This window comes from Mycobacterium sp. 1164985.4, assembly GCF_001668575.1.
Lineage (GTDB): Bacteria > Actinomycetota > Actinomycetes > Mycobacteriales > Mycobacteriaceae > Mycobacterium.
Map to the genome: position 1 here is coordinate 57,672 of NZ_LZMD01000014.1, position 49,236 is coordinate 106,907.

The 49,236-nt window shown below is 66.3% G+C and carries 48 protein-coding genes and 3 pseudogenes (1 of these 51 cut by a window edge); 35 read left to right on the forward strand and 16 right to left on the reverse strand.

Annotated elements, in window-relative coordinates; translation table 11 throughout:
• Positions 1 to 7,389, reverse strand: a pseudogene (locus tag A5650_RS01565) (BTAD domain-containing putative transcriptional regulator) (its annotated part extends 8,175 nt beyond the left edge of the window); the annotation flags it as partial.
• A 133-nt stretch (positions 7,390 to 7,522) separates the two neighbouring features.
• On the opposite strand from A5650_RS01565, the gene A5650_RS01570 reads away from it, so the two are divergent.
• The 3 genes from A5650_RS01570 (at position 7,523) to yaaA (ending at position 10,293) form a co-directional block, all read left to right on the forward strand.
• Complete coding sequence (locus A5650_RS01570; RefSeq protein ID WP_067285710.1) at positions 7,523 to 8,659, forward strand: alkaline phosphatase family protein; 1,137 nt, start codon at positions 7,523 to 7,525, stop codon at positions 8,657 to 8,659.
• 253 nt (positions 8,660 to 8,912) lie between these two features.
• On the forward strand, positions 8,913 to 9,515 hold the full coding sequence (locus tag A5650_RS01575; protein ID WP_067285620.1) for an NlpC/P60 family protein: 603 nt from the start codon (positions 8,913 to 8,915) through the stop codon (positions 9,513 to 9,515).
• 31 nt (positions 9,516 to 9,546) lie between these two features.
• Positions 9,547 to 10,293 carry a peroxide stress protein YaaA gene (yaaA, locus tag A5650_RS01580; protein ID WP_067285621.1) on the forward strand — a complete coding sequence of 249 codons (747 nt, stop codon included), beginning with the start codon at positions 9,547 to 9,549 and terminating at the stop codon, positions 10,291 to 10,293.
• Positions 10,294 to 10,302: 9 nt separating this feature from the next.
• On the opposite strand, the gene A5650_RS01585 is transcribed toward yaaA, so the two are convergent.
• On the reverse strand, positions 10,303 to 10,791 hold the full coding sequence (locus A5650_RS01585; RefSeq protein WP_067285622.1) for a hypothetical protein: 489 nt from the start codon (positions 10,789 to 10,791) through the stop codon (positions 10,303 to 10,305).
• Positions 10,792 to 10,912: 121 nt separating this feature from the next.
• Entirely contained in the window at positions 10,913 to 12,544 is a 1,632-nt protein-coding gene (locus tag A5650_RS01590) for a fatty acid--CoA ligase (protein ID WP_067285713.1), read from the reverse strand.
• A 97-nt stretch (positions 12,545 to 12,641) separates the two neighbouring features.
• Here A5650_RS01590 and A5650_RS01595 point away from each other — a divergent pair, with 97 nt between their 5' ends.
• Genes A5650_RS01595 through A5650_RS01610 form a run of 4 tightly spaced genes read left to right on the forward strand, consistent with a single transcriptional unit; the run spans position 12,642 to position 15,139 of the window.
• Complete coding sequence (locus A5650_RS01595; protein ID WP_067285623.1) at positions 12,642 to 13,013, forward strand: hypothetical protein; 372 nt, start codon at positions 12,642 to 12,644, stop codon at positions 13,011 to 13,013.
• A gap of 42 nt (positions 13,014 to 13,055) precedes the next feature.
• Positions 13,056 to 13,295: a hypothetical protein gene (locus tag A5650_RS01600; RefSeq protein WP_067285624.1), complete on the forward strand. Its 240-nt coding sequence runs from the start codon at positions 13,056 to 13,058 to the stop codon at positions 13,293 to 13,295.
• Between the two features lie 35 nt (positions 13,296 to 13,330).
• Positions 13,331 to 14,179, forward strand: coding sequence for a hypothetical protein (locus tag A5650_RS01605; RefSeq protein ID WP_067285625.1), 849 nt, complete (start codon positions 13,331 to 13,333; stop codon positions 14,177 to 14,179).
• Positions 14,180 to 14,215: 36 nt separating this feature from the next.
• Positions 14,216 to 15,139: an alpha/beta fold hydrolase gene (locus tag A5650_RS01610; protein WP_067285626.1), complete on the forward strand. Its 924-nt coding sequence runs from the start codon at positions 14,216 to 14,218 to the stop codon at positions 15,137 to 15,139.
• Between the two features lie 12 nt (positions 15,140 to 15,151).
• Here A5650_RS01610 and A5650_RS01615 read toward each other — a convergent pair whose 3' ends face one another.
• Positions 15,152 to 15,379: a hypothetical protein gene (locus A5650_RS01615; RefSeq protein ID WP_067285627.1), complete on the reverse strand. Its 228-nt coding sequence runs from the start codon at positions 15,377 to 15,379 to the stop codon at positions 15,152 to 15,154.
• A 78-nt stretch (positions 15,380 to 15,457) separates the two neighbouring features.
• Positions 15,458 to 16,717 carry a competence/damage-inducible protein A gene (locus A5650_RS01620; RefSeq protein ID WP_067285628.1) on the reverse strand — a complete coding sequence of 420 codons (1,260 nt, stop codon included), beginning with the start codon at positions 16,715 to 16,717 and terminating at the stop codon, positions 15,458 to 15,460.
• Positions 16,718 to 16,775: 58 nt separating this feature from the next.
• On the opposite strand from A5650_RS01620, the gene A5650_RS01625 reads away from it, so the two are divergent.
• Positions 16,776 to 17,162 (forward strand): PaaI family thioesterase, encoded by a 387-nt coding sequence (locus tag A5650_RS01625; RefSeq protein ID WP_067085934.1) that lies wholly within the window; start codon positions 16,776 to 16,778, stop codon positions 17,160 to 17,162.
• A 3-nt stretch (positions 17,163 to 17,165) separates the two neighbouring features.
• Here A5650_RS01625 and A5650_RS01630 read toward each other — a convergent pair whose 3' ends face one another.
• The gene (locus tag A5650_RS01630; protein WP_067285629.1) at positions 17,166 to 17,900 is read right to left on the reverse strand and encodes a glucose 1-dehydrogenase; all 735 of its coding nucleotides are present in this window, start codon (positions 17,898 to 17,900) and stop codon (positions 17,166 to 17,168) included.
• 78 nt (positions 17,901 to 17,978) lie between these two features.
• Here A5650_RS01630 and A5650_RS01635 point away from each other — a divergent pair, with 78 nt between their 5' ends.
• From A5650_RS01635 to A5650_RS01665, 7 genes are all read left to right on the forward strand, one after another.
• Positions 17,979 to 19,055, forward strand: coding sequence for an NAD(P)H-dependent amine dehydrogenase family protein (locus A5650_RS01635; RefSeq protein WP_067285630.1), 1,077 nt, complete (start codon positions 17,979 to 17,981; stop codon positions 19,053 to 19,055).
• Positions 19,056 to 19,067: 12 nt separating this feature from the next.
• Positions 19,068 to 19,844, forward strand: a complete 777-nt coding sequence (locus A5650_RS01640; RefSeq protein WP_067285631.1) for an HAD family hydrolase — start codon at positions 19,068 to 19,070, stop codon at positions 19,842 to 19,844.
• A 221-nt stretch (positions 19,845 to 20,065) separates the two neighbouring features.
• Positions 20,066 to 21,199, forward strand: coding sequence for a nitronate monooxygenase (locus tag A5650_RS01645; RefSeq protein WP_067285632.1), 1,134 nt, complete (start codon positions 20,066 to 20,068; stop codon positions 21,197 to 21,199).
• Between the two features lie 15 nt (positions 21,200 to 21,214).
• A complete protein-coding gene (locus A5650_RS01650; RefSeq protein WP_067285633.1) occupies positions 21,215 to 21,652 on the forward strand; it encodes a hypothetical protein in 438 nt (145 codons plus the stop codon).
• Between the two features lie 21 nt (positions 21,653 to 21,673).
• A complete protein-coding gene (locus A5650_RS01655) occupies positions 21,674 to 22,006 on the forward strand; it encodes a DUF6766 family protein (protein WP_067285634.1) in 333 nt (110 codons plus the stop codon).
• 125 nt (positions 22,007 to 22,131) lie between these two features.
• Positions 22,132 to 22,704, forward strand: a complete 573-nt coding sequence (locus A5650_RS01660) for a TetR/AcrR family transcriptional regulator (RefSeq protein WP_067285635.1) — start codon at positions 22,132 to 22,134, stop codon at positions 22,702 to 22,704.
• A gap of 3 nt (positions 22,705 to 22,707) precedes the next feature.
• Complete coding sequence (locus tag A5650_RS01665; protein WP_067285636.1) at positions 22,708 to 24,978, forward strand: molybdopterin-dependent oxidoreductase; 2,271 nt, start codon at positions 22,708 to 22,710, stop codon at positions 24,976 to 24,978.
• On the opposite strand, the gene A5650_RS01670 is transcribed toward A5650_RS01665, so the two are convergent.
• A complete protein-coding gene (locus tag A5650_RS01670) occupies positions 24,968 to 25,519 on the reverse strand; it encodes a TetR/AcrR family transcriptional regulator (RefSeq protein WP_067285637.1) in 552 nt (183 codons plus the stop codon). The two genes, A5650_RS01665 and A5650_RS01670, sit on opposite strands and share 11 nt — an antisense overlap.
• Before the next feature lie 58 nt (positions 25,520 to 25,577).
• On the opposite strand from A5650_RS01670, the gene A5650_RS01675 reads away from it, so the two are divergent.
• On the forward strand, positions 25,578 to 26,198 hold the full coding sequence (locus A5650_RS01675; RefSeq protein WP_067285638.1) for a DUF2867 domain-containing protein: 621 nt from the start codon (positions 25,578 to 25,580) through the stop codon (positions 26,196 to 26,198).
• The gene (locus A5650_RS01680; RefSeq protein ID WP_067285639.1) at positions 26,195 to 26,674 is read left to right on the forward strand and encodes a hypothetical protein; all 480 of its coding nucleotides are present in this window, start codon (positions 26,195 to 26,197) and stop codon (positions 26,672 to 26,674) included. Before A5650_RS01675 ends, A5650_RS01680 begins: the two co-directional genes overlap by 4 nt.
• Here the strand turns inward: A5650_RS01680 and A5650_RS01685 are convergent.
• Positions 26,671 to 27,261 (reverse strand): hypothetical protein, encoded by a 591-nt coding sequence (locus tag A5650_RS01685; protein ID WP_156743968.1) that lies wholly within the window; start codon positions 27,259 to 27,261, stop codon positions 26,671 to 26,673. The two genes, A5650_RS01680 and A5650_RS01685, sit on opposite strands and share 4 nt — an antisense overlap.
• Positions 27,262 to 27,514: 253 nt before the next feature.
• Here A5650_RS01685 and A5650_RS01690 point away from each other — a divergent pair, with 253 nt between their 5' ends.
• The 3 genes from A5650_RS01690 to A5650_RS01700 all read left to right on the forward strand — a co-directional run bounded on the left by A5650_RS01690 (position 27,515) and on the right by A5650_RS01700 (position 30,542).
• On the forward strand, positions 27,515 to 28,765 hold the full coding sequence (locus tag A5650_RS01690) for a cytochrome P450 (RefSeq protein ID WP_067285640.1): 1,251 nt from the start codon (positions 27,515 to 27,517) through the stop codon (positions 28,763 to 28,765).
• Positions 28,766 to 29,568: 803 nt separating this feature from the next.
• Positions 29,569 to 29,766, forward strand: coding sequence for an excalibur calcium-binding domain-containing protein (locus A5650_RS01695; RefSeq protein ID WP_067285641.1), 198 nt, complete (start codon positions 29,569 to 29,571; stop codon positions 29,764 to 29,766).
• Positions 29,767 to 29,903: 137 nt separating this feature from the next.
• Positions 29,904 to 30,542, forward strand: a complete 639-nt coding sequence (locus A5650_RS01700) for a thermonuclease family protein (RefSeq protein ID WP_231992455.1) — start codon at positions 29,904 to 29,906, stop codon at positions 30,540 to 30,542.
• 95 nt (positions 30,543 to 30,637) lie between these two features.
• Here the strand turns inward: A5650_RS01700 and A5650_RS01705 are convergent, their stop codons facing one another.
• Entirely contained in the window at positions 30,638 to 30,925 is a 288-nt protein-coding gene (locus tag A5650_RS01705) for a hypothetical protein (protein ID WP_067285642.1), read from the reverse strand.
• A 111-nt stretch (positions 30,926 to 31,036) separates the two neighbouring features.
• Between A5650_RS01705 and A5650_RS01710 the strand changes: the two genes are divergently transcribed.
• From A5650_RS01710 to A5650_RS01730, 5 genes are all read left to right on the forward strand, one after another.
• Complete coding sequence (locus A5650_RS01710; RefSeq protein ID WP_067285718.1) at positions 31,037 to 31,813, forward strand: helix-turn-helix domain-containing protein; 777 nt, start codon at positions 31,037 to 31,039, stop codon at positions 31,811 to 31,813.
• An 80-nt stretch (positions 31,814 to 31,893) separates the two neighbouring features.
• Positions 31,894 to 32,313, forward strand: a complete 420-nt coding sequence (locus tag A5650_RS01715; RefSeq protein ID WP_067285644.1) for a lipoprotein LpqH — start codon at positions 31,894 to 31,896, stop codon at positions 32,311 to 32,313.
• 8 nt (positions 32,314 to 32,321) lie between these two features.
• Positions 32,322 to 32,693, forward strand: coding sequence for a nuclear transport factor 2 family protein (locus A5650_RS01720; protein ID WP_067285646.1), 372 nt, complete (start codon positions 32,322 to 32,324; stop codon positions 32,691 to 32,693).
• 51 nt (positions 32,694 to 32,744) lie between these two features.
• Positions 32,745 to 33,467: a FadR/GntR family transcriptional regulator gene (locus tag A5650_RS01725; protein ID WP_067285648.1), complete on the forward strand. Its 723-nt coding sequence runs from the start codon at positions 32,745 to 32,747 to the stop codon at positions 33,465 to 33,467.
• Complete coding sequence (locus A5650_RS01730; RefSeq protein WP_067285650.1) at positions 33,464 to 34,141, forward strand: sterol desaturase family protein; 678 nt, start codon at positions 33,464 to 33,466, stop codon at positions 34,139 to 34,141. The genes A5650_RS01725 and A5650_RS01730 overlap by 4 nt, the downstream gene beginning before the upstream one ends.
• Positions 34,142 to 34,154: 13 nt before the next feature.
• On the opposite strand, the gene A5650_RS01735 is transcribed toward A5650_RS01730, so the two are convergent.
• Positions 34,155 to 34,901 (reverse strand): L,D-transpeptidase, encoded by a 747-nt coding sequence (locus tag A5650_RS01735; protein WP_067285652.1) that lies wholly within the window; start codon positions 34,899 to 34,901, stop codon positions 34,155 to 34,157.
• A 286-nt stretch (positions 34,902 to 35,187) separates the two neighbouring features.
• Positions 35,188 to 36,546, reverse strand: coding sequence for a DUF7159 family protein (locus tag A5650_RS01740; protein ID WP_082950557.1), 1,359 nt, complete (start codon positions 36,544 to 36,546; stop codon positions 35,188 to 35,190).
• Positions 36,547 to 36,756: 210 nt separating this feature from the next.
• On the opposite strand from A5650_RS01740, the gene A5650_RS01745 reads away from it, so the two are divergent.
• Entirely contained in the window at positions 36,757 to 38,223 is a 1,467-nt protein-coding gene (locus A5650_RS01745; RefSeq protein WP_067285653.1) for a peptide MFS transporter, read from the forward strand.
• A gap of 19 nt (positions 38,224 to 38,242) precedes the next feature.
• On the opposite strand, the gene A5650_RS01750 is transcribed toward A5650_RS01745, so the two are convergent.
• A complete protein-coding gene (locus A5650_RS01750; protein WP_067285655.1) occupies positions 38,243 to 39,193 on the reverse strand; it encodes a threonine ammonia-lyase in 951 nt (316 codons plus the stop codon).
• Positions 39,194 to 39,267: 74 nt separating this feature from the next.
• On the opposite strand from A5650_RS01750, the pseudogene A5650_RS01755 reads away from it, so the two are divergent.
• The 3 genes and pseudogenes from A5650_RS01755 to A5650_RS01765 all read left to right on the forward strand — a co-directional run bounded on the left by A5650_RS01755 (position 39,268) and on the right by A5650_RS01765 (position 41,923).
• A pseudogene (locus A5650_RS01755) lies at positions 39,268 to 40,844 on the forward strand (HNH endonuclease signature motif containing protein).
• Positions 40,845 to 41,032: 188 nt separating this feature from the next.
• Positions 41,033 to 41,410 carry a thiol-disulfide oxidoreductase DCC family protein gene (locus A5650_RS01760; protein WP_067285657.1) on the forward strand — a complete coding sequence of 126 codons (378 nt, stop codon included), beginning with the start codon at positions 41,033 to 41,035 and terminating at the stop codon, positions 41,408 to 41,410.
• Between the two features lie 15 nt (positions 41,411 to 41,425).
• The gene (locus tag A5650_RS01765) at positions 41,426 to 41,923 is read left to right on the forward strand and encodes a GNAT family N-acetyltransferase (protein ID WP_156743969.1); all 498 of its coding nucleotides are present in this window, start codon (positions 41,426 to 41,428) and stop codon (positions 41,921 to 41,923) included.
• Here A5650_RS01765 and A5650_RS01770 read toward each other — a convergent pair.
• The gene (locus A5650_RS01770) at positions 41,920 to 42,453 is read right to left on the reverse strand and encodes a lipoprotein LppJ family protein (RefSeq protein ID WP_067285661.1); all 534 of its coding nucleotides are present in this window, start codon (positions 42,451 to 42,453) and stop codon (positions 41,920 to 41,922) included. The genes A5650_RS01765 and A5650_RS01770 overlap by 4 nt on opposite strands.
• Positions 42,446 to 43,084, reverse strand: coding sequence for a TetR/AcrR family transcriptional regulator (locus tag A5650_RS01775; RefSeq protein ID WP_067285663.1), 639 nt, complete (start codon positions 43,082 to 43,084; stop codon positions 42,446 to 42,448). Before A5650_RS01775 ends, A5650_RS01770 begins: the two co-directional genes overlap by 8 nt.
• Before the next feature lie 61 nt (positions 43,085 to 43,145).
• Between A5650_RS01775 and A5650_RS01780 the strand changes: the two genes are divergently transcribed.
• From A5650_RS01780 to A5650_RS01790, 3 genes are all read left to right on the forward strand, one after another.
• Positions 43,146 to 43,991 (forward strand): alpha/beta fold hydrolase, encoded by an 846-nt coding sequence (locus A5650_RS01780; protein WP_067285664.1) that lies wholly within the window; start codon positions 43,146 to 43,148, stop codon positions 43,989 to 43,991.
• 70 nt (positions 43,992 to 44,061) lie between these two features.
• Positions 44,062 to 45,897, forward strand: coding sequence for an MFS transporter (locus A5650_RS01785; RefSeq protein ID WP_067285665.1), 1,836 nt, complete (start codon positions 44,062 to 44,064; stop codon positions 45,895 to 45,897).
• Positions 45,894 to 46,133 carry a hypothetical protein gene (locus tag A5650_RS01790; RefSeq protein WP_067285669.1) on the forward strand — a complete coding sequence of 80 codons (240 nt, stop codon included), beginning with the start codon at positions 45,894 to 45,896 and terminating at the stop codon, positions 46,131 to 46,133. Before A5650_RS01785 ends, A5650_RS01790 begins: the two co-directional genes overlap by 4 nt.
• Here the strand turns inward: A5650_RS01790 and A5650_RS01795 are convergent.
• A complete protein-coding gene (locus A5650_RS01795; protein ID WP_067285671.1) occupies positions 46,130 to 47,017 on the reverse strand; it encodes a cyclopropane mycolic acid synthase family methyltransferase in 888 nt (295 codons plus the stop codon). The genes A5650_RS01790 and A5650_RS01795 overlap by 4 nt on opposite strands.
• A 180-nt stretch (positions 47,018 to 47,197) precedes the next feature.
• Here A5650_RS01795 and A5650_RS01800 point away from each other — a divergent pair, with 180 nt between their 5' ends.
• The 3 genes from A5650_RS01800 (at position 47,198) to A5650_RS01810 (ending at position 48,808) form a co-directional block, all read left to right on the forward strand.
• Complete coding sequence (locus tag A5650_RS01800) at positions 47,198 to 48,109, forward strand: bifunctional helix-turn-helix transcriptional regulator/GNAT family N-acetyltransferase (RefSeq protein ID WP_231992456.1); 912 nt, start codon at positions 47,198 to 47,200, stop codon at positions 48,107 to 48,109.
• Between the two features lie 87 nt (positions 48,110 to 48,196).
• Positions 48,197 to 48,406 (forward strand): Rv3202a family protein, encoded by a 210-nt coding sequence (locus A5650_RS01805; RefSeq protein WP_067285678.1) that lies wholly within the window; start codon positions 48,197 to 48,199, stop codon positions 48,404 to 48,406.
• Positions 48,407 to 48,463: 57 nt separating this feature from the next.
• Complete coding sequence (locus A5650_RS01810; RefSeq protein WP_067285680.1) at positions 48,464 to 48,808, forward strand: hypothetical protein; 345 nt, start codon at positions 48,464 to 48,466, stop codon at positions 48,806 to 48,808.
• A gap of 6 nt (positions 48,809 to 48,814) precedes the next feature.
• Here the strand turns inward: A5650_RS01810 and A5650_RS27245 are convergent.
• Positions 48,815 to 49,236 (reverse strand): annotated as a pseudogene (locus A5650_RS27245) (hypothetical protein); the annotation flags it as partial.

The following is a 49,236-nucleotide window of genomic DNA, read 5'->3' on the forward strand; positions in this document are numbered from 1 at the left end:
GCCATCGACGGTCGACAATCCGATCTCTCGCCACTCTGCGGTGAATCCCTCGCGAGACGTCCCCTTGATGACGCGGGTGACCACCGCTCCTATGTCTGTGAGCCGATGCACGGCCTCGACATAGATCTGGATGTCACTTTCGAGCACGTCCCATGTTGCCTCCAAGAACGGCACCAGTTCGTTCGGCGCGAATGACGTCACCCGCCGGTGGTCGAGGTTGACCCAGTCCGGTGCCGTCGATGGCAACTCGTGACGCAGCACGGCGGCGTAAGCACCCGCGATGACCGACCATGCTTGTGCGTGAGCTGCCGCTTCGCCTGAGAGGTAACGGCGCTCGAGCTCATCGAAGGCAGCGTCGATGTCATTGACATCGAACACAACCACCGCTGAAAATCGTCCGTCGTCGTCAACCTCTACGACCTGGAGGAGGTCGGATTGACTCGCCCCCGGATCGGGGCCCGCGGCGTGGAGATGCAGCAGGACGAGCCGCCCGCCTCGCGTTGCCATCGTGCTCATCGAGAGCTTCGCCCACAATCCGACGTCGACGACCGCGCGGACATCTTCAATCGCATGGTCACGGCCATGCCGTATCCCCGAACTAATGATCCGACGGCGATCATCCAAAAAGTAGTTCTCGGCGAACGACTCCTGCATGGCTTTCCAGTCGTCCGCCTGGAAATGCGCCAAGAATTGCTCAGCCGCTCTGCTAGCGGCGTTCTCGAGTTGCGTTTGCGGTCGGTTGAGACTCTCGAACCGCGCGATCGCCGCGGGAAGGTTTTCTTCATCGAAGAGCTCACATCCACTGGCCGAAGAACGGTCGAACGTCATCAGGTTGACTATCCGCCACTCAGCCGGGAATCCTTCAGCTGTTGTTCCATGAGAGACCTGCGTGAAGAGCGCTGCGTGATCGCCCAACCGATGCACTGCCTCGATGTGGCTCTGGAGATCCGGCGTGACATCCCAAATTGCAGCGACCACTGACCGGAGATCCGTGTAGTTGAGCGGCGTTCCTCGGCGGTGATCCATGGCCTGCCAATTTGGCGTCGACGCGGGCACTTCATGACGAGCCAGGCTCGCAAACACGCCCCCAACCATCGACCACGTCCGCGCATGACTGGCGGTCTCCCCCGCCATGTAACGAGCTTCGAGTTCCTCAAATGCAGCGTCGAAGTCGTCGGGATCCAGGCACACGTAACCCACGAGGCGGCCCTCGTTGTCGATCTCGACGACATCGAGGACGTCCGCGTGAAAGTCGTCGGCGCCTGAGAATCGCGTGCGGCTAAGGGCGAGCCGCCCACCGCGTAGTGCAATGACGGTGGACGACACCGTTGTGACCCCGATGTCAGCCATCGCTTGCAAGTTAGCGATCTCATCGTCTCGACCACGTAGCAATGGCGAGCTGACGACCTGTCGTCGGTCTTCGACGAGGCTTTCATCGGTCAGTAGCACCTTCAGAGCGTCCCAGTCACGCTGCACGAAGAATGTGCGAAATCGTTCTGCCGCCTGGCTCGCGGCGTTCTTCAGTCGTGGGTTCGATTGACTCAGCCCATTGAACTCTGCCAAGGCGACATCCAGATCGGCTTCGTCGAAAATCTCGCAGCGACTGAGCAACTCACCCTTGACCGTCAGGAGGTCGATCTCCCGCCACTCCGCGTAAAACCCCTCGCGTGAAGTGCCGGTGACCGCCCTGGTCACGACGGCCCCAAGCTCAGAGATCCTGTGCACCGCTTCGGCGTAGATACTGACATCGGGCGTCTCGTCCTGATTCACGCGGATGTAAGCGCCGAGTCGACCGGCCGCGATCGGCGCGAACCGCCTCCGGTCGACGTTCACCCAGCCGGGGATGGTTGGGGCGAGTTGATTGTGGTTGAGGCCGGCATACCCTTTGGCGATCACGGACCACGTCCGTGCACAAGGGGCGGCCTCCCCCGCGACGTACCGAGTCTCCAATTCGGCGATCGCAGCTTCGAAATCGTCAATATCGAAGATGACTGCGGCGCAGATGCGGCCGTCGGCGCTGATCGCGACCAGGCTCAGATCTTCGGCGTAATAGCCTTCGGGTTGCGCACCGCCACCCGAGTACCGAGTACGCAGCAACGCCAGTCGCTCGCCTCGCGTAGCGAGGACAACTGAGCCGATCGTTCTAGCGCCCAGCCCCGCGCCCGCCTGCATACTCGCCATGGTCGCCTCTCGACCCCGCCGAACTTCGGTGTTCACTACCCGGCGGCGGTCATCGACGGTTATGTCTTCGGCCATCAGATCGCCAGCAGCGTCCCAGTCGTGGTTCGCGAAATACCCTTGCATGCGTTGGTGCGCGCGACTCGCCGCATTCTCCACTCGGGTTGGCGGAGAACTGAGTTGGTCAAACCGCGCGAGGGCAGCATCGACGTCCGTTTCGTCGAAGAGCTCGTACCGCTGGAGCTGGTGACCATCGATCAGCAAGATGTTGATCACTCGCCACTCGGCCTCGAACCCCTCTCGAGCGACTCCGTGAGAACGATGGGCGATGACGGCTCCGCGTTCGCTGAGCCGATGCACCACCTCGATGTACGTGGTCAGATTTGGCGTGAACTCCCTCTGGGTGAGGGTGGCGCGTGTGAGGTCGCCCGGCGCATACCGTGTGAGCCGGCGGTGGTCGGTGCTGGGGCAGTTCACCGCGCTGAAGTCGTTGCGGTTGAAAGCGGCAGTGAGCTCTGTGACTGTCGACCAGGTCTGAGCATGAGGCTCCGCCTCGCCTGCCGAATACCGTGCGTCGAGTTCCGTTATCGCAGCGGCGAGGTCATCAGCATCAAATACGACTATCGCGAGAATGCGTTCGTGGGCGTCGACTTCGACGACACGTAGCATTTCGGTGCGAAATCCGTCGGGCCGAGTGTCCTGCCCAAGAAACAGTGCGCGAAGGAGCGCAAGACGTTCTCCCCGAACAGCAAGTACCTGTGTAGTGACACTTTCGGTGCCCAGGTCGCCGATCGTCTGCGATTCGGCGAGCAACTTCGCGCGCCCGCGAAATTCGGTGTGGAGTCCTCTGCGCCGGTCTTCGATGCGAACGTCTTCGGCTATCAAGGAACTACACTGTTCCCACTGCTTGCGGGCGCATACTGCATTGAATCGATCATCGGCTCGACTAGCGGCGTTCTGGAGCGGCATCCGTTCGTAATCGGCCCCAGCGCGGGCATGTATGGTGTCCAACTCCGCGATCGCAGCGTCAAGATCGTCGGCGTCGAACCACACCTGCAGCGAGACCCGGCCGGAGTCGTCGATTCCGTAGATCTGGAGGAATTCGTCCTGCGGCGCACCGGGACTCACGTCTGTGCTGCCCACCAACAATCGGGAAAGCGCCAAGCGTTCGCCTCGAACCGCGATGACCGATTGAGTGACCCGAACGTTGCCGCTCGCCTCGAAGATGCGCCTGCTGTGGTGCACCCAGTCGCCGCCCGGCAAATCGTCCAGGGTGAAGCCAACAATTCGTCGTCGACTCTCGACCGCAGTGCCCGGGACAAAGAGGCTCTCAAACTCGTCCCACGCCTTCCGCTGGATTGCGCTGACTACCCGCTGTCCCACTTCGACGCACTCATTGGTCAATTCGGCAGCAGGTCGCTCGACTTCGTTCGGCCTGGGCGCATCGTGGGAGCCCAGAATCTTCCGAGCTCTCTCGGTGAGCGCTGCAGCGCCTTTGCGGTCATACAATGCGACCGCCTGCTCGGCCGCAGCGCGCATGCCCGCGGTATTGCCAGCGATACGCATCACCGTTGCCAACGCCAGGCAGGCATCACCGTGGTCGACCAGAGCGTCGGTCGCTGCTGCCCGGCTGACCGCCTCTTTCGCGACCTCCTCGGCCCGATCGTGATCCCCTGCTCGTGCGAGCAGCTGAGCCCTGACCGACCGCCAAGCAATCGACGCCTTCGACCCGTGACCAGCGAGACGCTCGCTCACCGAGCATAATTCGTCAGCCTCGGCGTCACGCTCCAACGCCAAGCAGGCCCGCGCCAACAACGCCGCCGTATCCGCGGTGTCGGTGTCGAGGCCCATCCGACGGAAACCCTCGTAGGCCCGCCGCAGATACGGTTCGGCGGCCGCCGCATCATCGGAGACCAACTCGATGATGCCTGCGAACTGATCCACCTCCAGTAACGCGTGGCGCAAGCCGAGTTCGGTCAACGTCCGTCTGGCCGACTCGATCAACCGCCGCCCCTCGGCGGCCCGGCCTCGGAACGCATCCAGCACAGCCTGGCACCGCGTCGACGTCGCCTCGACCAGCGGTGACCCCGTCGTGATGCGCAGCAGCCGCACCACATCCAGGCACCGCCCGCCCGCCCGCGGAACGGGATTGGGCCCCCACAGCGCCGCCAACGGCGCCCCCGCGAGCACCGCGTTCACCCGGCTGTGCTCATGTGCCCGCCGTGCCGCCGTCAACGCCTGGTCCAAAGCCGTTTCGCAGTCACCGATTCGGCCGAGGCGCGCCAGGCACCCCGCGCGGACGGTGTGCGCCTTGGCCTCCCCCGCCGCGTCGTCGAGCGCAGCCAGTTGCTCGGCGGCCACACTCACCGCCGTTTCGATCTCATCCAGTCGCTCGGGATCGGTGAGCATCGACAGCTCACCGTCGAAGCACACACCCCAGGCGCCCAGGCGTCCCGAATCGACAGGAACGTCCCGCAATTGGGCCACAGCATGCTTGGCCGATGTGACATCACCCGCAGCCAGCAAGGCCTCGCAGTGGGCGATCAACAACTCGGCTTGCAGCTCGTCGCGGTCCGGAAGCTCCTCGTCCAACTCCTCGAGCGCATGAAGTGCCCGGTCATACAACTCGGCCGCGCCCTCGTAGGCCACCCGCGACATCGCTTGATCTGCCGCGCGCCGGCAGTACTCGACCGCCTTGGCCGCGTTTCCGGCCCACGCACATTCGAAGTAGTGGTAAGCCAACTCGGCCAATAGTTCATCGTCTGAACCCGGCTCGGCTTCGAGCGTGCCCGCGATGCGCTGATGCAACCGCATGCGCCGCACGGACGGAAGCTCGGCGAGCAACGACTGCCGCACCAGGGCATGATTGAACCGGTAACGGCCGCCGGGCTCTTCGATGACGATGCCCGCCTTGCGCGCCTCATCGAACGCGTCGACGAGGTCCTCGCCTACCACCTGCTCGACGAGCGTCACCGCGAACCGGCTCCCGACCACCGCTGCCGCCGCGAGCGCCTTATTCGTCTCGGCGCTCAATCGGGAGAGCCTGCGACTCACCGCTTCTCGAACACCCTGGGGCAGGGTGCTCGGGTCCCAACGGCCGCCGCTTTCCTCCACGTGCCGCAACGCCTCGATGAGAAAGAACGGGTTGCCGCCCGTCACCGTCGCCAGCGCCCGCCCCAATTCCTCGTCGTCGTAACCGGCTTCGGCGACGTAGGCGGTGACGTCACCCTCGTCGAGTCCGGCCAGTTGCAGCCGAGTGGCGGTGCCGTCGCGATGAAGGTCGGCCAGCATCGCCGCCAGCGGATGAGAGCGGTCCAGATCGGTGCTGCGGTACGTACCGACGATCTGCACGCGGGCCTCTTCACCGAAGCGCAGCAGGTGCCGCAAAAGCAACAGCGTCGGCTTGGCCGCCCAGTGAAGGTCGTCGAGGATCAGCACGACGGGCGCCGTCGCGGACGCGGCGCCCAATAGGGCGACCACGGCGTCGAACAGCGCGTAACGCTCGGTGTCCGGATCCGCGCGCGGAGGAGCGGCCACATCCGGCAGCTTGTCCGCCAACCCCGGAATCAGCGGTAACAGCGCCTCGATGCCCCTTACGTTGCGCAGGCGGTTCGAGTCGACGCCGGAGACGAAGGCACGTAACGCCTCGGCGAAGGGCTGATACGGCGCGCCGAGATCCTCGTCGCACCGGCCGTACAAGACGACGGCGCCCTGGTCGTAGGCGTTGCGCGACCACTCCCCGGCCAGGCGCGTCTTGCCCACGCCCGGTTCCCCCGCGATGAGCACTGCTCGTGTGCCGGCGGCCAAGGTCGATTGCCACGCCGCCACGAGTCGCTCCAGCTCACGACCGCGGCCGACGAACGGCCCCGGACCGACGAGAACCGCCGGCAGCGCAGGCCGCTCCATCGGAGTATCGAGGGCGGGCGGAGCGGAAACGGACACGCTCTCCAACCGGAGCTCGAACACATGCTCCGGACGAGGGAGGTTGCGTAGCCGGCGCGTACCGAGGTCGGCGAGCACGACGTCGTCCGGAAGTGAGTCGATGACGAGTTCGGCGGTCGCACCGGAGCAGAGGATCTGGCCCCCGGCGGCCAGGGACCGCAACCGGGCGGCGCGGTTGACCGCTCTACCGAAGTAGTCCCCGTCGCGGAACTCGACCTCCCCGGTGTGCAGCGCCACGCGGATCCGCATCGGGTCCGCCAGCTGCCACGCTTCATGACCAATCGCTTCCTGCAATTCGATAGCCGCCGCTGCGGCCGCCGATGGGCGGTCGAACACCGAGAACGTCGCATCCCCTTCACCGCGCGTCTTGATGAGCCGACCGCCGCGCGACGTGACGACCTGCTCGACGATCTCGTCGTGGCGGGCCAGCGCCACTGCCATCGCGTCGGCGTCGGCCTCCCACGCCGCCGTTGACCCCTCGATATCGGTGAGCAGGAAGGTGACCGCTCGCGTGACCGTCGAAAGCTGCTGTGACTGAGGCACTTCCAGCGAGGCATCCTGCGCGACGATCGCCCCCTCCAGTCGCCGCAGCTCCGGTCCTGGGTCGACTCCCAACTCCTCGGCAAGCAGCGACCGCGCCCTCTTGTATGCGCCCAACGCCTCGCCCTGCCGGCCGGCCCGGTAGAGCGCGAGCATCAGATGACCCCAACGGCGTTCTCGCAAGGGCGCTTCCGCGATCGCCGACTCGAGCTCCCCCACGATCTCCGCGGCCCGACCCGTCGCAAGAAGGGCGTCGGCCCGGTCCTCCACCAAGGCGGCGTGACCTTCGAGCCACCGAGTCTTCTCCGACGAACCGCGCGCGCTGTCAGGAAGTTCGGGCAGGCCGCGCCACAACGCGAGCGCTTGATCGAACAGGGCCACCGCGCGAGTCGGGTCACCGGCCGTGAGGGCCTTACGTCCGAGCTTCGCCGCCGTCTTGTAGTGGACGGCGTCGATCTCGGTGGTGCTCAGCGTCCACCCCGTGCCCTCGGTCAGCACGAATCCGTCACCCAGCGCGCGGCGCAGCGACGAGATGTGGGTCTGCAAGGCCTTGGTCGCAGTCCGCGGCGGTTCGTCCCCCCACAAGAGGGCGACGAGGGCGTCGGCGGATACGACCGAACCGCCATGTAATCCGAGCATCGTGAGAATGGCCCGGGGCTTGGCACCGGGAATGGCGACCGGCAGCCCGTACTGCCGGACCTGGAGAGGTCCCAGAACCCCCAGTTCCACCTCTTGGAGCGTAATCACATTGCGATCGTCTGAGGGCCGATTCAACATGCGGTCAAGAACCGGTAAAGAACTCGCTGACCTCGATCTTTGCGCTGTCAATGAATGACGGACGACGGTGTGGCAGGCTCGGCTCGTGGACCTGCCGACACCGGATCCCGCGCTGCCCCACCTCGCCGACGTCGTGCCGTCGGTCCTGGCGGCGATGGGCGCAGACGGCTTTCACAACAACCTTGGACTCTCCGATGACCTCGCCGGGGCTTGCGTGCTGCTGATCGATGGGCTGGGCGCCGAACTTCTCGACCGCCACGCCGCCGATGCGCCCGCGATGGCGTCGCTGCGCGGTCGGGCGCTGACCGTGGGTTTCCCGTCGACCACCGCCGCGGGGATGGCGGCGGTCGGCACCGGCCGTCACTCCGGTCAGCACGGCTTCGTCGGCTATTCGTTTCGAGTGCCGGACGCCGGTGTCATCAACGCCCTACGGTGGCGGCCACACCCTTGGGGCCAGGACCTTCGCGACACGGTCGTGCCCGAACAGATGCAGCCCCTCCCGACCGCGTTCGAGCGGGCGACGTCGGCGGGCGTCGCCGTCAGCGTCATTTCCGGCGCCCAGTTCGCCGGCTCCGGCCTGACCCGCGCTGTGCTGCGTGGTGGGCGCTTCGTCGGCGTCCACGCGCTCGGTGACCTCGCCGCCGCGGTCCAGGCGACGGTGTCCGACCGCGGTTTCTGCTACGGCTACCACGCGGATCTCGACACGCTGGGGCATATATACGGCCCCGGATCGCCTCAATGGCGCTTGCAGCTGCGGCAAATCGACATTCTGATCGAGTCGGTAATCGAGGCTCTTCCGCCCGGCGGACTGCTAGCCGTGGTGGCCGACCACGGCATGGTCGAGGTCACCGATGCCGAAACGGTCGACGTCGATGCCACGCCCGCACTCCTAGCAGGGGTGCAGGCGATCGGCGGCGAGGCGCGGGCTCGACACCTCTATATAGACGACGGCTCGCGTGACGACGTCCTCACCGCATGGCGGGCGACGCTGGGCGATCGGGCATGGGTGCTCTCGCGCGACGAAGCCATTGACGCCGGCTGGTTTGGGCCGCAGGTCAGCGACGAGGTGCGGCCGAGGATCGGCGACGTGATAGCCGCCGCCCGCGGCTCGGCGGCGATCGTCCGGCGCACCGTCGAACCGATGGAATCGTCACTGGTCGGGCAGCACGGCTCGCTGACCTTCGCTGAACAGACGGTCCCGTTGCTGGTGGCGGTCGGCTGAACCGTACCTGCTTCACTGCTACTGGTTGCCGGGATAAGGGGAGTTACAAGGCATTTCAGATCTTGATCGGTCTGCGCTACGGCAATTCGATTGCTGCGTCAGCGAATTGGCCAGTGGCAATCGACGTTGCTGAGTTTTCTTGAAAAGCAATATTCTGCAATGCTATTCGTGAACTACGCAATAGAAACCGCAGGCTGTGAACGCTGTCACAGAATTTGGCGGCGTTGCCGCGACGCTTGTAGCGTCCGACCGCATGTTTGCTATTGCCACGCTTTTGACGCTTGTAAACCAAGTGTCCGGCACGCCGTACGTCTCCGGCGGCGACTCGCCGGCCGGTACGGACTGCTCGGGTCTGGTGTCTTGGGTGACGAATGCAGCCACCGGTCGGCCCGTCTATGGCGACCGGTTCAACACGGGAAACATCGAGAACGCACTGCTCGAGCGCGGGTTTCAGTACGGCACCCAGCCGGGTGCACTGGTGGTCGGCTGGAACAGCGGCCACACCGCGGCCACCCTGCCCGACGGCACGCCCGTCTCGTCCGGAGAGGGCGGCGGCGTGAAGGTCGGCGGTGGTGGTGCCTACCAGGGACAGTTCACCAAGCACATGTTCCTGCCGTTGCCGCCCGAGCAGCCCATGGCTCCCGGTGCGCCGTCCGCGCCGGTCGTGATGATGGCCGGCCACGAGCCCGCCGCCACGGCGGATCCGTTCGCACCGCCGCCGCCTCCGGCCGATCCGTTCGCGCCCCCGCCGCCTCCGGCTCCGGCTCCGCCACCGGCGAATCCGTTCGCGCCCCCGCCGCCGCCTCCGGCCGATCCGTTCGCGCCGCCGCCATCGGCACCTCTGCCTCCGGCCTGAGCGCGACCCGCGCCCGGATAACCTCTGCGGCGTGATCGTGCTTCTTCCGCCCTCGGAAACCAAGCGGGTCGGCGGCGACGGGCCGCCGCTGCGCCTGGAGTCGCTCAGTTCGCCGGAGCTCGGGCCGCTGCGCATCGAACTCGTCGACGAGCTGGTGGACCTGGCCGCCGACCGGCCTGCCTGTCGGCGCGCCCTCGGGCTGTCCGCCTCGCAGGACGCGGAGATCGATCGAAACGCCGAGCTACGCAGCGCGCCGACGTTGCCCGCGATCAGTCGTTACACCGGTGTCCTCTACGACGCCTTGGACGTCGGGTCGCTGCACGGCGCCGCTGCATCTCGTGCACGGTCGCGGTTGGCCATCGGCTCGGCGCTGTTCGGGCTGTTGCGCGCCGATGATCCGGTGCCGGCGTACCGGCTCTCGGCGACGTCGAAACTGCCGGGACGGCCGACACTGGCGGCGCGGTGGCGTCCACATCTGGAACGCGTGCTCGCCAAGTGGTCGGCCGACGAGCTCGTCGTGGATCTCCGATCGAGTTCGTACGCGGCGCTCGGGCGGGTCCCCGACGCCGTCCGCGTCGACGTGGTCGCCGAGAAATCCGATGGTCGCCGCAGTGTGGTGACCCACTTCAACAAAGCGCACAAGGGGCGACTCGCGCGCATCTTGGCGAGCACGCGATCCGAACCGGCCGATGCAGCGGCGGTTGCCACCGTGGCGCGGCGCGCCGGGATGCGGGTGGAACGTCGCGGAGACGAGCTGACCGTCGTCGTCGACGCCTGATCGAACGCGTCAGAGCTTGACGATCATGTCGCTGGTGTAGAACTCCGCGGGATTTTGCGAGAACGGATCTGGACGGGTGATCCACACCCACACTCCCGTCGCACCCGGCTCGACGTTGTCGTGGAGGCTGACGGAGCCGTGCCCGACGCCGTCGGTCTGCAACGGCGCCATGACGACACCGGGGTCCCCGCCGAGGCAAGGCGCCGACGACGGCCGCGGAAGCTGGATGAGCCTGACGTCGTAGCGCATGTTGGGTATCGCCACATCGAGGTTGACGTTCGCGGTCACATCCGAGCCGTTCGTGCTCACGACGTTTGTGGCTCGCGCATAGCCGGTCGGTCCGTTGTAGTCGGTTTCGCTGTAATCGCAGCGCCGGGACACCTGGTTCATCGGCACGAACGTGTCCGCCCCCGCGATGCCGGCGCCGGTGAGAAGTCCGACGGGCGCCGCGGTCATGAAAGCGGCGGCCGAAGCCATTGATCGGATGGGTCGGCGCATGTCTTCATCCCCGTTCCTCGTCCGCGGCGGTGCATTGCTCCCACGGGATTGACGTTCGTCGCTACCGTAAACCACCCGTCACCCGCACCGGATCGGTTCGCCGGGTCTTCGGTGACGGCGATCAGTCGCGATATTCGACGACGTCGTAAACGCCTTCCGCGTACCGCGCCCTGATGAGTTTCTTGTCGAACTTGCCGACGCTGGTCTTGGGCACCTCGTCGATGAAGGCCCAGCGTTCCGGCAACCAGAACCGGGGCACGTTGTCGCCCAGATGGTTCCGTAACTCCTCCGGGGTAAGCGAGGCGTCACCGTCGACGACCACCGCCGCCAACGGCCGCTCCTGCCAACGCTCGTCGGGGACGGCGACGACCGCGGCCTCGAACACCCCGGGGTGGTCCATGATCCGCAGTTCCAACTCCACGGACGAGATCCATTCGCCACCGGACTTGATGACGTCCTTGGCGCGATCGGTCAGCGTGATGAAACCCTGCGGGTCGATCCTGCCGACGTCGCCGGTGTGCAGCCAGCCGTCGTCAAATTTCGACGGGTCGGCATTGCGGTAGTACGAGCCGGTGATCCAGGGGCCACGAATCTCGATCTCGCCCACTGCTTTCCCGTCGCTGGGCAGGACCGCGCCGTCGTCGTCGACGATGCGGATCTCGACGCCGCACATCGCGCGTCCCGCGGTGGCCCGCAACGTCCAGTGATCGGCGCCGGTCACCTCCGGCGGCGGGTTCGCGATCGCCGCCAGCGGGGAGGTTTCGGTCATACCCCAGCCCTGCCGGATCACCACGCCGAAGCGCTCCTGGTACTCCTTCATCATTGCCAACGGCACCGCCGATCCGCCGCAGCAGACGGTGCGCAGCGAGGAGATGTCCCGCTCCGGATTGGCATGCAGGTAGTTGAGCACGTCGTTCCAGATCGTCGGTACCGCCGCCGACATGGTCGGGCGGTGCCGCTCGATCATGTCGACCAGCGGAGCCGCCTGCAGATACCGATCCGGCAGCACCAGATCCGCGCCGGCCATCACGGCTGCATACGGCTGACCCCACGCGTTCGCGTGGAACATGGGGACGACGGTCAACACGCGGTCACCGTCGACCAGCCCGATGCTGTTGCCGCTGCAGACAGCCATCGAGTGCAGAAACGCGGAGCGGTGACTGTAGACGACACCCTTCGGGTTGCCGGTCGTGCCGCTCGTGTAACACATTGCGGCGGCGCTTCTTTCGTCGAGAAGGGGCCAGTCGTAGTCGATCGGTTGTCCCGCGATCAGGTCGTCGTAACGAATGACCTCGGCACCCGCAGCGGCCAGTTCAGAGATGTCGCCCTCCCCCACCGCGACCACGGTGTGCACGGTCGTCAGCTGCGGCAAAATCGGTGCGAACAACTCCGCGAGCGACATGTCCACCAGCACAACGGAATCCTCGGCCTGGTTGGCGATGAACGCGACCTGCTCACCCGACAAACGGATGTTGAGGGTGTGCAGCACCGCGCCCATGCACGGCGCAGCGAAGTAGGCCTCCAAGTGCTCCTGGTTGTTCCACATGAAGGTGGCGACGCGTTGATCCCCGGTGATGCCGATCCCGCGCAGCCCGTGGGCCAACTGAGCGACCCGGCTGCCGAGCTCGCCGTAGCTGATCTCGCGCGACGAGTCGCCGGTCGCGGTGATCACCTTGCGACCGGAGTGCCACGCCGAACCGTGTCGCAGGATCGTCGTCAGGGTGAGCGGAAAGTCCTGCATCGTGCTGTCCATGGGCCTCTCCCTGCCGGCTGGCTCGATGACGCCATGATCGTCCATGTCCAGGCGTTTCGACGGGAAACCGCGCATCGCGTCGCTAGCATCTGCGGTCATGGTTCAACCGAGCTATCCCGGCTATCCGCCGCAGCCGTACAAGCGGCCGGTGTCCGGCGCCGACATCGCGGCGTCGGTCGTCTCGCTGGTGATCACCGCCGGGATGATCGCCGTCGGGGCGTTCTTCGGATTGTTCTCGCTGGCCTTCCTTGACCACTGCCCGCCCGAGACCTGCAGCGAGGAAGGCGCCGTCAACGCGGTCTTCACCGCCGTCCTGTCGGCGACCGCGATCGGGGTGGCCGGACTGATCGCGACCGTCGTGCAGCTGGTGCGGCGTGCGCCCGGCTGGCCGTTCGCACTGGGAACTTTCGGGTTGTGCCTGGCCACATTCGTCATCGGCGGCGTCGCCTACACCATGGCGGTCGGCTGAAACACCCTGAGCGCTCGGGCAATTTGGCTTACCGTGGGTCGCGTGGAAACACACCCGGCAAAAGCCCCCGGCCTGGTAGCGGTCGAGGCACTGCGCTCAGGGGACCCCGTCGTCGACGTCAACGGTGGCGGTCAGCATTACACGGTGTTGGAGGCCAAGGACCTGGGCGAGGGATGTGTTGTCCTCGAACTCGAGTCGAAGGCCCACGACGAACTGCGGGTGATCGAGATGACGTTCCCCGCCGGTTACCAAATGGAAGTATCGCCTCGCCGACTGCTGTAAACCGCCGTCGGCGTCACCTCAGATTGGAGCGTTGCGTGCTGCGCGATATCCGCGAGCTGTCCGATTCACCCGAGGAGTATGCAGAGGAACTGCGGCGGCGCTGGGGCGGATTGCTGAGCTATCGCTACATCGGCCGCAGCTACGCCCAGATGGACCTCGTCGAGGAGGACAACACCGTCACCGTGCGCCGCGATATGCGCGACGCGGCCGGTGGTCTGCTGTTCGCCGTGCTGGGCATCTCGGCCCCCGAGAGCGGGCACATGTCGGACCTGGAGGCGGTGCCGAACCCGGTCATCCACTCCTGCCAGATTCTCGACCCGGGCCGCGATGTCACGTGTTTCGAGGTGATATCCGAGGAACTACGGGTGGGCCGCCAAATGGGCTACAGCCGCGCCAAGATCGTCGACGCCGACAACCCGGATCGCGTGCTCGCCCTGATCGAGGGGCAGGGCGTTAGCATCGGCGTCCCGCCCGAGGGACTGGAGCGGATGGAGGCCAATCCGCTCAACATCGTCGACTCACCCGACCTGCCGCCGCTGTGGCAGGTGTTCGGTGGTCGCCGCCGACCCGACGGCCGCTGGGGTCTACCGGAGCTGTCGGCCGAGGTCGCGTCGCCCGACGCAGCTCTGCACGTCGGACCGCAGTTCGTCATCCTCGAGACCGCCGCCATCGACGCCGCGGCTGCGGCCGCTGGAACCGACCGTATGCATGGAGTGTCCTGCCACGTGATGTTCATGGCGCGCGGCAAGGCGGGCCCGTTCCGGGTGGACACCGAACCGCTCGGCGGCGCCGACGGCACCGTGGCCGTGCGGGTGCTGATGCATGACGAGGGTGCCGACGACCGCGTCACCACCGCGGCGGCATACGTATTTCGGGTGGCATAGCGCAAGCGCCTCGAGGCGTCATGAGACACTTCCGCCATGGTTGTCGCAATCGCCCGCCCGAAACTCGAGGGCAACGTCGCTGTCGGTGAAGACCGCCGCATCGGATTCGCCGAGTTCGGCGACCCGCAAGGCCGTGCCGTCTTCTGGTTGCACGGCACCCCGGGGGCCCGCCGCCAGATCCCGATGGAGGCCCGCGTCTACGCGGAGAAGGCGAACATCCGACTGATCGGCCTCGACCGTCCCGGCATCGGGTCGTCGACCCCGCATCGATACGAACGGGTCGTCGACTTCGCCGACGATCTCCGCACGATCGCCGACACCCTGGGCATCGACAAGATGGCCGTTGTCGGCCTGTCCGGTGGCGGCCCGTACACGCTCGGCTGTGCCGCCGCGCTGCCCGACCGCGTCGTCGTCGCGGGCGTGATCGGCGGCGTCGCCCCCACCGTCGGCCCCGACGCGATCCCCGGCGGCCTCATGGGCAACCTCGGCACGCGTGTCGCGCCGCTGCTGCAGTACGCGGGAATCCCGGTCGGGCTGCTGGCCTCGGCTCTGATCCGGTTCATCAAACCGGTCGCCTCCCCCATCACCGACCTCTACGGGCGCGTGTCACCCGAGGGCGATCGCCGGTTGCTGGCCCGGCCGGAGATCAAGGCGATGTTCCTCGACGACCTGCTCAACGGCAGCCGCAAGCAATTGGCGGCCCCGTTCTCCGACATCGTCGTCTTCGCCCACGACTGGGGCTTCCGGCTCGACGAGATCACGGTGCCGGTGCGCTGGTGGCACGGCGACGCCGACCACATCGTTCCGTTCCGCCACGGTGAGCACGTCGTCTCGAGGCTCCGCGACGCCGAGCTGTCCACGATGCCCGGCGAAAGTCACCTCGCCGGTCTCGGCCGCGCCGAGGAGATCCTGCAGACGATGTTGAAGGTGTGGGACGAATACCAGAAGCCGCCGTCCTGACCGCGGCGATCGTCAGCGGCTGCGGGCCAACCAGCCCGAGACTGTCGAAAGGTCCCGGCTGTATGCCATCAGGATGTCGTCGTGGTAGAGCGCGCCGCCGCTGATCGCGTCGTCGCCCTGCCAGATCACGTGGATACGCACCGGACTGCGCGTGTAGTAGTCGGTACGGTCCGCATCTCTGCGGTCCCATCCGGCCTCGACGGCGCGTTCAGACAGCTCTTCGCGCGCGTTTTCCGCCATCGGTACTCCTCCTGTGTCGGACCCGTACGTTAGCCGATCCGCGTGGCAGCGCTGCAGGAGGCTTCGGACGCGCACCGGTCAGCTCAGTGCTCGGCGCAGCAGGTGCATCGCAACGGTGGTGGAGCGTTCGCGAATGTCGGCCCGGTCACCGGGCATTCGCATCGATCGGGTGACGACGGTGCCGTCGGCCAGCTTGAGGCTGAAACAGACAGTGCCGACCGGCTTGTCGGCGGTACCGCCGCCCGGGCCGGCAATGCCGGTGATCGCGATGGCGGTGTCGGCTTTGAACCGGGTCAGCGCACCGTCGGCCATCGCCTCGGCGACGGGTTCGGACACCGCGCCGTGTTCGACGATCAGCGCCGGGTCGACGCCGAGCAGTTCGCTCTTGGCGTCGTTCGCGTAGGCCACCACCGCACCGGCGACGTACACCGACGAACCCGCGAGGTCGGTCAGTCGCGCCGCCAGAAGCCCACCGGTGCACGACTCGGCCGTCGCGATGCGTCGGCCGGTCAGCAGCCGGGCGACCTGCTCGTCGACGCGGGAGCCGTCCTCGGAGAACAGCGCATCGCCGTGGCGATCGCGCAGCAGCGCCATCAACTCGGTGTAGGTCTGCGCGGCTTCGGGCTCGTAACGGGTGACGATCTCGAGTTCACCGCGCCGCAGACAGGTGGTGATCTCGAGCCGTTCGAAGCCGGTGATGTCGCGCTCGGCGTCGCGCAGCGTCTCGGCGAGACCGGACTCGGGGACCCCGAACATCCGCACAATCTCCTGGCGGTACACCGTGCGGCCCGCGATCGCTTCCTGCACCGCGGCGGTCCGCAGCGCCAGCGGCCACATCGGCTGCAGCTCGCGCGGCGGGCCGGGCAGCACGACGACCGTCGGCGGACCGGGGACGACGACACCGGGCGCGGTGCCCACCGGGTCGATCACGTCGGCGCCGGCGGGAATCAGGGCCTGTTTGCGGTTCGCGGCCTGGATCGCCTCGGCGTCGACGTCCGGGAAGCGGGCCATCAACCGCGATACGATGTCGCCGATCTTGCGCTCGAGTCGGTTGTCCAACACCAACTTTCGGCCGGTGAACCGGGCCACGGTCTCGACCGTCATATCATCGGCGGTGGGGCCGAGGCCACCGCTGGTGATGATGAGGTCCACCCCCTCGCCGGCCAGGAATCGCAGCTGGGCCTCGATGTCGCCGGGCCGGTCGCCGCACATCGTGATGTGCGCCAGCTCGACACCCAACTCCAGCAACCGGTCGGCGAGCCAGGGTCCGTTGAGGTCCTGCACCCGGCCCGTCAGGACCTCCGTACCGGTGACGACGATGCCCGCGCGTGCGCTCACGAACTACGACACTACGCACCCGAGACCGTGGCGGTGCACGGCGGTAATGTCGTTACCCATGACGGCACCCAAGTCGCTTCGCGAGTTGTTCGATCAACTCGGCCTGACGGAGGTGCCCTCCCCCGACGGCACCGTGACGATGGAGATGCCCGTCGACGAACGGACCACCAACACCGCCGGCGGTCTCCAGGGCGGGTTGGTCGCGACGATGGCCGATGTGACCGCCGGACAACTCGCCGCGCGGGCCACCCCGTTCGGTCACGCCATCGCCACCACGGACCTGTTCATCCGCTATTTGAGGCCGATCAAGATCGGGCCGGCCAGGGCGGTCGCGCGGATCCTGCGCACCGGTAAACGCTCCGTCGTGGTCCAGGTGGACATCTACCGCGGCAACGACGACGAGGTCGGCGCGACCGCGACGGTCAACTTCGCGGCGGTCGACTGACTGCTACTTGTGCGGGACGTCGTTGGTGAGCCCGCCGTCCATGACGTACTCGGCACCGGTTGAATACCGGGACTCGTCGCTGGCCAGGAACACCACGAACGTCGCCACCTCGTCGGGCTGACCGGGACGGCCCAGCGGAATCCGCAACATGTTGTCCGGGAAATGCTTGGTCATCGGCGTGCGGATGAAGCCGGGATGCACCGAGTTGACCCGAATGTTGTGCGGGCCGAGCTCGAGCGCCGCCGACTTCGTCAGTCCGCGCACCGCCCATTTCGAGGCGACGTACGGGTGCACCATCACCGCGCCGCGCAAACCCTCGATCGACGAGATGTTGATGATCGACCCGCCGCCCGCGGCTTTCATCGCCTCGACCGAATGCTGCATGCCGAGAAAAGTGCCGGTGAGGTTGACGTCAATGACCTTCTGCCACTTGGCCATGTCGAATTGGCCGATCTGACCCAGCGCCACCGTGCCCGCGTTGTTGACCAGCACGTTGAGCTTGCCGAACTCGCTGACGGCGGTGGCGACGGCGGCCTCCCACTGGTCGGCCTGGGTGACGTCGAGGTGGACGTATCGGGCGGCGTCACCGATCTCGTCGGCCAGCGCCTTGCCCTCCTCGTCGAGGATGTCGCCGATCACGACCTTGGCGCCCTCGGCCACCAGTGCGCGCGCGTCGGCCGCACCCATCCCGCGAGCGCCGCCACTGATCAGTGCCACTTTGTCGTCCACGCGTCCCATGGGGCGTCAGGCTACCGCACCACCTTGGGAACTAGAACCTGTTCCAATTTGGCTGGTCAGCACGGCATACTGCTCGCCATGGCTATACGAGTGGCGCTCATCGGAACCGGCAACTGCGGCAGCCTCGCGCTCGAGCAACTCGTCAACGACGGGCGGTTCGATCTCACCGGGGTCTGGGTCTCGTCGAAGGCCAAGGTGGGCAAAGACGCCGGAGAGTTGGCCGGCCTCGACGCCACCACCGGCGTGACCGCGGTTGACGACCTCGACACGATCATCGCAGCCGCACCGGACTGCGTCGTCTACTGCGCGATGGGCGACACCCGGCTACCCGACGCGATGGCCGACGTGCGCAAGATCCTCGCGGCGGGCATCGACGTCGTCGGCTCCGGTCTGGGCGTGCTGCAGTACCCGTGGCAGGTGATCCCGGACAAGTACATCCAGCGCATCGAAGATGCTGCGCGGGAGGGGAACTCGACGGTCTTCATGACCGGTGTCGACCCGGGCTTCGTGACCGATCTGCTGCCCTTTGCGCTCGCGGGGACGTGTCAAAACATCGAGCAGATCCGCACGATGGAGATCGCCGACTACGCCAGCTACGACGGCGCCACGGTGATGTTCGACGTGATGGGCTTCGGTAACGAGATCGGTGATCTGCCGATGCTGTATCAGCCGGGTGTGCTGAGTATCGCCTGGGGCACCGCGATCCGGCAGCTCGCGGCGGGCCTCGGCGTCGAGGTCGACGAGATCAAGGACTCCGTCGAACAGGAACCCGCACCCGAGGACTTCGACGTCGCGGTCGGCACCATCAAGAAGGGCACGGTGGCGGCCGTGCGCTTTCAGATCGAGGGCATGGTCAAGGGCAGGCCGGTGATCGTCGTCGAGCACGTCACGCGGTTGCGCGGAGACCTGCGACCGGACTGGGCCCAGCCCGCACAACCCGGCGGCTCCTACCGCGTCGAGATCACCGGCGAACCGTCCTACGTGATGGACATCTGCCCCACGAGTCGCAACGGCGACCACAACTACGCCGCGATCCTGGCGGCGGCCGGCCGCATCGTCAACGCGATTCCCGACGTCGTCGACGCCGCGCCGGGCATCCGGACCACCTTGGACATGCCGCTCGTGACCGGTAAGGGGTCGTACGCGGCTCAGTAAGCTGAACCCGTTATGAGCGCGCAGCCGGCGGTACCGGGGCCCGTGGACGCTGTGGCCGAAATCGCCGCGAGCCCCCAGGATCCCCGCGTCGGCGCGTTCTTCGATCTCGACGGCACGCTCGTCGACGGGTTCACCGCCACGGCACACGCTGCCGACCGCATCCGGCGCAGGCAAGCGCGCATCGGTGAGGTGCTCGGTGTGGTCGAGGCGTCGCTGCGATACCGATTGGGCCGCATGCAATTCGAGCGCCTCCTCACCCGTGCGGCCGGATATCTGCGCGGTGAATCCCTCGCCGAACTCGACGAACTCGGCGAGCGGCTGTTCGTCGAGCGGGTCGCCGCGCGGGTGTTCCCCTACATGCACGAGATCGTCCAGGCACACCAACAGCGCGGGCACACCGTCGTTCTCAGCAGCTCGGCGTTGACTATCCACGCCGAACCGGTCGCCCGGTTCACCGGAATCGATCATGTGCTGTGCAACCACTTCGAGGTCGACGACGCGGGTCGGCTCACCGGCCGGATCACCAAGCCGGTCATCTGGGGAGCCAAAAAGTCGACGGCGGTGCAGGCCTTCTGTGAGGCCAATGACGTTGAGCTGCATCGCAGTTACTTCTACGCCGACGGCGACGAGGATGCGGTGCTGATGGCTCTGGTCGGCAACCCGCGACCGGTGAACCCTCGCCCCGGCCTCGCCGCGATGGCGGCGGAGCATGGGTGGCCGGTGCTCCAGGTCGAGGGGGCCGGCAACCGCAAACGGGTGTCGTTGCGCAGGCTGATCGGATACGACTGAGGCCGTCGAGAAGACTCGGCGAAGGAGTGGGCCGTGACGGTGAATCGCCGAGGTGGCGGAGCCGGCATCGAAACCGGAGAGGTCGTCGTTGATCACCGGCCTGGTGGATGCGGTCGACATCGTCGATCCGGATGGTAACGAGGTCTCTTTCGTTTTAGGCTCCGATGCGTACTAAACTAGAACACGTTTCAATTTGAGCGGCCCACCATAAAGGAGCAGGCATGCGCACCCCGATCTGTAACGACCTCGGCATCGAATATCCGATCTTCGCGTTCACCCACTGCCGGGACGTGGTCGTCGCGGTGAGCAAGGCCGGCGGCTTCGGCGTGCTCGGCGCGGTCGGATACACCCCCGAGCAGCTCGAGATCGAACTCAAGTGGATCGACGAGAACATCGGTGACCACCCGTACGGCGTCGACATCGTGATCCCGAACAAGTACGAGGGCATGGACGCCGCCGACATGGATCCCGAGGTGCTCAAGAAGACCCTGAACGACCTCGTACCGCAGGAGCACATCGACTTCGCCAAGAAGGTCCTCGCCGACCACGGCGTTCCGGTCGACCACAGTGATGACGACGCGCTGCAGCTGCTCGGATGGACAGAGGCCACCGCCACCCCGCAGGTCGAGGTCGCCCTGCGGCACCCGAAGTGCACGCTGATCGCGAACGCGCTCGGCACTCCCCCCGCCGACATGATCAACCACATCCACGAAGAAGGCCGCAAGGTCGCAGCGCTGTGCGGCTCGCCGTCACAGGCGCGCAAGCACGCCGACGCCGGCGTGGACATCATCATCGCCCAGGGCGGCGAGGCCGGTGGGCACTGCGGCGAGATCGGCTCGATCGTGCTGTGGCCGCAGGTCGTCAAGGAGGTCGCCCCGGTGCCGGTGCTGGCCGCAGGCGGCATCGGCAGCGGCCAGCAGATCGCGGCGGCACTCGCGCTCGGCGCGCAAGGCGCCTGGACCGGTTCGCAGTGGGTGATGGTCGAGGAGTCGGAGAACACCCCGGTGCAGCACGAGGCATACGTGAAGGCCTCCAGCAAGGACACCGTGCGCAGCCGATCGTTCACCGGTAAGCCCGCGCGGATGTTGCGCAACGACTGGACCGATGCGTGGGAGGATCCGAACAACCCCAAGCCGCTCGGAATGCCGTTGCAGTACATGGTTTCCGGGATGGCGGTGGCAGCGACCCACAAGTACCCGAACGAGTCCGTCGACGTGGCGTTCAACCCGATCGGTCAGGTCGTCGGCCAGTTCACCAAAGTCGAGAAGACCGCGACGGTGATCGAGCGCTGGGTGCAGGAGTACCTCGAGGCCACCGGCAAGCTCGACGAGATCAACGAGGCCGCCTCGGTCTGACCCGCGGCTCGCCGCATGGACCTGACGGCGGCGGCATGCGCCGGCTTCCTTCTCGCCGTTTTGTGGATGGACCTGATCTTCGACAGTCAGGTCCTACCCCACCGCTCGGCGCCACAGGTGCCGGATCCGGTATTGGCCTCGATCGCCGGGTATTACGGGCGTGCGACGACGACGAAGATGAACCTCGTCATCGCGGTGGTGATGGTCGTACTGCTCGTCGTTCTGGGCGTCCGTTGGTCTGAGGAACCCGCTCTGTCGTTGCTGATTCCCTCGGCGCTGGCCGCGGCGCCGATCGTCCTTGCGGCGGTGCACACGGTGCCGGCGGCCAGGCGGCTCGGCAGCCGGGTCGACGACGCCTTAGGCCAGACACGGTTGGCGCGCGCCATCTGCCGCGACCACCTCCTGTGCCTGGCGTCCATGTCGGCGTTCCTCGTCGTCTGGGTGGCCCGATGATCCTTGGGTACTCGATCGTCCATGAGGCACTTCAGGCGGTGGGGCGCCGTATACCTGTTGCTCCTACTGTTCATCGGTAGTTGGGTGGGCCAGTTCGTGACCCAACTGGCCGAGTTCACCAGCACCCAACAGCAGCACGGCCAGCCCTTCGTGTGGGGCGAGTACCTGCACCAATTCTTCGCGAGCACGTTCGAGAACTGGCAGAGCGAGTGGTTGCAGCTGATCTTCCAGGCGATCCTGCTGCTCGGCGCCAAGCATTGGCTCTTCAGAGTCGACGCCGAGGATCTCGAGCGCATCGAAGCCAAGATCGACGACATTCAGGACCGGTTGAGTCCGTCGACTCCCCCGTCCTGACCTGGCGGTGTCGGCCGCTTAGGGAGCGTGTCCGGAACGCGTGACACCGTTCTCCGCCGAAGGGCTGTCAGCGGACGCCGCGATTATGTAGGGTTACATACATACTTTGACGAGAGGTCTTGCGCATGGCCAACCATCGTGAGCGGATGGTCGCCTCCGCGGCGCTCCTGATCCGGGAACGCGGCGCCCACCCGACGGCGATCGCCGACGTGCTCGCGCACAGCGGTGCCCCGCGCGGGTCGGCCTATCACTACTTCCCCGGCGGACGCACCCAATTGCTCTGTGAAGCCGTCGATTACGCAAGCGCCTATATCGCATCGCGAATCGAGAATGCGGGCAGCGCCGCGGACGCGCTCGACGCGTTGGTGAACGGCTTCCGAAAGCAGCTCGCCGACACCGAATTTCGTGCCGGATGTCCCGTGGTCGCGGTGGCGGTCGAATCGGGCGGCAAGGCCGACGTCACGCCGGTGGTCGATCGCGCAGCCGCGGCGTTCACGAGCTGGAACGGCCTCATGATCGACCGGTTGATCGATGACGGTGTCGCCCCCGAGCGCGCCGAGGCACTGGCGATGCTGGTGTTGACCTCCGTCGAAGGCGCGATCGTCGTGGCTCGGACCACCCGCGACATGAGACCACTCGAACTCGTACACAACCAATTGCGGGCGCTTCTCGAGGCCGCGGCACCGGACGAGAGGTGAACGATGAGCGACGAATGGCATCCGACGGCCTGCATCCTGTGTGAATGCAACTGCGGGATCGTCGTACAACTCGAGGATCGCAGGCTCGCCAAGATCCGCGGCGACAGAGCGCATCCCGCGTCCCAGGGCTATACGTGCAACAAGGCGTTGCGCCTCGACCACTACCAGAACAACCGTGCTCGGCTGACGTCGCCCATGCGGCGCCGCAGTGACGGCAGCTACGAGGAGATCGACTGGGACACCGCGATCACGGAAGTGGCGGCCGGATTCCGGCGCATCGCCGACACATACGGTGGCGACAAGATCTTCTACTACGGCGGCGGGGGTCAGGGAAATCACCTTGGCGGCGCCTACAGCGGGGCCTTCCTCAAAGCGCTCGGATCCCACTATCGGTCCAATGCCTTGGCGCAGGAGAAGACCGGTGAGGCATGGATCGACGCGCACCTCTACGGAGGACATACTCGCGGCGAGTTCGAACACGCCGAGGTGTCGGTCTTCGTCGGCAAGAACCCGTGGATGTCGCAGAGCTTCCCGCGAGCCCGCACGGTGCTCAACGCGATCGCGAAGGATCCCGGCCGCTCGATGATCGTCATCGACCCGGTCGTCACCGACACCGCGAAGATGGCCGACTATCACCTGCGCGTCCGACCGGGCACCGACGCGTGGTGCCTGTCGGCGCTGGCGGCGGTCCTGGTCCAGGAAAACCTCTGCGACGAGACGTTTCTCACCGAGCATGTGCACGGGGCAAATGCCGTCCGGGAGGCGTTGCAAGAGGTCCCGGTCGGCGAGTATGCGCTGCGTTGTGGTGTCGATGAGGAACTGATCCGCACCGCTGCGCGCCGGATCGGCATCGCGGCCAGCGTCTCGGTGTTCGAGGATTTGGGCGTGCAGCAGGCTCCCAACAGCACGTTGTGCTCCTATCTGAACAAGCTGCTGTGGATTCTGACCGGCAACTTCGCCAAACGCGGTGGCCAGCATCTGCATTCGTCGTTCGGCCCGTTGTTCCGGCACACACCGGAGGTGGGCCGCACACCGGTCCTCGGAGCGCCGATCGTCGGCGGGCTGGTCCCGAGCAACGTGGTGCCCCAGGAGATCCTGAACGATCACCCGGATCGGTTCCGGGCGATGATCGTCGAGAGCAGCAATCCGGCGCACTCACTCGCCGACTCCACTGCATGCCGTGAGGCTTTCGCGTCGCTCGAGTTGATGGTGGTCATCGACGTCGCGATGACGGAGACGGCCCGACTTGCCCACTACGTCCTGCCGGCGGCGAGCCAGTACGAGAAGTGTGAGTCGACGTTCTTCAACCTCGAATTCCCGCACAACACCTTTCACTTGCGTCATCCCCTTCTCGAACCGCTCGAGGGCACGCTCCCGGAACCGGAGATCTGGGCCCGGCTCACGCGGGCGCTCGACGTCGTCGACGAAGCCGATCTGGCGCCCCTCCGCGCGGCGGCAGAGGAAGGCCGCGACGCCTATGCCGCGGCCTTCCTGCAGGCGGCGGCCGCCAGCCCGATGCTGGGCAAGGTGTTGCCGTTCGTGCTCTACGAGACACTGGGACCAACACTGCCACAGGGCCTTTCCGGTGCGGCCGCTTTGTGGGGGTTGGCACAGAAGGCGGCGATGACCTATCCCGATGCGGTGCGCCGTGCGGGACACGCGGACGGCAATGCCCTCTTCGATGCGATCCTGGCGAGTCGATCCGGTGTCACCTTCACCGTCCACGAATACGTCGACGACTTCGCGCTGATCAGTCACGCTGACCACAAGATCGCACTGCACATGCCGGAGATGCTTGACGAGCTGCGAGCGCTCGCGGAAAAGCCCGCGTCCCTGGTGGATGCGGAGTTTCCGATCGTGCTGTCGGCCGGCGAACGACGCGCCTATACCGCCAACGACATCTTTCGTGATCCGTCGTGGCGCAAACGCGACACCGACGGCGCCCTGCGGGTCAGCGTCGAGGATGCCGAGGCGCTCGGACTCGTCAACGGCGGACGCGCGCGGATCACGACCGCGGCGGGCAGCGCCGAGGCCACCGTCGAGGTGAGCACGGCCATGCTGCCCGGACATGCGTCACTGCCCAATGGGTTCGGGCTCGACTTCGTCGACGACGACGGCCGCGCGAACGCGCCGGGCGTGGCGCCGAACTCGTTGACGTCGAGCGACTGGCGTGACCCCTACGCGGGCACCCCGTGGCACAAACACGTGCCCGCCCGCATCACGGCGATCCCGTCGCAGCATGGAGCGCTGAGCTCCGCGGGTGTCATCCCGTGAGCAGTCGCTGCGTCGCCCGCTCGAGCACCGCGCGTCGGCTCAGGCCCTCGTGGTCGGCCGCGATGAAGTGAGCACCGATCGCCAAGGAGAAGGCGAGCAGGGCGCGGGCCTCGACATCGGCCGCGTCGTCGACGAAAGTGCCGATGAGGTCGCGCAGGTACTCCATCCGACGGTTGTCCACGCGGCGGAGCCGCTTGGCCACCGCCCCATCCCGGCGCGCCCAGTCACGCACGGCGAGGTCGACCGGTAGCAGCTCCTTGGAGAACGTGAGCAGGCCCGCCCTGCGGACCTTCGCCCTGGCGTCTCCGCCCTCGGACTCGACCCGGGCGAGCACATCGTCGGTGCTGCGGTGCTCCCACACCTCCAGCACGGCGTCGAGAAAATCCTTCCGATTGGCGAAGTGCCAATAAAACCCGCCGCGGGTGACGCCCAATGCCTTCGCGAGCAGGTCCACCCGAACGGCGTCCGGCCCGCCCGCAGCCAACGCCTCTAGGCCGGCGTCGATCCATGTAGCCCGCGGCGTGCGGATCTGAGCGACCATCGGTAACCCCCTGTGCCAAGGCCTTGACGGCGTGACTGATTCAAGCATACAGTTATGTATGTTTGGTGGTGAGCGACTCGACAACTCCGAGCACCTGGCCCAGCCTTGGCGCATCCACGAAATCGCCGCCGGGTTCGAAGTCCTCGACGTCTGGGCGCTTCCCACGCCTGGCGGCCGCAATGACTTCGGTGATCTCGTCGGCCTCTGGCGCGATTTCGACCCCGGTAGAACTTCGCTCATCGTGCGCGCGTTGTTCGCAGCCCGTTGGGCCCTCGGAAGGTGGTTCGCGCTCGACACGCCACAGGAAGGCGTGGGCGTACGCGTCCCGACGCTGCGGGACCGGCTCGCGCCCGAATTACGTTCTACAGCATCGCAACTCGGCATCGAACACGATCAATTTGCCCCCCTGTACCTGACCGACGACGAGTTCGCGATGGAGATCGCCAACCGAACCGTGCACGGGGTCCTGCATGTCGGATGGGTGGCCGGCGCTTCCGGTGCTCACCACGGACAGATGGCGGTTCTTGTCCGGCCCAACGGTGCGATGGGCCGGATGTATTTGACAGCGATCTCCCCCTTCCGCCACCTGATCGTCTATCCGCGCTTGCTGCGCGACATCGGCCGACTGTGGCGAAGTCGACCGACCGTGAACCGACACCACGAAAGTAGGCAACCATGACGAGAACCGAAGCGTCCCAACGCCGCGTCCAACAGATCCGCCCGATGGATACGCTCATATCAGCGAGCACGCTCGGGCGTATTGACTACGCCGATGCCTTCGACGTCGCCGTGGAGGGCCCGTTCGACCGCAGCGCCGGAGAGTGGATGCGGGCGATGTTGGAAGGCGCACCTGTCAACACGCGCATCCGACTGCTCTCGGCGTGGTCGGCGATCGGACTCAAGCTGCGAACCCCCGGGTCGGATCGAACCATCCTCGGGTGGCCGATCCGCGCCACCGACGCCGATTCCGTACTACTCGGGGCACACTCGCGTATCGGTATGCCCGGTGAGTTGTTCATGTGCCGCCGCGACGGCGGGTTACTGTTCGCGACGTTTGTTCGTCAGGACAACCCACTCGCGCGCAGGCTGTGGTCGACGATCGAGGATTCGCACGTGCACACCGTGCGCTCGCTGCTCGAACGAGTCTGCCGCTAGGGCGTCGGCGCCGGAGGCGCGGGCGCGAGCGGCGCGGGTGGGGCCGGCGCGGCGGACGCGGGAGCTGTCGGCGCGTTGGGCACGTTTGGTCCGGGCACCTGGTTCGGGATGGGGGTGTTCATACCGCGCTGAGCGAGACCCATGATCAGCGCTTCCTTACCGCTGATCTCCTGACTCTGCACGGCGTGCCACAGGTCCTTCAGGTAGCTGATGTTCGGGCTCTCGTTTCCCCGGCCGGTCGGGTCCAGGGTGGTGCCGGGTGGCAGCGTGTCCGGGCTCGCCAGGTGCGAGACGCCCTCCGGCTCGGTGGGGGCGGGTGCGGCTGCCGGCTCGGGTGCCGGTGCAGGCGGCGGTGCGGCTGGCGCCGGGGGAAGAAGCGCCAACGGATCGGCTGGCGCCGGCGCCGGGGCAGGAACCGGGGCGGGCGCCGGTGCCGCGGCGGCCGTGACTGCTGCGCTGGCCGGGGGTGGCGGTGGAGGCGCCGGGGCGGCTGGATCGGCGAGGGTCTGCGGCGCGGCGGCCATGAGAGCCGCGGCCATCCCTGCACCCAGCAGCGAAAGCCTCTTCGGGTTGTTGACGATCCTCACCGCTGCCCCCTTTCCCCGTCCCCGTCTCGCGGCCGGATTCCCGGCCCCTTCGACGGCGTCACTTTTGGTTCGAACAGTGTCGCAGAATTGTTACAGGAGTGCTCGCCGTGACGAACAGGTCAATAAACGCGCCCTAGAGAACACGTTCCACTTCCCATTTCGTCGGAGTTTCTCGAACCCACCTCACCTGGCCCCATCAGTGGTGTAGCAATGCGGTGAGGGCACTAGACCACGTCATGTGAGGGATGCAGCCATGCCGACTCCGAACCTTCCGCCCGGATTCGATTTCACCGATCCAGACATCTACGCCGAACGTCTGCCGGTCGACGAACTCGCCGAGCTGCGCAAGGTGGCGCCGATCTGGTGGAACGAGCAGACGAAGGGAAACCTGGCCTTCGGCGACAAGGGCTTCTGGGTAGTCACCCGGCACAAGGACGTCAAGGAGATCTCGCGACGAAGCGACGTCTTCTCCAGTAACAAGAAGACGGCGCTGCCGCGCTACCGCGACGAGGCCGATGCGGAATCGCTCGAGGCCGGCAAGGTGGTGCTGCTCAACCAGGACGCGCCGCACCACACGCATCTGCGCAAAATCATCTCGCGGGCCTTCACGCCGCGCGCGATCGAATCACTGCGCGACGAATTGCGCGAGCGTGCGGCCAAGATCGTCAAAGCGGCCGCCGCGGAGGGTTCCGGCGACTTCGTCGAGCAGGTGTCGTGCGAGCTTCCCCTGCAAGCGATCGCCGGGTTGATGGGCGTTCCGCAGGAAGACCGGATGAAGTTGTTTCACTGGTCGAATCAGATGGTGGGCGACCAGGATCCCGAGTACGCCCGCAACGATCCGAAAGCCGCCTCGGTCGAGCTGATCATGTACGGCATGCAGATGGCCGCGGAGCGCAGCAAGAACCCGGGCGACGATTTGGTGACCAAGCTCGTGAAGGCCGACGTCGAAGGTCACAAGCTCACCGACGACGAGTTCGGCTTCTTCGTCATTCTTCTGGGCGTCGCCGGCAACGAGACGACGCGCAACTCGATCACCCAGGGCATGATGGCGTTCACGGATTTCCCCGACCAGTGGGAGCTTTTCAAGAAGGAGCGCCCCGCCACGGCCGCCGACGAGATCGTGCGCTGGGCCACCCCGGTGACGTCCTTCCAGCGGACCGCGCTCGAGGACACCGAACTGTCCGGGGTGCAGATCAAGAAGGGCGACCGGGTCGTCATGTTCTACCGGTCGGCCAACTTCGACGAAGAGGTCTTCGAGGACCCCTTCACGTTCAATATCCTGCGAGATCCCAACCCGCACGTCGGATTCGGCGGTACAGGTGCGCATTACTGCATCGGCGCGAACCTGGCCCGGATGACGATTGACCTCATCTTCAACGCGATAGCCGACGAGATGCCCAACCTGAAGCCGCTGGCCCCGCCCGAGCGACTGCGGTCGGGCTGGCTCAACGGCATCAAACACTGGCAGGTCGATTATGTCGGCGCGGGTACCGGCGGTCAGTGACGAAGCGCTCCGCCTGAGATTTTCCCCCGATCGGTGGACACCACCGTCCTCCGCAAAAGCGTCCGATCGGCGGACGCGCAATGTCGTTCGGCACCGGTACTTTCATTTTCGGCACCTTAAGGAAGCGGGTGTCGAGGTTCTACCCGGACGGGATCGTCTACCAAGCCGGGTCTTGCTCGCAAGACCGGACTGCGGGATGTCCATCGGGGGCAAGCTTTGCCCACAGTCCGTCCCGTCCGGGCCCCTCTTTTCGGTGCTCTCGCAAGCGGGAGTTCAGCCCGCCGACTAACGCGATTACAGCCCATCCGCTATGTGATGGTTTGGCTGCCCCAGTTTGACCGGCGGATTCGCCTTGAGTCGCAATAAGTGTCGTTGGCCCGTTCGTGATCGTTACTAGCAGCCTGGCTGACTGGGCAAAGTCGTAGGCGCTTCATCGGCGAGTGTTGAGCTCGACCCTCGAAAGCGAGAGCGTCCCATTTGCGTGCGGACATCCGCAGTGGCCGGTCGGTACTCGGCAAGGGCGGCTACTCCAGTTGACGCATTATTACTGGTGAGACCACATGAAGGCGCACGCCTTCGGCCTTCGATCACAGCCGAACCGTGAACGCTACAACCACGAGCTCAGTGAGAGGTAAGGCCGACTCACCGCAACGAGGCCTTCGCGACGCGCCTCAGCAAACTCGGATATAGGGAAATCCCTGATTCCTTCTCGGTGCATTCTCTCTAGCCTTGAAGCCAGATGAACCCTTGGCGGGGGCTGGGTCATCTCACATCAACCCATTTCAAATGTGAGGGATACACGCATGATCAAGACCTTCGTCGTGGCCGTTTTTGTCGTCACGGCGCCAGCTATTGGCCTGGCGCCCGCTGCTCTTGCAGATGGGCCGTACGCGAACTGCAGCGCCGCGCACGCCGACGGTCGTTACGACATTCCGCAGGGCGACCCCGATTACTGGGATGGCGGCGACCGCGACCATGACGGCATTGCATGCGAGTCGTAACCTCGCGACTCATCTGTCGGTTCGCCGCTGGGCTCTGCTTCGGTCAGGCTCTACTCGCCGCCACTACGACGGCCGGCGTGGGCGTGGCGGTGCTCTCTTCCCCTTTGGCGGTCGCTGACACCGTCACCGCAACGGCTGTGGTCTTGAACGTTGTCGACGGTGACACCATCGACATTCGCGACGACGTCAGGGGCCGGCTCCGCGTGCGACTTCTCGGGATCGACACCCCGGAAACGAAGAAGCCCGGATACACCGTCGGCTGCTGGGGGCCCGAGGCAACGGAGTTCGCGCGTACGACGATGGTCGGGCAGCGAGTGGCACTCGTCCCTGATTCCACTCAGGAGCGCACCGACCACTACGGCCGTACCCTGGCATACCTTGTCCGAGCTGATGATTGGGACTACTCGGTCGAGGCGGCTCGCGCTGGCGCGGCACGCAGCTATGTATATGGCGGTGTGCCCGTGAGCCGCTACGCCGCAATAGCGGCGGCCGAGCGGGAGGCCAAGGAGGCAAAGCGTGGGCTCTGGGGCCCACCGTGCAATGGCGATACGGCTTGGAGTCCGGCAACAGTCACAAGCGGGTCGGCGGCGACTGTTCCATCGCCGTCGCTCGCCCCGCCTCCCCCGGTACCTTCGGTGCCGGCGTCGCCCGCGAGCGTCTACTACAAGAATTGCGATGCAGCACGCGCCGCCGGGGCCGCCCCAATCCAGGTCGGCCAGCCAGGTTATCGCAAAGGGCTCGACCGAGACGGCGACGGCACCGCATGCGACACATGAGTGTATGTCCACACCGACGGGCTGCGGGTTGTGCGGTGCCATCTCGTAGAAACAATGGAGCCACGGCACTCGATCACAGCGCCATCTGAGGCGCGTCAGTAGTCGATGATCGAGCGCCAATACTCCTCGGGTATCACGCCATTCGACTTCAACACCATCGCTAGCCCGGTCGCCATCGCGATGCCGAGCAGTCCGAGCCACAGCCCGAAGAGCCCGATGACGGCCCAGCACACCGCGGTGATCGCCGGCCACGGCGACAGCACCGCCAGCACGGGCGCGAAGAAGAACCCGGCACCGATGTACCACGCCGACCCGGCACGGTCGGAGATCAGCACGAACCGCAGCCACCGCGGAATCGGTGTCGTGGGCGGAAGGGTTCCCATGATTCTCCTCTCTGCTCGCTGATCACCATCAACGCTGCCCCGCTGACGTAACGGCCGCAATTACCTGCGACGTAGTGGATGCGCGGTGCTCCAGAGGCCACACTGGCAACCATGACCTCCGCGGGTGTGCAGACCCAAGGGTTCGGCGGACTGCTGAAGGAGTGGCGCCGGCGGCGTCGGCTCAGTCAGCTTGACCTGGCCATCGCGGCCGAGGTGTCGCCGCGACACGTCAGTTTCATCGAAACGGGACGATCCGCGCCCAGCCGCGCGATGGTGCTGCGGCTGGCCGAGGTGCTCGACGTGCCGCGTCGCGAACAGAATCAGCTGTTGTTGGCGGCGGGCCTTGCTCCGGTGTATCCCGAGCGCTCTCTCGACGACCCTGACATGTCCGCGGTCCGGGCGGGGATCGACCGAGTCCTCAACGCCTACAACCCCTTTCCCTGCATCGTAGTTGATCGTGGTTGGCAGATCGTGCGAGCGAACGAAGGGACCGGCGTGCTGTTGGAGGGTGTAGCCCCCGAGCTGCTCCAACCGCCGAACGCGTTGCGGATCGCCCTGCACCCCCACGGGTTGGCGCCCCGGATCCGCAACCTCGCGCAGTGGCGACACCATCTCATCGAGCGCCTCCGGCGCGAGGTCGCCGTCAGCGGGTCGCACGAGTTGTCGACGCTGCTGGCCGAAATCGATTCCTACTCCGGCGGTTCGGGCGGCTCGACGGATCTGGGCGGCGTCGCGGTGCCGCTGGAGCTCTACGCACCCGACGGGCGGCTGCTGACCTTCCTGTCGACCGTCACGACGTTCGGCACCGCGCTCGACCTCACCGCCGCCGAGCTCTCCATCGAGGCCTTCCTACCCGCCGACGAGGCCACCGCGACCGCCTTGCGGTGATCGTCACAAGAGTCTGCTCCGCGGGTAGTTCCGACCGAACCGCGCATGTGCGGCCGCAAACACCAATAGAGTCTGGCGTCATGGACAACCGACTCGTTGCGGCAGCCGCGGTCATGCTCGTCGCCGGTTCCGCGGGCTGCTCGACGCCGCCCGCGGCACTCGGGGGGACGACCGCGAAGGTAACCATCAACGGCGAGAGCACAGGTGGCCCGCACGCGGTGTTGTGCAAGCAATCCGGGTGGCTGTGGACGATCGAGACGCCCGACGAGAAGAAGGGCTTCACGGCCAACATCGGCACCGGAGACAAGGTGACCGTCGAAGCGGTCACCTTCAACGACTTCGGTGGCTTCACCGGCAACTTCTGGAAAGGGAACATCGGCGAGGCCGAGGTGAAGGGCGCCGGCGGCAAGTTCACGATCACCGGTTCGGCTGACGGCTCCTTCACCGACAACCCGAGCAACGCGGTGACGGCCACCTTCCGGATCGAAGCCAACTGCTGAGCGGCGCCGTGCACAAATTTCGCCAGGCGGTGGAGGCTGCCGATCTCGACGCCATGATGGCGTTGTGCCGCGACGACGTCGTGTTCCGTAGCCCCGTGGTCTTCACGCCGTACCAGGGGCGCGACGCGCTCCGCCACATCCTGAAGGCCGTGATGGAGGTCTTCGAAGACTTCCGGTACGTCCGCGAGATCGGAGCGCCCGACGCGTCGGATCACGCCCTGATGTTCCAGGCCAAGGTCGGCGACAAGGACATCGAAGGCTGCGACTTCATCCGAACCGACGAGAGCGGCGCAATCAGTGAGCTCACGGTGATGGTGCGACCCCTGTCGGCGACGATGACACTCGCCGAGATGATGAAGGAGCGACTCTCCGCCACTTGATCACTGGTCTGACCACTTGACCTCTGTCCGCCGCGCTGGCACGCTGGCGGCATGGCCCTGCAACCGGTGAATCGGCGCTCCGTGCCCGAAGACGTCTTCGAGCAGATCATGTCGGAGGTGCTCAGCGGGCAGATGCAGCCCGGGGAGTCGCTGCCCAGCGAGCGCAGATTAGCCGAGGTCCTCGGCGTTTCCCGCCCCGCTGTCCGCGAGGCGCTCAAGCGGCTCACCGCCGCGGGTCTGGTCGAAGTGCGCCAGGGCGACGCCACCACGGTGCGCGACTTCCGACGCCATGCGGGTCTGGACCTGCTTCCCCGTCTACTGATCCGGGCCGGCGAGCTCGATCTGTCGGTCGTCCGCAGCATCCTCGAGACGCGGCTGCACAACGGCCCCAAGGTCGCCGAACTGGCCGCCGAACGCGGCGGCACGGAGCTGGCCTCATCTCTCGATCGAGCTCTGCAGGATTTGGCGGCCGCAGACGATCCAGTCGAACAGCAACGTCACGCCCTGACGTTCTGGGACCACATCGTCGAAGGCGCCGACTCGATCGCCTTCCGGCTGATGTACAACACGCTGCGAGCCACCTACGAACCGGCGCTCCCCGCATTGGCGGCGGTGATGGTCGACGAGGTTGGCAGGCCGCAGGCCTACCGGGAATTGGCCGACGCGATCACGGGCGGCGATCCGCCGCGGGCCCGACAGGCCGCTCAAAGCCTTCTCGAACCGGCAACGACAGCACTGCTGCACGCTCTCGACGACCTGGAGAAACAGCGATGACAACCACAGGCGCACGTCGCGCGCGCGAATCGTTCACGCTCGCCGATGCACTCCGCGAATTCTCAAAACACCCCTCCCCCTGGATGATCGGCGCCACCCTGGTGGCCGCGGCGGTGGCCCGCATCGCCGTCGGCGACTGGCAGATCACCGACGCGATCGTGCCGGTGGTGATGCTCGCGGTCTTCCCGTTCTTCGAATGGCTCATTCACGTCTTCGTCCTGCACTGGCGGCCGAAACGGCTTGGGGCCTTGACGATCGATCCACTCTTGGCCCGCGAACACCGGGCGCACCACAGCGATCCGCGCAGCATCCCGCTGATCTTCATCCCGTGGAAGTCTCTGGCCACGTGGGTATTACCGGTGACCGTCGCCGTCGGCCTCCTGGCATTTCCCCGCCTGGGTCTCGGGCTGTCGTACCTCGTCTGCATCGGCGCGCTCGGGCTGGTGTACGAGTGGACGCATTACCTGATCCACAGCGATTACAAACCGAAAACCGCTCTCTATCGGGCGGTGTGGCGTAACCACCGCCATCACCACTTCAAGAACGAGCACTACTGGTTCACCGTCACCAGTTCCGGCACGGCCGACCGAGTGCTCGGCACGTACCCCGATCCGGCCACAGTGGAGAACTCACCGACGGCGAAGAACCTTCACGCCGGCGCTCAACCGACGTGACCGTGTCGATCGGCTACTGAACGATTACCGGGTCGCCGATGCTCACCGTGTCGTAGTACCACGCTGCGTTGTCCGGGCTGAGATTGATGCAGCCGTGGCTGACATTCTCGTACCCCTGCGAGCCCGTCGACCATGGTGCGGAGTGCACGTACACCCCACCCCAGTTGATGCGGACGGCGTAGTAGACGGTGAGCTTGTAGCCATCGGGATCGTCCAGCGGAATGCCGATGGTGCGGGAATCCATGATCACCGGATTCTGCTTCTCGAGCACCGTGAACGATCCCCTGGGTGTCGGGTGCTTCGGCTTGCCCATCGATGCGGGCATTTCGCGCATGGTCTCGCCGTCGATGCTGACGGTGAAGGTATGGGCTTCGATATCGGCCACCCCGAGCACTTCGGCCCCGGTCTGGAAACTGGCCTTGGCGTTCCCCGCCGTGACCGTGATGGTCGAATGCGCCGGGAAGAACTGCTCCGGAGTCCACTGCAGCACACGGTCATCGAGCCAGGCGAACTTCCCGGCCTGAGTCCCGGCGGGCATGGTCGGCGCGGATACCGCAAAGGTGCGCTCGGCGGCCGCGCGGTCTTCGATCGCCCGGTTGAACGTCACCGTGACCGGATGTGCCACACCGACTGTCTGGCCGGCCGGTTGGATGCTGGCTACATCGGTCGGCGTTGCGACACCCGCGGAACCAGTCGGGGCGGAGACCACGGTGAGTACCGCGAGGCTCGCCACCGCGAGCAGATTTCGTAGCTTCAGCACACTTCCATCCTAAGTCGTCTCATGAGGTTCCCCCGGTAATCGCAAGTCGGGCCCGTAGGCGCACGTCGGTGTCGACTTCACAGCGCATATCGAATCCGCTGTTCAGAATGTTTCACCCCGTCCGGTCAGCCGACCCGCTCGATCGATCGCAACAGGAGGCGAAGCCAGCACTATTCGGGCTCGGCGAACCGACTGGTCCGTGCGGGCAACCCGTGTGGGCACTAGCTACGCCGTGACCGCCTCGCGCGGCGTCGAGTGCGGATTTGCCGACACGGCGGCCGGCGAGTCACGCGGGCGGCGGCAGCGGGGCGGGCTCGGGTGGAGGTGCGACGGGCGCCTCCGGCGCCGGCGGCGGGGCCCCCTCGGGCGGCGGAGCGACGACCGCGTCCGGGTTTGGCGGCGGAGCGAGCGCTGGATCCACGGGCGGCGGGGGTGCCTGCTGCACCGCGGGGTCGTCGTTCCCGAACCGGTCCCTGATCCGTTGCAGCAATCCCCGGCGTTGGGGTACGGGAGTGGGCTGAGCCGGCACCAGGCCGGGAGCCATCGACTCCGGCGGCAACACCGGCGCCCCGGGGATCGGGGCGATGGGGGCGATGGGCACCTCCGGCGGCGGAGCTGCTGCCGGCAGTGGATCCTCCACGGCGGCCGGGATGTCGACGACGGCGACGGGCGGTTCCTCGGGCGGCGCCGGAAGCTCGGCCGGTGGCGGGGCCGGTGGGGCCGCGGGCGCCGGCGGAGCGGCAGGACGGGGGGCCGCTGCGGCAGCGAGATCGGGCGAGGATTTGGCGGCCGGACTCGGTTCGGCGGGAGTGGACACCTTCCCCGGGGCCAGCTGCATGCTGATGGCCGCCGACACCGACACCACGAAGGTGACGGTTCCCGCTGCCAGCATCGCCAGCGGGCCGGTCTGGGCGGGCTGCCGTTGACGTTGTGTGCCCGGCCTGAGCGGCCGATCGGGGGCCGCCACCGGTTGGCCGCTGTCGGCCGAGGCGAGCGCGGCGCCGCGGGCCAGGGCCAACTCGGCCTCGGCGGGTGCGAACACCGGCACCGACAGCACGGTTTCCAGCCGGGGCATGATGGCGTCCAGGTCGGCACCCGAGCCGACGAGTACCAACGCCTCGGGCCGCCACTCGGCGGTGGCGAAGACGGTGTTCAGCCAGCGGATCAACGATTCCTCGCTGTCGATCGCATGGTTGACGGCGGTCTGCACCGCGCCTTCTCCCGTGTGCACGATGAGCGCTATGACGGCGTCGTACTCGATGACGCACACCGCGGTGACGTCGTTGCCGATCAGATCGGCGACAGCCCACGCCAACGCCTCCGACGCCTCGGGCAGCTGAATCGCGGCGACGTTGTCGAAGCCGCAATCGCGCAACGACCTAATTAGGAGTGCCGCTTCGGTTTCGGCGTCGTCGCTCCACGTCACACCGATGGTGTGCAACCGGTGGCCGCGGTTGGTGGCCACGGCCTCGGCCCGCAGCACCGCCGCTGCGGCCTCGTCGGACGTGTGCCGCGGAGAGCACCGCCGGGTGGGAGGGATCTCAATCGCATCGCGGTCGACTGTGGGGCCATCGGCGCCCTGTCCTTCGACGAGGACAAGGCCGACGGCAGATGGTGTCACCGACAAGCCCAGTACGGCGTCCACTCACACCCTTTCGGACGTCCACTTACCGGGGTGACGGTAACAGCACTGTGCCTCGCCGACTTTCCGGGGAGTCGGCCTGCGGCTCATTCGCATTCAATCGAAATGTGCTGTGCCGCTGAAACTCCTGCAAGCGAAGTCTGAACGTCTTTGCCGGGGTAATTGTTCGCTATCCCGCCCCAGGTGCGGAGAGCCGTGGCAGGGTGAACATCCGTGGCGGCAGTCGAGCAGGCGGAGGGCGGGCCCGGCGGGCGCACGGTACTTGGTCACCCGATCGGCCTGACGAACCTGTTCGGGGTGGAGCTGTGGGAGCGGTTCTCGTTCTACGGGATGCTCACGATTCTCGGCTACTACCTCTATTACTCGGTCACCGACGGCGGTCTCGGGCTTCCGCAGAGCACCGCCACCGGCATTGTCGGCGCCTACGGCGGGCTGGTCTACCTGTCGACCGTGCTCGGCGGGTGGATCGCCGACCGGTTACTGGGTATGGAGCGCACGGTTTTCTACGGCGGCTTCGTGGTGATGCTGGGCCATATCGCCTTGGCCATCGTTCCCGGGCTGACGGGCGTGGCCGCGGGCCTGGTGCTCGTCGCGCTCGGTTCCGGCGCGCTCAAAGCCAACGCGTCGTCGCTGCTCGGCAGGCTCTACGACAAGGATGACCCCCGATGCGACGGCGGATTCACGTTGTTCTACCTGGGCATCAACCTGGGCGCCTTCATCGGCCCGCTCATCACCGGGTTGCTGCAGACCCGGATCGGATTCCACTACGGGTTCGGCGCGGCAGCGGTCGGCATGGCGTTGGGGTTGACGCAGTACGTCGTCTTCCGACGAAATCTCGGTGAACATGGCCGTCACGTTCCTAATCCCCTGCCCCGCAATGCCTTCGGGCGGCTGGTATTGATCGCCATCGCGGTCGCGGCGCTGATCGGGGCCGTGTTCGCGACGGGCGTGGTCAAGCTGTCGAATCTGTCGCATGTGACGACAGGTGTCCTGGTCGCAGCCTCGGTGGCCTACTTCGCGGTGATGCTGAACAGCTCCAAAGTCACGACGGTCGAGCGCACCAGGGTCCGTGCGTTCATTCCGCTGTTCGTCGCGAATGCGGTGTTCTGGTCACTGTTCCAACAGATCTTCACCGTGCTGGCCGTTTACTCCGATGAGCGCATGAACTGGTCCATCTTCGGGTGGACGGCGCCCTCGAGTTGGATCGGCTCCATCGAACCGGTATGGATCATCACGCTGTCGCCACTTTTCGCGGCGACGTGGACGCGGCTCGGTAGCCGTGCTCCGACGACGCCGCGAAAATTCGCCTACGGCGTGATCGGAATGGGCTTGGCGTTCCTGCTCTTTCTCCCGATGGCGGGCACCAGCGGCAGGGCAGTGCCCGCGCTGTACATCGTCGGCGTGATGGCGGTGTTCGCGATCAGCGAGCTGATGCTTTCACCCATTGGGCTATCAGCCACCACAAAGCTTGCGCCCGAGGCGTTTCGGGCGCAGATGATGGCGCTGTACTTTTTCTCCGTCGGGATTGGCACGGCGATGTCCGGTGTGTTGACCGGTTATTACAAGCCGACTACCGAGTTAGCCTACTTCGGCATCACCGGGGTGGTCGCGGTTGCGGCCGGTGCCGTCGTGTTCGCACTCGCGCCATGGATCAGCCGCCACATGGAGGGTGTGCACTGACGCCGCGTTCGGGCAACGGCTATGCGGCCAGAATCTCCTGCAGCAGTGTGGGTTCGATGTTGCCACCGGAGAGGATGACCACCGTTCGGCCCGCTGGACCGGCCTGCTTGCGGTAGGCGGCCAGCGCGACCGCACCGCTGGGCTCGCTCACCAGATGCGCTCGGTGCGTGAGTTCGCGTACTGCCGAACGAATTTCGTCCTCGGTTACGGTGACCATGTCATCGAGCACCCGCTGCAGATGAGCGAAGGTCAACTCCGACGGTTGGGAACGCAGTCCGTCGGCGATGGTGCGGTTGCGGTCCTGAATGGGCCAGTCGACGCGATGCCCCACGCTGAAGCTCTGGGCGGTATCGGCGGCGAGTTCGGGTTCGACTCCGATCACTTTCGCGTTGGGGCACAGCGCCTTGACCGCCGTGCCGACACCCGAAGCGAGGCCGCCACCGCTGACCGGTATCAGCACCGTGTCGACCGTCGGCAGGTCCTCGGCGATTTCCAACCCGATCGTGCCCTGTCCGGCGATGATGTCGGGGTGGTCGAACGGCGGTATCAGCACCCCGCCGGTTTCCTCCACCAGTTCGGCGGCGACCCGTTCCCGTTGTCCCGCAGCACATAACACGACCGTCGCGCCGTGATTACGGGTGGCCACAACCTTGACCTCCGGCGTCTCCTCTGGCATCACGATGTGGGCGGGGATCGCGTACACCGCCGCTGCGTAGGCCACGGCCTGGGCGTGGTTCCCGCTGGAGTAGGCGACCACTCCCCTGGTGCGTACGGATTCGTCGAGGTGACCGATCGCGTTGAACGCACCGCGCACCTTGAACGCTCCGATCGACTGCAGGCTCTCGGGCTTGACCCACAACGGGCGGTCGTCGTCGCCGGCCCACGGGGCCGGTAACAGCGGTGTCCACAGCACGAAGGCGCGGATACGCGCGGCGGCCTGCTCGATGTCGTCGAGTGTCACCAAGTCCACCCCACCAGTGTGCTCCCAGTGCCGGGATCGGCCCTGCGGGTGGATCGGGACTTGTGTGACTTGTCAGACCTCGAATGTATGTTCGAGATATGTCGGGGACGGCGTTGAAGGAGGCGATATCGGCGCTGCGTGCGGCGTATGAGGAGGTCGCCGCCTGCGATGTGGACCTGTTGACCCGCCACGAGTTGGTGGCTGCTCTTGATGAGTGGGAGACGTTGTCGTGTCAGCTCCCGACGATGAATCACCGCTTGCTGCTCGTCTGCAATGTGAGACGACGCCCAATGAGATGGGTGCCCACACCTGGAAAGAAGTGCTGCGGGTGCGCTACCGGATCTCGACGAGCGAGGCCAACCGGCGGTTGACCGAGGCCGAGCTGCTGGCCCGACGCCAGGCGGTGACGGGTCCGTCGCTGCCGCCGACACTGCCGGCTACGGCCGCTGCGCAGTCTTCGGGGTTGATCAACGCCGAACATGTCGAGGTCATCCGCAAATCGATCACCAAACTGCCCAGCTGGGTGGACGCGCCCACCCGCGAGCAGTTCGAGGTCGACCTGGTGCGCACCGCGGTCAAGGTCGGGCCCAAAGAACTCACCGATACCGCCGACCTCACGCTGTTTCTGCTCGACCAAGACGGCCCCGAGCCCACCGACATCGACCGCGCCCGCAAACGCGGCGTCAGGAAGTCCAAATAAGGCCGCGACGGGATGGTGGACCTGCGCGCCACGCTCACCCCCGAAGCGTGGGCGGTGTGGGAAGCGATCTTCGCCAAATACGCCGCACCCGGGATGTGCAACCCCGACGATGCCGAACCGTGCACCTCGGGCACCCCGACCCAGGCCCAGATCAACAACGACCGCCGCAGCTTGGCCCAACGCCAGCACGACGCGCTGCTCGCCGTCGGGCGCATCGCGCTGATGAGCGGTCAACTCGGCACGCTCAACGGCCTGCCGGTATCGATCATCATCCGCACCACCCTGCAAGACCTGGAATCACGCGCCGGAGTGGGCACCACCGGCGGCGGCACCATCATGCCGATCACCGAGGTCATCCGGATGGCCGGACACGCCAACCACTACCTGGCCGTGTTCGACAAAGCCACCGGATCGGCGCTGGATCTGTTCCGCACCAAGCGCATCGCCTCTGCCGCCCAACGGATCATGCTCATCGCCCGCGACGGCGGCTGCACCAAACCCTGCTGCACAATCGGCGCCTACGGCTGCCAGGTACACCACGTAGTGGCCGACTGGACCGACGGCGGCAACACCAACATCGACGAACTCGGCCTGGCCTGCGGACCCCACAACCGCAGCGTCACCACCGACCGCGGGTGGACCACCCGCATGAACGCCCGCGGCGAAGTCGAATGGCTCCCCCCACCCGACCTCGACACCGGCCAAGCCCAAATCAACTACCACCACCGCCCCGAACGCCTCCTCCGACCCGACGACGACGAAGCTTCGATTGGGGAACCGGACCCTGCGGTCCCCGGTGACGAGCTCGAGATTGGCACCGCGATATCGGGTGACGCGGTCGAGAGGAACGCCGCATCGGGTGACGCCCAAATCGCCGAAACTGAGTCGGACGACGCGGTAACAGCTCACGGAGCCGGTGAGCCCGGCGGCCCGTCGCCTCCAGACGGTCAGGCGGCCTAACCGCCGCTCGCAGTGGTTTTTCTCTCCCTCGTAGCGGAGGGTCACCGCCTGGCATGTGGATGTGCGGGGTCGACGGTGAACGCCGCCCACCGCGTCGTCGAAGCGCTGGACGGTAAGCCGGCGTCATGGTGACGCGGCACACGCCGAATCCAGACCACCCGCGACACGATCGGAGGGACAATAGCGATATGTCCGGAACCCTGTACTTCGACGGCAACTGCGGAATGTGCACTCGCGCTGTGTACTTCATTGTGAAGCTGAACCGGACCGGGAAACTGCGAACCGCGCCTCTGCAGGGCGACGGCGTCGCCGACCGCTTGCGAATCCCCGAGTCGCGGGTTCTCGACGCCGCACGATGGCTCGACGATTCAGGCCAGGTCTACGAGAGCGCAGAGGCGATGAACGCCGCGGTCGCGGCAGCGCTGGGGTCTGTGCTCCCACTGCGCATCTACCGATTGCCCGGCATCCGGGCGCTGCAGGAGGCCGTTTATCGGTACGTCGCTTCTCATCGCTATCGCTTCCCCGGTACGACGCCGTTCTGCGAGTCTCATCCGGTCACCTGCTGACCCGGTGGCCTGAGAGTGCACGTCCGGGCAACGGACCGCGAGGACCTCGATGCGATCGGCGACATCTACGCGCACTACGTCGAAAACACCGTGGCGACCTTCGAATTGGCGCGCCCCGACCGCGTCGAGTGGGACCGTCGCTTCGATGCCGTCGTGACAGCCGGCTTGCCGTTCCTCTCCGCCGTTCTGGACGGCGAGATTGTTGGTTACGCGTACTGCGCTCCGTGGAAGTCCCGCCCCGCTTATCGGCACACCGTGGAGGATTCGGTCTACGTTGCGCCCCACGTGGCCGGGCACGGCGTGGGCGGCAGGCTCCACGATGCGCTGTTGGCCGGTTGCGCGTCTGCGGGCGTGCGGGAGGTGATCGCGACCATCGTCGACGCCGACGCCGCGGCATCGGTCGCTTTGCACCGCAGCCGCGGGTTTGTCGAAGCCGGTCGGCTCACCGCCGTCGGTCACAAGCACGACCGGTGGCTCGACACGCTGCTACTTCAGCGCAGTTTGACCCGTTAGAGCGTCACCTCGGTCCAGGCTGGATCGTCGTCGCTGTGGTCGCCGACGACGCGGCACTCCCCGTAGAGCTTGATGGTGGCCGAATCGGCCTGCCTCGGCTCACGAGTGAGTAGCCCGGTCAGGCCCGACGTGGTCAGTGTGACCCCGAAATGTTCGCCTTCGGCGACCGACCGGACCCAGCCGTCGTCAACCAACGCCGCAGCGACCTCATCCAGATAGCCTGCCGAGTCGCGTTGCGGCACAGCGAACGTCATGTGCATGACGGCCTGGTAGGGAGGACCGTCATTCACGCCGCACGGCATGAACGCGTAACCCCCGGCGGGATGCTGCAGCCGTGCGGTGGCGATGACGCGTCGAGCCGCCGTCACGACCTGTGCGGCTGCCTCGTCGTCGGTGATGGTCGCGGCCGGGCGATCCGGCGGCCGGTCACCGAGTCCTGTGACCACCACGGTCGTACCGAGTGCGAGGCACATCGCCAGCGCGGCCCACAACAGGAGCCGCGACGGGCGGGACCGCAACCAGTCAGCCATCGCCTCCTGCGATCCCGTCGAGCATGCGGTCACAGACGACGTCCATCTCACGACGGGCCAGCTCGCGGTCGACCGCCCGCGACACATACAGCGCGGCCTCGTCGAGAGCCCCGAGCAGGACGTGCGCCGTCGGCCGTAGGGGTTGGTCGGGTATCGCGCCCTGGGCGACCGCATGGGCCAGCATGCCCTCGATCACGCCGAGGCCGTATTTCATCCCGACCTCGCGCCAGCGTTCCCAGCCGAGCACTGCGGGCGCGTCGATGAGGACAATCTGCTGCACGTCGGGTGCCGCGCAGGCATCGAGGAACAATCGGGCCCCGACCCGCATGGCCTCTACTGGGTCCGCCGGTTGACGCTCGGCGATCTCGCGGGCGATGTCGGCGACCATATCCCGCTCGATCTCTTCGTAGACGACCGCGAACAAGCCGGCCTTGTCGCCGAACTGGTGGTAAAGCGCACCACGGGTCACACCCGCCGCCGAAACGATGGCCTGGGTGGATACCTCGGCGAATCCCCTGTCCGCAAACAGCTTTCGGGCGGCAGCCATGAGCTGAGCGCGCGTCGCGGCGGTGCGCTCGGCCTGGGTTCGCCGGCGGTGAGAATCCGGACTCGGCCCGTCATTGACTTTCATACAGGCTGCACGTAACTTTCATACCAGTTGTTTGTAAGTGGTGATGGAGAGGATAGCGAAGATGCCCCAACTGGCGCTGGAACAGGCCACCATCGACTACCGCGTGTTGGGTCCTGAGGACTCCCCTCATCCTCCGGTGGTGTTCGTTCACGGGATTCTCGTCGACAGCCATCTGTGGGATCCGGTCGCCGATGGCCTTGCCCGTCAGGGTTACCGCTGTTACCTACCGACGTGGCCTCTCGGTTCACACGCCATCCCAGTGAATCCCGGAACGGAGCTGTCACCGCAGGGGGTAGCGGCGATGATCCGCGAATTCCTTGCCGCCCTCGACTTGTCGGACGTGACGCTGGTCGGCAACGACACCGGAGGTGGTCTGTGCCAGCTCGTCGTCGACCAGGGACCCGACCGTGTCGGGCGGTTGGTGCTCACCAATTGCGATGCCTTCGACAAGTTCCCGCCGTTTCCGTTCGACGTGGTGTTCGTCCTGCTGCGCGGACCCACCTCGATCAAGCTGTTGCTGTCGACGATGAAGGTTCCCGCCCTGCGCCATTCTCCGTTGGGCTTCGGGCTTCTGATGCATCCCGATGCTCGATTGACCGAGTCATGGCTGCGACCGTGCCTCACCGACGCCCGGATCCGCCGTGATCTGGCCGGACTCTTGCGAGCCGTCGCCAGGACCGATCTGACCGACGTGGCGACCAGGCTGCAGCGGTTCGCCAAGCCGGTGACGTTGGTGTGGGGACAACGGGACCGGGCTTTCACCCCGGCGCTCGGCAGGCGGTTGGCCGCATGCTTCAGCAACTCGACCCTGATCGAGGTGCCCGAGGCGAGAACGTTCGTGTCACTGGATGCACCCTCGGCCGTTATAGACGCGATCCTCGGAGTCGGTGCTACCCCGCGGAGTTGAGCACTGCTGGGTGAATTCGCGCCAGTTGGGTACTCCCTTGCCGATTACGGCACGGTCGAGGAGGCTGGCGATGAGTTCTGGCGTGCAAACCGGCACGATCACCACCCAGGTCCCGGGTCGGCTGGATCGGTTGCCGTGGTCGCGATTTCACTGGCGCGTCGTCATCGGGCTGGGCGGAGTGTGGATTCTCGACGGCCTCGAAGTCACCATGGTGGGCAACGTCGCTTCCCGATTGACGGAGAGCGGCAGCGGGATCGAGCTGACGGCGGGTCAAATCGGCATCGCCGCCGCGGTTTACATCACCGGCGCATGCCTGGGTGCGTTGTTCTTCGGACAACTCACCGACCGGTTCGGCCGTAAGAAGCTGTTCCTGTTGACCCTCGCGGTGTATCTCGTCGCCACGGTGGCAACGGCTTTCGCGTTCGCACCGTGGTACTTCTTCATAGCGCGGTTCTTCACCGGCGCCGGTATCGGCGGCGAATACGCCGCAATCAACTCCGCGATCGACGAATTGATCCCCGCCCGTGTCCGCGGCCGGGTCGATCTCATCATCAACGGTTCGTACTGGCTCGGCGCCGCCGGCGGTGCCGCGGGTGCGCTACTGCTCCTGAACACCGCGATCTTCCCGGCCGACGTCGGTTGGCGTATCGCCTTCGGCATCGGCGCCGTCTTCGGTCTCGTGGTCCTCATCGTGCGCCGGCACGTCCCGGAAAGCCCGCGGTGGTTGTTCATTCACGGCCGCGAAGACGAAGCGGAACGCGTGGTCGGCGAGATCGAGAGTGAAGTCGAACGCTCGACCGGCCAACCCCTCCAGCAACCCGAGGGGTCGCTGACGGTGCGCCAGCGCAAGACGATCTCGTTCCGCGAGATCGCACGCGTCGCGTTCACCAAGTATCCGCGGCGGGCGATCCTCGGCCTCGCGCTGTTCATCGGGCAGGCGTTCCTCTACAACGCCTTCACGTTCAACCTCGGAACCCTGTTGAGCGGTTTCTTCGAGGTCTCCTCCGGCATCGTGCCGATGTTCTACGCGCTGTGGGCCCTGAGCAATTTCGCCGGGCCGATCCTGCTGGGCCGGTTCTTCGACACGATCGGCCGAAAACCGATGATCGCGTTCGCCTATCTGGGTTCGGCTGCCGTCGCCGTGGCGCTGACCGTGCTGTTCGTCTCCCAGACGGGTGGCGTGTGGGTCTTCATGGCCGTACTCGGGGTGTGCTTCTTCCTGGCGTCCTCCGGAGCCAGCGCGGCCTACCTCACCGTCAGCGAGATATTCCCCATGGAGACGCGAGCTTTGGCGATCGCGTTCTTCTACGCGGTCGGCACGGCCGTCGGCGGCATCACCGGTCCCCTGCTGTTCGGCCAGCTCATCGAATCCGGTGACCGCGGGCTCGTCGCGGTGTCCTTCCTCATCGGTGCGGCTGTGATGGCCCTCGGTGGGGTCGTGGAGCTGGTGTTAGGGGTGAAGGCAGAAGGGCAGAAACTCGAAGATCTCGCCATGCCGTTGACGACCGCCGGCGAAGACGGGCAGCCGACGGACGAGCCGTCGGATCGCGACCAGGAACGGGCCGCCCGGCAGACGCGCATCGCCGAACGCACGGAACGGGAACGGGCCGCGAGCCGGACGCGGCGATACCGGCCCGGGCCGCCCGCGGGGTGGTATGGCGCGTGGCGTGAGCCGCCGACCCCCGGGATGCCGGAATCGGCGCTCGACCACGAGGTCGAAACGATTGCGCGCGCGGTGAGCGAGCACGAGCCGATGTCGGTGCGAGAACTGCACCGAGCGGTCGGCGCGCGCTACTGGGGTCCGGGCGAATTCCGCAAGGCGATGCGGGTCGCATTGGCGGAGAACCGAATCGCGCGGCACAGCCGAGGCAGGGTTGGCACACCGCCCGGGACGTCGCCGCAATGACCTTGGGCTGCCGCATATTCGGGCACGACCCGACCTTCCGGGCCGACGGCCGCACCATGCGGTGGAAGTGCGAGCGCTGCGGCGGAGCCCAGGGCGCCAAAGAATATGCGAGCGCCGAGGACGCGCGGAAGTACGCCGCAGCGTTCAACAAACGCGATGCCGAGGACCTCGGGAAGCGCGCGCCCCCACTCGGTCTGTTGCCGTTGCGGCTCTGGCGAGCGCTGCGTCGCCGCTAGGCCTTGGTCAGCGTGAACTGGCAGATGTCGGTGTAGCCCTCGCGGAAGAGATCGGCGCATCCGGTCAGGTATTTCATGTACCGGTCGTAAACCTCTTGGGATTGAATGGCGATCGCCTCGTCCTTGTTGGCCTCGAGCGCGGCGCTCCAAAGGTCGAGTGTGCGGGCGTAGTGCAATCGCAAGGGCTGGACCAGGCTGACCGTGAACCCCGCCTGTGTGGCATGCCGCTTCACCGCGACCGGCTGCGGCAGATCTCCACCGGGGAAGATCTCGTCCATGATGAACTTGAAGAACCGCAGCTTGTTCATGGTCAGCGGCAGACCGCGCTCCGCGAACTCCTCGTCGTCGGGCTTGACGATGGTGTGCAGCATCATCACGCCGTCGGCGGGCAGCGCGTTGTAGGCCATCTTGAAGAACTCTTCGTAGCGGTCGCGACCGAAGTGCTCGAACGCGCCGATCGAGACGATGCGGTCGACCGGTTCGTGGAACTGCTCCCACCCCTGCAGCAGCACCCGCTTGCTCCGGGGGCTGTCGATGCCGTCGAGCACCTTCTGCACGTGCGCCTGCTGGTTCTTGCTCAACGTCAGGCCCACGACGTTGACGTCGTAGCGCTCGATTGCCCGTTTGATCGTCGCGCCCCAGCCGCATCCCACGTCGAGCAGCGTCATGCCCGGCTGCAGACCGAGTTTGCCGAGCGACAGGTCGATCTTGGCGATCTGGGCTTCCTCGAGCGTCATGTCGTCGCGCTCGAAGTAGGCGCAGCTGTAGGTCTGCGTCGGGTCGAGGAACAGCCGGTAGAAGTCGTCGGACAGGTCGTAATGCGACTGCACGTCCTCGAAGTGAGGCGTGAGGTCCTGGGCGATGTCGGTCGATTTTTCTGGCACGGTCAGCCCCTGGCGTCGAATTGGGTCAGGTCGAAGCTCCGCACGGTTAGAGAGCCTCCCCCGTCGGTGGCAGTTTACGCACAGCACCTGGGTCTAGACGTCATCGCCCTGGTCAGCGGCCTATGGACAAACGCGCAGACATTAATTGACAAGTCAACAGCTAGGTTGACGATGTCAACAATGACCGTGGTGGACGAAATCCGAGGATTCAACCGCTTCTACACCCGGGTGATCGGATTGCTCCAACCCCGTCTCGCCGACTCGCAGTTCGGCCTGACCGAGGCCCGGGTGATGTTCGAATTGGCCCGCTCGCCGGACGTGACCGTCGTCGAGCTGCGGCGGCAACTCGACCTCGACGCCGGCTATCTGAGCCGCATCCTGTCGGGATTCACCGAACGCGGACTGGTGGTGCGGATGCCGTCCAGCGCCGACAGTCGACGTCAGATCGTCCGGCTCACAGATGCCGGGCGCGACGCCTTCCGCGAGCTGGACGTACTGCAGACCCGCGCCATCGAGGCCTTGCTGGAGCCGCTGGACGACGAGCGTCGCGCGGATCTGGTGCAGTCCATGCAGCGCGTTCGCGACGTTCTCGACGGCGAACAGGCACCGCCCATCACGGTCCTGCGGGCGCCGGAGCCCGGCGACCTCGGCTGGGTGATCGAGCGTCACGGCAGCCGTTACGCCGAGGAGTACGGCTGGGACGCCTCATTCGAGGCCCTGGTCGCGCGCGTGGTCGCGGACTACGCCGAGCGGGGCGACACCGCACGGGAAGCGGCGTGGATCGCCGAGGTGGAGGGTCAGCGTGCGGGCTGCGTGTTCTGCACCGCCGCTGATGAGCCCGATACTGCCCAACTGCGGCTTCTGCTCGTCGAACCGACCGCCCGCCGCCACGGGTTGGGCACCCGGCTGGTCGACGAGTGCCTGCGGTTCGCACGACGCGCGGGTTACACACGAATCACGTTGTGGACGAACGACGTACTAGTGGCCGCGCGGCGAATCTACGAGCGGGCCGGCTTCGTGTGCGATCGGCGCGAGCCGCATGACAGCTTCGGTACCGATCTGGTCGGCGAGTACTGGTCGCGCGCGTTGTAGATCACCGCGTTGCTCGGTGGCACGTGGCTGTTTGCGCACTATCGTTGACGTCAGACGGGTAAACCTCAACGAGAACGGAGACCGATCATGAGCAAACCTGACGGCCTCGCGTTCGGCGATGCCATTCCCGAAGCCGACGTGGCGGACCAGCAAACCCCCGTGGATTTAGGCGACGAGGACACCTGGCACAACGCCGCGGAGATCTCCGCCGAGCGGACGTGGGAGGCCAACGAGGCGGATCTGGTCGATCAAGCGATCGAGGTCCCGATTCCCGACGACGATCTCCCGTTCGAATAGCCAACCCCTCACGTCGATCGGCTGCCGCCGGGCGGGTGCGGGGGTAAGCATGACGCCATGGATCTGCGTGCCGAACTGCTGGAGAGCCTCGACTTCGATCCCAACGCCTCGCGTGTCTACGGCCAGCCCTACGAGACCGCCGACGGCACCACCGTCATCCCCGTCGCGGAGGTGCGGGGACGCGCGCGGCGCGGAGGCGATCCGCATGTCAAGGTGGCGACGAAGCCGGCGGGCGTGTTCGTCATCAAGAACGGTGACGCCGTCTGGCGCCCGGCCGTCGACTCGACGCGGATCACGCTGGCCGGAATCTTGGTCGGCCTGGTGACGTCGACGCTAGCGGGTATCGCGATGGTCCGGCGGCCGCCGTGGCCGGACCTGCACGGCGACATCTCGTCGCGGTAGCGCCGATCAGTTCTGCCGCGGGATCAGTTCGGCGACGAACTGGTCGATGAACTCCTCCATCGCGAAACGGCCCGCCGGACGGATGACGAACTTGGTCAGGCCAGCATCTAGATAGGCGTCGAGTTGCCGATGCAACTGCGGCCAGCCGTCGGCGATGAGCTCGGAGGGATCGACGTCCGGCCTACGCTGTCTGACCGCGGCCAGCAGTTCCGGCGCCGGCTCGCCGTCGGCGACGGCTGGCTGGGCAGCTTCGTCACACCAGCCGAGGCGCATCGGGCCAGGGAGGCGATCCAACGAGCGGCCGACGAAGCGGGGCGTGAGGTCGAGGCAGACCACTTCGGCATCAACCTGGCCGTCGCCGACGGCGAGCCGGCGCCGGAACTGCTGGCCGCGGTCAGACAGCGTAGGCCGGACGTCGATCCCTCCGA

Excerpts from the sequence above, each read along its gene's own strand:
- A5650_RS01575 (WP_067285620.1), top strand. The coding sequence starts at position 8,913 with ATGTTTGCTATTGCCACGCTTTTGACGCTTGTAAACCAAGTGTCCGGC.
- A5650_RS01585 (WP_067285622.1), bottom strand. The coding sequence starts at position 10,791 with ATGCGCCGACCCATCCGATCAATGGCTTCGGCCGCCGCTTTCATGACC.
- A5650_RS01590 (WP_067285713.1), bottom strand. The coding sequence starts at position 12,544 with ATGGACAGCACGATGCAGGACTTTCCGCTCACCCTGACGACGATCCTG.
- A5650_RS01595 (WP_067285623.1), top strand. The coding sequence starts at position 12,642 with ATGGTTCAACCGAGCTATCCCGGCTATCCGCCGCAGCCGTACAAGCGG.
- A5650_RS01610 (WP_067285626.1), top strand. The coding sequence starts at position 14,216 with ATGGTTGTCGCAATCGCCCGCCCGAAACTCGAGGGCAACGTCGCTGTC.
- A5650_RS01615 (WP_067285627.1), bottom strand. The coding sequence starts at position 15,379 with ATGGCGGAAAACGCGCGCGAAGAGCTGTCTGAACGCGCCGTCGAGGCC.
- A5650_RS01625 (WP_067085934.1), top strand. The coding sequence starts at position 16,776 with ATGACGGCACCCAAGTCGCTTCGCGAGTTGTTCGATCAACTCGGCCTG.
- A5650_RS01630 (WP_067285629.1), bottom strand. The coding sequence starts at position 17,900 with ATGGGACGCGTGGACGACAAAGTGGCACTGATCAGTGGCGGCGCTCGC.
- A5650_RS01635 (WP_067285630.1), top strand. The coding sequence starts at position 17,979 with ATGGCTATACGAGTGGCGCTCATCGGAACCGGCAACTGCGGCAGCCTC.
- A5650_RS01640 (WP_067285631.1), top strand. The coding sequence starts at position 19,068 with ATGAGCGCGCAGCCGGCGGTACCGGGGCCCGTGGACGCTGTGGCCGAA.
- A5650_RS01645 (WP_067285632.1), top strand. The coding sequence starts at position 20,066 with ATGCGCACCCCGATCTGTAACGACCTCGGCATCGAATATCCGATCTTC.
- A5650_RS01650 (WP_067285633.1), top strand. The coding sequence starts at position 21,215 with ATGGACCTGACGGCGGCGGCATGCGCCGGCTTCCTTCTCGCCGTTTTG.
- A5650_RS01655 (WP_067285634.1), top strand. The coding sequence starts at position 21,674 with ATGAGGCACTTCAGGCGGTGGGGCGCCGTATACCTGTTGCTCCTACTG.
- A5650_RS01660 (WP_067285635.1), top strand. The coding sequence starts at position 22,132 with ATGGCCAACCATCGTGAGCGGATGGTCGCCTCCGCGGCGCTCCTGATC.
- A5650_RS01665 (WP_067285636.1), top strand. The coding sequence starts at position 22,708 with ATGAGCGACGAATGGCATCCGACGGCCTGCATCCTGTGTGAATGCAAC.
- A5650_RS01670 (WP_067285637.1), bottom strand. The coding sequence starts at position 25,519 with ATGGTCGCTCAGATCCGCACGCCGCGGGCTACATGGATCGACGCCGGC.
- A5650_RS01675 (WP_067285638.1), top strand. The coding sequence starts at position 25,578 with ATGTTTGGTGGTGAGCGACTCGACAACTCCGAGCACCTGGCCCAGCCT.
- A5650_RS01680 (WP_067285639.1), top strand. The coding sequence starts at position 26,195 with ATGACGAGAACCGAAGCGTCCCAACGCCGCGTCCAACAGATCCGCCCG.
- A5650_RS01690 (WP_067285640.1), top strand. The coding sequence starts at position 27,515 with ATGCCGACTCCGAACCTTCCGCCCGGATTCGATTTCACCGATCCAGAC.
- A5650_RS01695 (WP_067285641.1), top strand. The coding sequence starts at position 29,569 with ATGATCAAGACCTTCGTCGTGGCCGTTTTTGTCGTCACGGCGCCAGCT.
- A5650_RS01705 (WP_067285642.1), bottom strand. The coding sequence starts at position 30,925 with ATGGGAACCCTTCCGCCCACGACACCGATTCCGCGGTGGCTGCGGTTC.
- A5650_RS01710 (WP_067285718.1), top strand. The coding sequence starts at position 31,037 with ATGACCTCCGCGGGTGTGCAGACCCAAGGGTTCGGCGGACTGCTGAAG.
- A5650_RS01715 (WP_067285644.1), top strand. The coding sequence starts at position 31,894 with ATGGACAACCGACTCGTTGCGGCAGCCGCGGTCATGCTCGTCGCCGGT.
- A5650_RS01725 (WP_067285648.1), top strand. The coding sequence starts at position 32,745 with ATGGCCCTGCAACCGGTGAATCGGCGCTCCGTGCCCGAAGACGTCTTC.
- A5650_RS01730 (WP_067285650.1), top strand. The coding sequence starts at position 33,464 with ATGACAACCACAGGCGCACGTCGCGCGCGCGAATCGTTCACGCTCGCC.
- A5650_RS01760 (WP_067285657.1), top strand. The coding sequence starts at position 41,033 with ATGTCCGGAACCCTGTACTTCGACGGCAACTGCGGAATGTGCACTCGC.
- A5650_RS01770 (WP_067285661.1), bottom strand. The coding sequence starts at position 42,453 with ATGGCTGACTGGTTGCGGTCCCGCCCGTCGCGGCTCCTGTTGTGGGCC.
- A5650_RS01775 (WP_067285663.1), bottom strand. The coding sequence starts at position 43,084 with ATGAAAGTCAATGACGGGCCGAGTCCGGATTCTCACCGCCGGCGAACC.
- A5650_RS01780 (WP_067285664.1), top strand. The coding sequence starts at position 43,146 with ATGCCCCAACTGGCGCTGGAACAGGCCACCATCGACTACCGCGTGTTG.
- A5650_RS01785 (WP_067285665.1), top strand. The coding sequence starts at position 44,062 with ATGAGTTCTGGCGTGCAAACCGGCACGATCACCACCCAGGTCCCGGGT.
- A5650_RS01790 (WP_067285669.1), top strand. The coding sequence starts at position 45,894 with ATGACCTTGGGCTGCCGCATATTCGGGCACGACCCGACCTTCCGGGCC.
- A5650_RS01800 (WP_231992456.1), top strand. The coding sequence starts at position 47,198 with ATGACCGTGGTGGACGAAATCCGAGGATTCAACCGCTTCTACACCCGG.
- A5650_RS01805 (WP_067285678.1), top strand. The coding sequence starts at position 48,197 with ATGAGCAAACCTGACGGCCTCGCGTTCGGCGATGCCATTCCCGAAGCC.
- A5650_RS01810 (WP_067285680.1), top strand. The coding sequence starts at position 48,464 with ATGGATCTGCGTGCCGAACTGCTGGAGAGCCTCGACTTCGATCCCAAC.